Here is a 54942-nt window from a genome sequence, read left to right on the forward strand (position 1 = left end):
GGTGCCTTAGCCGCTAGGGTGATGCCGTCCCGGCACTTCGAGGAAAGCAGGCGCCCATGGCGTCCAAGACCATCGTGATCACCGGCGGGTCCGACGGCGTCGGCGCGGCTGCCGCACGCAGGCTCGCCGCGGACGGCCACCACGTTGTGGTGGTGGGACGCTCGCGGGAGAAGACTGCCGCCGTTGCGAAGGACACAGGCGGCGAATTTCTGCTGGCTGATTTTGCCGACCTCAACCAGGTGCGGAACCTGGCCTCGGAGCTGCTGCAGCGTTATCCGCGCATCGATGTCCTGGCCAACAACGCCGGTGCCATCTTCGGCAAGGAGCGGCAGGTCACCGGAGACGGACACGAGATGACGTTCCAGGTGAACTATCTGGCCCCGTTCCTGCTCACCCGCCTGCTGACGGACCGGTTGCTGGAGTCACGGGGGACCGTCATCAACACCTCGAGCATCGCGAACCGGCTCTTCGCCCGGGTGGATCTGGATGACCTGGAGTCGGAGAAGAACTACAACCCCCGCAGAGCCTACGGAAACAGCAAGCTGGAGCAGATCCTGTTCACCGAGGAATTCGACCGCCGGTACCGTTCCCACGGTGCCACCTCGACGGCGTTTCATCCGGGCAACGTTGCCTCCGGCTTCTCGGGCGTCCGGGGGTCCGCCATGCACGCGCTTTACCAAACCCGGCTTGGGAAGCTGTTCCTGACCAGCCCGGAAAAGGGGGCCAGGACACTGGTGTTCCTGGCTGAAGGCACACCCGGCGAGGACTATCCCACAGGCAAGTACTTTGAGCGGTGCAAGGTTGCCCGCCCGAACCGCCAGGCCCGGGACGGGGCCCTTGCACTGGGGCTGTGGAACCGGTCCGTGGCAATGATCGAATCCTGAGCATGATGCGCAAAACCATCGTGATCACCGGTGCCAGCGACGGTATCGGTGCTGCCGCCGCCAGACAGCTGGCCCGGCAGGGTCATCGCGTGGTGGCGGTGGGGCGGTCGCCGTCGAAGACGGCTGCAGTGGCCGGGCACACCGGCGGCGAGTACGTCGTGGCCGATTTCGCCGCGCTGGACACTGTGCGGAACCTGGCGTTCCAGCTGCTGGCACGCTGCGGCGTCATCGACGTCCTGGCCAACAACGCCGGAGCAATGTTCGGCTCGAGGCGGCAGATCACTGAGGACGGACACGAAAGGACTTTCCAGGTGAACTACCTGGCGCCCTTCCTGCTCACCCAAATGCTGACCGACCGGCTGCTGGAGTCGGGCGGAACCGTGATCAACACTTCCAGCGCGGCCAACTTATTCGGACGCATCGATCCGGATGATCTGGAGCTGGAAAAGCGGTACCGTCCCTTTCGGGCTTATGCGGCAGCCAAACTCGCACTGATCCTGTTTACACGCGAGTTTGACCGCCGTTACCGCCTCCGGGGAGCAACTTCCACAACCTTCCACCCCGGCCTGGTGGCCACCAATTTCCTAAGGGAGCACGGTGTGGCACCCGGCGCAGGGCATTCACCCCTGCGGCATCTGGTGCTGACTCCGGACAAGGGCGCCCGAACGCTGGTCTATCTTGCCGGGGCTGTTCCGGGGCAGGACTACGCGACAGGCGAGTATTACCGGCGGTGCAAGGTGGCGCGCCCTAACCGCCAGGCCCGGGACGGAGCGCTGGGACTGGGGTTGTGGAACCGGTCCGTGGCAATGCTGGAGTCCTGACTTTCCAGTACCTATGTCCATTAGTCCACTAATGGACTACGGTGTGGTCATGTTCACAGGTGAGGGTCCGATCTTCCAGCAGCTTGCTGTGAGGATTGCCGACGACATCGTGGCGGGAACCTATCCCGAAGAGACCGCTGTGCCTTCGGCCACCGACTTCGCCATGTTCCACCAAATGAATCCCGCCACCGCCAGCAAGGGCGTGAACATGCTCGTGGATCTGGGCGTGCTCTACAAAAAACGGGGCATCGGGATGTTTGTTGCGACCGGAGCGCGGAAAGTCCTCCTTGCCCGGCGGCGCGATGAGTTTCGCAAACAATACCTGCAGCCGCTTCTTCGCGAAGCCGCGGTCCTTGAGATTCCGGCCGCCGAACTGCACTCGATGATCGACGATGAACAGGATCCGGCATGACCAACGCAATCGACATCCGCTCCATGAGCCGCACCTTCGGGCACTCGAAGGCGCTCGACGACATCACGCTCACCGTTCCGCCGGGCGCCATCTGCGGACTCCTTGGCCGGAACGGTGCCGGCAAAACGACCATCATGTCCATTCTCGCCGGCCAGGACCGGCCGAGCTCAGGCACAGCGGAAGTGTTTGGACAGAACCCCTTTGAGAATGAAGCTGCCCTATCCAAGATCAGCTTTGTCCGCGACAACCAGCGGTATCCCGACGGCTACCGGCTGCACCATGTCCTGCGCATCGCCCCCGAATTTGCGCCGAACTGGAACGCCGGCATTGCCGCGGAACTGGTGGAGGGATTACGCATCCCGGACAGGACGCCGATCAAGAAATTCTCCCGGGGACAGCTTTCCGCCGTCGCCATTGTTCTCGCCCTGGCCTCGCGAGCCCCGCTCACACTCCTTGATGAGCCCTACCTGGGCCTTGACGTCACAGCCCGGGCGTTCTTTCACAACATGCTTCTCCGGGACTACACGGAGCACCCCCGCACGGTCATCCTGTCTACCCACCTCATCGAAGAATCCGAAGCTCTCTTTGACCGTGTAGTGATCGTTGACCGGGGCCGGGTGCGCGCCGATTGCGACAGCGACGAGACATCCAGCCTTGCCTTTACCCTGAGCGGGACCGCAGACGCTGTCGAGCGGCTCTCAGAAGGCAGGGCCCTTCTCCTCTCACACACAGTCGGCAACCTGAAATCGGTCACCGTCAGCGGGACCGCCGATGACGATCTCCGAACCCAGGCGCGCACACTCGGAGCAACCGTTTCGCCGGCTACCCTCCAGGAACTCGTCGCAGCATTCGGGGCAGATGCACCGCAAGCGATTCGCACCAGGAAAGGGGCACACGCATGAGCGCCGTCGTCTCAACCGTCAAAATCCACCTCAACCGGCGGACGGAAACCTTCGTTGTGCCACTCACCATCGCCGGGTCAGTCGCCATCATCTCCGTGCTCACCGCACTGATCTTCTGGCGTTCCGGCAGCCAACCGGGCAGCGAGGCGTGGATCCAGGGCTCCCAGAGCAATCCCGGAATTGTCTACGCACTGGTGGGTTTCTTCTGCTATCTCGGCGTTGCCAGTGTTGGAACAACGTTCCCGTTCGCGTTGGCTCTCGGGGCATCCAGGCGGTCATTCGTCGCCGGCACCATCATCTGGAACGCACTCACCGCCGCCTACGTCGCCCTGATCCTGGCTGCGCTCAATGCGATTGAGATCGCCACCAACCACTGGTTTGCCGGCTTCTACATCTTCGACATCTACGTCCTCGGCGGCGGCGACACACTGCGCCTGCTGCCGATCGTCTTCCTGGGAGTACTTGCCACACTTACCATCGGAGGAGTCTTCGCCGCAGCGTGGGTACGCTTCGGCGCTCTCGGCCCTCAACTCCTCGCAGGCGGCGTCGTCCTCATACTGGCGGTGGCGGTAATCATCCTCGTGCCCCAGGCGGCAGCAATTGCCGCCGCCTTCCACCTCTGGTGGCTTGCTGCCGCAGCCATCGGTGCGGTCGTGCTCTCCGCCACCGGAACCTGGCTGCTGCTGCGGCCGGCCACTGTGCGCTGACGGGCACACTGGAGTCCCGGGCGGATCCGGACCCATTGTCACCGGACCGGCCAGACGCATCCGCTCAGCAGGAGGCCAGCCTTCGGGCCGAGTTTTCATCCAGGATCAGGTCCGTCACCAGACCGGCGCGCAGCGCCCCCAGCAGGCTGGTGGTCTTGGCTTCCCCGGCCACCACGCAGATGCGGCGCGGGACCTGCCGCAGCTGGCCCAGCTCCGGGCCGGTGCTGCGGGCATTGAGGCTGATGCCGTCCCAAGTGCCGTCCACGCGGTAGAACATGGTGGCTACGTCGCCCACCACGCCTTCGGCCATCAGATCCTCCAGATCCTCTTCATCGAGGTAGGCGCCGTTGTAAACGTGGCTTGGAACACCCGCCTCCATGGAGCCGACTCCGAAGATGGCGATGTTCATCCGGGCCTGCAGATCCAGCACGCGCTTCACGGGACGTTCGCGCCACATGGCTTCCTTGGTCTCCGTGTGGTCGAAGAACGCGGGCACCGGGAACTGCACCACGCGTGCGCCGTAGGCATGGCCAAAACGCTGCAGGATTTCACTGGCATAGGTGATGCCCGAGGTGCGGAAATTGCCGGCACCATTCATCTGCACAACTGTGCTGTCATGGGTGTCCTTGACGCCCAGATGCTGGCTGACGGCGGTGAGCGTGGAGCCCCAGGCAACACCCACGATGGCGTCCGAATCAATCAGGGGATTGATGTGGTGGGCGGCTTGAACGGCAACACGCTGCAGAATCTGGGCGGGGGAAACCCCCTCCACCACGGGCACCACCTTGGCGTGGATTCCGAAGCGGGAGCTGATTTCCTTCTCCAGCGCCGGAGCCCGGTCCGCAGCGCTGTTGATCTTGATCTCCACCAGTCCGGTGCTGCGGGCATGCGAGAGCAGGCGGGAAACAGTGGAGCGCGAGATCCGCAGTTCGCGGGCGATGGCTTCCATGGTCAGGTTCTGCAGGTAGTACATCTGTGCCGCCCGCAGGGCGTCCCGGTCGCGTTCCGCCTGAGGGGTAATACCCTCCCCGTGCCGTGCAGCGGAACGCTTGGTGACACCAATGTTCACTTGTTGTCCACCCAATCCGCAAAGAACCTCATGTATCCATTATGTCAGGGTGCACGTTTGTGCATCGGCTCGATGCCTGAGCCCTCAGGCTTCGAGCATGGATGGATATGGCAAAGCCGCCACAGAAGCGTTTGGAGATAGTCGTGGACAATTCCGTGAACCCCAACAAGGGAAAAACCGCCGTCCGTCCGGTGGTGCAGCAGCTGAAGGACCGCCCCCGGGCCTCAGTGCTGATCGTGGGCGGCGGCATCAATGGCGTAGGCACGTTCCGTGACCTGTCGCTGCAGGGAGTGGACGTAGCACTCGTGGAACGCGGGGACTACTGCCAGGGCGCTTCCGGTGCCTCATCCCACATGATCCACGGCGGCATCCGCTACCTGGAAAACGGCGAGTTCCGGCTCGTGCATGAGTCCGTCGTCGAGCGCAATGCGCTGCTCCGACTGGCCCCGCACTATGTAAAGCCGCTGCAGACCACCATCCCGATCACCAGCACCTTCTCAGGCATCACCGCAGCCCCGCTGCGCTTCCTGACGCACAAGCAGGGCAAGCACACCGAGCGCGGCGCCGTGCTCATCAAAGCCGGCCTGCTGATGTACGACTTCTTCTCCCGCGGCGGCCGCGTGGCTCCGCGCCACAACTTTGTCGGCAAGAAGAAGTCCCTGCAGGAACTGCCCAAGCTGCGTTCCGACGTCAAGTACACCGCCACGTACTTCGACGCCTCGGTCCACAACCCCGAGCGCCTCACCCTGGACGTGCTGCGCGACGGACTCGAAGCCAATCCGCAGTCCCGCGCCAGCAACTACGTCTCGGCCGTGGGCACCACGGACGCCGGAACGCTGCTGCGCGACGAACTGACGGGCGAAGAATTCCTGTTCGAAGCCGACGTCGTCATCAACGCCACCGGCGCCTGGGTGGACGAAACCAATGATTCCTTCGGAAAGCGCACCTCCTTCATGGGCGGCACCAAGGGCTCACACATCGTCCTGGACCACCCGGAACTGCTTGAAGCCTGCAACGGCCGCGAACTGTTCTTCGAGCACACCGACGGCCGCATTGTCCTCATCTACCCGATGGGTGACCGCGTGCTGGTGGGCACTACGGACATCGACGCCGACATCACCGAGGACTCGGTCTGCACCGATGAGGAAATCGAGTACTTCTTCGAACTCGTTGCGCATGTGTTCCCGACCATCGACGTGCGCCGCGACCACATCGTGTACACCTTCTCCGGTGTCCGTCCGCTGCCCAAGCACGATGACACGCAGCCCGGCTTCGTGTCCCGCGACTACCGCATCGAAAAGCGCATGGACCGCCGCGCCGGCAAGAACGTCACCACCCTGTCTCTCGTGGGCGGCAAGTGGACCACGTTCCGCGCCCTCTCCGAAAACCTTGCTTCCGAAGCCATGACCGCACTGGGCATGCCGCGGAAGACGACGACGTCGGAGCTTCAGATCGGCGGCGGCAAGGACTTCCCGCGCACCGAAGCGGAAGAGCGACTGTGGGTCAACCGCACGGCCGGCGAGGTTGCCGACCGCGACCGCGTCCGCGTGCTGCTGACCCGCTACGGAACCCGCGCCACCGATGTTCTCGAGTTCCTGGCGAAGGGTGGAGATCAGCTGCTGGCCTCCACTCCCGAGCTGAGTACCCGTGAGCTCACCTACATGGTGGAAAACGAGCAGATCACCCGTCTGTCCGACATCCTGATCCGCCGCACGTCACTGGCCTTCCGCGGCCTGGTGACCGAGGAGATGCTCAATGAGCTGGCGGAACTGCTTGCTCCCCAGCTGGGCTGGGATGAGGAAGAAGCCCGGGTCCAGGTGCAGGGTGCACGCGACCTGCTGGTGAACAAGCACGGCATGAAGATTGGTGTGCCGGTAGCCTAGGCACCCACCAAAATTCAAACAGCAGAGGGAGGACACCAGTGGTGTCCTCCCTCTGCTGTTTGTCTGCCGGGCGCCGCAGCTAGAGTGCCGACGCCACGAAGACCTGGGACGGGCCGGTGAAGGTGGCCGTCACGGGCGCCCCGGCGTACAGGATCTTTGTTTCGGGAAGCATTTCAGCCGTGACCTCCTCCACGGTGATGGAGGCGGGATCCATAGCAGCCAGCACAACGCTGAACGGCCCCACAATGACGGGCTTTGGATCTTTCCCCACAACCACCCGCCGCAGGTCCAGGTCGTCGCTCCACAGCGGTATGCGCTGCTCGCCGTCACCGAGCTCGAGTACGGGCAGGGCAGAAGGCTGCGGCTGTCCGGTGCTTATCAGCTGCAGCAATTCGGTGAGGTCCACCTGCTCCGTGGTGAGGGCGGCGTGCAACGCATTATCGGAGATGCCCATAACCACCACAGCCTGGCCGGACAGATAGGTATGCAGGCATCCGGGAGGGATCACGGTTGCCTCCCCGGGATTCAGCTGGATCAGTTTCATGCAGATGGCCAGCAGTATGCCGCGGTCGTGCGGGAAGAGCTGCTGCAGGCGGCGCACTGTGGCGACCGCCTCTGCAGCCGGTCCCTCAACGGACCGGCATCGCTCCACCGCCTCGGCTGTTTCCCGCAGGGCAGATTTGGTTTCGTCTGGCGACATGCGCAGAACGGAATGGATGGCAGTCTCATGGCGGAAGCGAAGGTAGGAACGCAGCCAGGGCAGTTCCAGCACGGACGCGATGGCCTCAAGTTCCTCGATGCTCCGTTCTCCGGCAAGCACCCGCAGGGGAGTGAGGGCTACTGCCACCTCACATTTCGGGTTGCGGTCCTTGTAGTGGCGGTTTCCGGCGTTCAGGGGCACGCCCCGGGCCTGCTCCCGTATGAAACCGGTCAGCGCCTGCTCCCAATGCGGGTGCAGCATGATCGGAGGCGGAACATCCGCGTCCAGGACCCGGAGGCTAAAGGGGAACGGCGAGCCGGTTTTGACTTCAGCATGGGGGACCGGAAGCGACCGGTCTCCGGCAAATTGTTCGAGCGTTTGCCGAAAGGTCGCGGGATCCCATTCAATGAGCAAACCGCGGGAAGGAAGCGGCGGAGGCCGATGAACAGGTGTTAGGGACCTTGAGACGGCGGAATCGGTACGCACTACAGTCACTTAAATCACCAAAATGGACCAGAGACGGAGGGACGGGGATCGGAGGGTCCGCTGTGGAAAATATCTGATCCTCTTAATTGTAGGCACTGCCGCAGCAGAGTAAACCCCTATCCGGAGGAGGCAAGCTGTGACGCTGCCCATCGATCGGCGGGCTGGTCTGCGGCGTCACAATCATGAATCCGCGGGCCTCCGGCCCGAAGAATCCTGATACGGCTTAGGACGCCTCAGGTTCGGTGGCAGCGCACCACACGGCGTCAATCATGTCCGATGCTGCCTGCTCCGTAATAGCAAGCGCCAGCGACACTTCCGTCAACAGCGGCTGCCGTGCATGGCGCAGCATTTCCCGTTCCGCCTGGGAAAGCCCGTGCGAGTTGTTTCGGAGCATCAGATTGCGCACGACGGCGGCAATCACCAGAGGGTCGCCCGTGGCCAGCTTTTCGGTATTGTCCTTAAACCGCCGGGACCACTGGTGATCCTCCTCGTCAGCCGGGCCCCGCAGGACCGAAAACAGCGTGTCCAGACCGGTTTGGTCCAGGACGGGCCGCAGGCCCACACGCTCAATCTGATCCAGGGGAACCCAGACCATCAGATGGGAGGCCTGCACTTCCAGGACCATGCAGTCCTTCTGCAGACGCGGATGGATTTGAAAAGAGCTGACCACTGCTGGGCCGTGATGGGGATGAACCAGAACCTGACCTTTGGAAAATGACAATTGGCACCTCCGGCAGAAGCTGAAGGCCCGGCTCAATGCCCCAAACCGGTGTCACCAGTCAGCGGGACGATTGTTTCAACGGTTCACCGGGAGAGTAGCGGCAAACAAATCTGAAAGCGCGGATGCAGCTGAACCGTACGGACGGAGCCGCCCACATCCGCGAGCCTGGCACTGCCTCCATTTTACGCCGACCCCCACCCCTTCTGCCGAGTCCCGGGGGAACAAGTGCGGGCCGCTGCACCTAAATCCCTGATCCGGCTGCACTAAAAGGTGCTCCTGCCGGACGGGCCGGCAGGAGCACCTTTGTCACCGGGCAGAGGCGGAGGCAGGAGCAGGAGCCTCACCCGCCCGCCACACGAAGTCGGGAATCGTACCGTTGATTTCCCAGTCGCCCACGATCCGTGACTTGTAGATGACCGGATTGTGGGAGGAAATGGTCCGGGCATTGCGCCAATGCCGGTCCAGCTGCAGTTCCTGCCGGGTTGAAGAGGCACCGAGGGCATTGAAGAGAAGGGAAGCTGCCCGCTGGACCTGCTCGGTCACCACAATCTGCGCCTGCGAAGAGGCGAACTCCACCGCTGTGACCGCGGCGTCTGCGAGCGCAGGCGACGATTGGAGCTGCGCCTCGTAGGCTTCCTGCACCAGTTCGGCCACCCGGAGGGAAGCTGTTTCGGCAGAGAACGCCAGCGCTGATACTTCCCCCACCACCTGCTGCACCTGGATATCCGCGCTGGGCCGGGTGCCGTTTCCGTTGCTGAAGGTCCTGGTCCTCTTGCGCACTTCGGAGACTACGTCCCCGAGTGCCGCACGGGCTATGCCGGCAAGGGTCGCCACATGGATGAGCTGGTATACACCGGTGCTGTACGGCGGATGCGCCGCCTCCGTGATGACGTCCGCAGCGGGAACGAACACATTGGTGAAGACCGACGTTCCGCTGGCGGTCAGCCGCTGGCCAAAACCGTCCCAGTCATCGATTACCTCAACGCCCGGATTATCGCGGCGGACCAGGGCTATGACGTCCAGGCCCTCGGCTGTGCGGGCACCCGTCTGGATCCAGTCCGCGTACAGGCTTCCCGTCGTGTAGGACTTGGTGCCGTTAACCCGGTAACCCGCACCGTCCACCGTGATGGTGGTGCTGACCCCGCCCACGGGGACCGGTCCGCTTTCGGTCCAGGCATTGCCCACCACCGCCCCGTCTGCGATCCGGCGCAGCCACTTCGTGTTGTTGGCATACAGCAGGTCCTCCACGAAGGCGATGTGGCAGCGCAGGGCCTGGGCCAGATTCGATTCCGCCGCCGCCAATTCAATGAGCAGCCGGAAGAAGTCCGGGGCGGACACGCCTCCGCCGCCGAGTCCGGAGGGAACCCGCAGGGACGTGAAGCCCGCTTCGGCAAGGCGGCGGACTTCATCGTGCAGCAGGATGCGTCCGCTCTCCCGCCGGGCTGCACCCTGGGCGATGTCTGCAAACAGCGGGCGGAACCGGGCCGCCAGTTCCGCATAGCTGCGGGCGGAGGAAGCCAAAATCTCGGTGGTCATGAAAAGGGTCCTTTCGGGGAGGTCTATAGCGGGGTTCATGCGTGCAGATCGGTGGCGGAAAGGCGCCGGGGCATCTGGGGCACGGCAGCGAGCAGGGCCTTGGTGTAGTTGGTTGTCGGAAAGTTGAAAAGCGATGACGCGCTGCCGGATTCCATGACACGGCCGTCCTTCATCACCAGGACGTCGTCGCTCACGTGGTGGATTACGCCGAGGTCATGACTGATGAACAGATAGCTCAGGCCATGCTGTTCCTGCAGATCCGCGAGGAGATCCAGGACCTGGGCCTGGATGGACACATCCAGCGCGGATACCGGTTCGTCGAGCAGCAGCACGCGGGGCCGGAGCGCCAAGGCGCGGGCTATGGCCACGCGCTGGCGCTGCCCGCCGGAGAGGGTGAGCGGCTGCCGGCGAATCAGGTCCAGGGGCAGCCCAACCTGACCGAGCAGTTCCGCGGCGCGGTCCCGGCGTTCACCGGGCGTGCCGGTGCCCCCGGCCTCCAAGGCGTCGGTAATCACCCGCTCCACGCTGAAGCGCGGATCAAATGAGCTCAGCGGGTCCTGGTTCACCAGCTGGATGTCCCGCCGGTGCGGACGCCGCATCTCTTCGGTGACCGGTGCCCCCTGGACGTTCCCGGCCCACGGCAGCCCGCCGAGCCGGACCGTCCCCGCATCCGCCTCCGTAAGTCCCAGGACGATGCGCGCCGTCGTTGACTTGCCCGATCCGGACTCGCCCACGATGCCCAGGGTTTTGCCGGCCGGCAGGGTAAAGGAGACATTGTTGACCACTGTGCGGGAGGAGCCGTCCGGAGACACATAGGCCTTGACCAGGTTGCGGGCTTCGAGCGCCGGAGCCTCCGCGGAGAAAGCCGAGGCCCGTACCGGGCCTGCGGACTTCACTTGCCGGGGCAGGGACGAGAGCCGGGTGCCCTTGCCGCGGCCGGAGGGAACGGCATCGATCAGCTGTCGGGTGTACTCGTGGCGCGGGTTGCCCAGCACTTGCGCCGCCCGCCCCGACTCGACTATCCGTCCGTGCTGCATCACGGCGATTTCATCGGCGAGCCGGCTAACCACGGCAAGATCATGGGAGATGAAGATCAGCCCGCGGCCCTGTTCCTTCAGGGCGGCCAGCAGTTCGAGGATCTGGGCCTGGACGGTGGCATCCAGCGCGGTGGTTGGTTCATCGGCAATCACCAGCTGCGGATTAAGTACGGTGGCCTGCGCAATCAGCGCGCGCTGCCGCAGCCCGCCGGAGAGTTCACCGGAGCGCTGCCGCGCCCGGACCTCGGGATCGGTGATGCCGGCGGCGCGCAGGGCGGCGAAAACCCGTTCCTGGCGCTCCTCCCGTCCATGGACGCCGTGGGCACGGAGGGCTTCGTCGATTTCCCGGCCGACCGTGCGCAGGGGATCCAGGGACACGAGGGCATCCTGGAGGACATAGCCGATGTGCTTTCCCCGCAGCCTGCGCCACTGCCGCTCGGAAAGCCGGGCTGCATCGTGCCCGAGCACGTCCAGACGGTCCGCGGATACCCGGGCGTTGGGCGCATTGAGTCCCACGAGGGTGCGGGCCGTGACGGTTTTGCCGGATCCGGATTCCCCCACCAGGGCCAGCGCCTTCCCGGGGGCAAGGGCCAGCGAAACATCACGGACAACGTCAATGGTGCCCCGCGCGGTGGAGAAGGAAACATTCAGGTTGTCGATGGCGAGCAGCGGCTGCTGCGGGGTGTGCGGTGTCATGGTCAGACCTCTGCTTCGAGTCGGCGTTGCAGGTGATGGCCCACCACCGTGGTGGTCAGGGCCGCGAGAGTGATGAATATCCCGGGGAACGCGGCAATCCACCAGGCGATCTGGAGGTAGTTGCGCCCGTCGGCGAGCATTGCGCCCCATTCGGCGGCCGGCGGTTGCGCGCCGAGTCCGAGGAAGCTCAGGGAGGATGCCCAGACAATGGACTGTCCGATGCCGAGCGTGACGAGGACAAACAGAGGGCGCGCCACGTTGGGGATGATGGTGTGCCGGAGGATATGGGAGCGTGACCGGCCCAGGGACAGAGCCGTTTCCACATAGGGGGCGGCCACCACCTGCAGGGTCTGGGTGCGGAGCATCCGGGCGTAGCCGGGGGCGGATCCGATTCCCACGGCAACCGCGGCGGTGACGACGCCGGTGCCGGAGACGGCGATCACGATCAGGGCCAGGAGCAGGCCGGGGAAGGCGAAGAGGATTTCGACGAAACGGCAGATCGCCGAGTCGAGCCGCTTGCCGGACACTCCGGCAGTAATGCCCAGTGCACCGCCCAGGATCAGTCCGATGGCCGTGGCCGCCAGGCCCAGAAGCAGTGATTGGCCGGTGCCGGCGATCACCCGGGACAGGATGTCGCGGCCGTTCTGGTCGGTGCCGAACAGATGGGAGGCGCCCGGCGCCTGGAAGGCGTTGGCGGGATCAATCTCGTAGGGGTCCTGCCGCAGGAACAGGGAAGGGGCGACGGCGGCGAGCACCAGGAATACCAGGAGCGCGCCGGCTATCCACACACCGGCGGGAGTGCTGCGGACCAGCCGCAGGGTGCGCAAATGCGTCCCGCCGGTCAGCGGGTCGGCGGGCTCTTGCACTGTCGAGGCGGGTCTGGCAATCGTGGTCATGCTGCACTTCCTGTCGGGTTGGTGCGGGGGTCCACCGCGCGGTAGAGGAGGTCCACGGCGAGGTTCACGAGGATGTAGACGGCGGCAATAATGAACACCACGGCCAGGGTTACCGGCATATCGCGGTTGATGATGGCATCCACGAGGGAACGCCCCAGCCCGGCCCGGGCAAAAATGATCTCGGCGACGACGGCGGAACTCACCAGTGAGCCCACTGCCCACGCGGAGAGCGTGAGGCCGGGCAGGATGGCGTGCCGCAGGGCATGCGTCAGCCGCACGGCGGCGTCGCTCAGCCCCCTGGCACGGGCGCTCAGGATGAACGGCTGAGCCAGGGCTTCTTCGAAGGAGGACCGGGTGACCTGGGCGATGAACCCGGACAGGGGGATGGCCAGTGAGAGCGCCGGCAGGACGAGCGAGCGGAAGCCGTCGTCTCCGGCCACCGGGAACCAGCCCAGGATGACGGCGAAGAGGACCGCAAGCATGATGCCCACCCAGAACGGGGGAAGGGAAGCGAAGAACACCTCCAGGGTCCGGCCGACGCCGTCGAGCAGGCGTCCGCGGCCCACCGTGAGGAGCGTGAATGCCAGGGCGATGACCCATGCGAAGGCCAGCGCCAGTCCGGCGAGCTGCAGGGTGGGAAGGATCTGCGGGCCGATGATCTCGATCACGGGAACCTTGAAGATATAGGACACCCCAAAGTCCCCGGTAATCAGGTTGCCCAGATAGGAGAGGTACTGCAGAAGAACGGGCCGGTCGAGTCCGTACTGGGCTCTTACCGCTGCCACCGTCTCGGGCGACGGGGAGGATCCGGCACCCCCGAGGATCGCTGTTACGGGATCGCCGGGCGTGAGGTGCAGGACAAAGAAGGTGAGGGTGACGGCCGCCCAGAGGACAAAAACGCTGCCGGCGGCCCGCTTACCGACAATGCGGCCGGTGCTGCCTCCGGACACCGTTGTGCGAGGTGCCGTGTTGAGGGGATCAAGGGATTGGGTGCTCATTGGGGATCCACCGCCGTGACGTCGTAGAGGTAGGGGAGGGAAAGGCTGGGTTCAAGGGTGAGGTTTGTCCAGCGGTCGCTGCGCAGGGCCACCTGGCTGGCCTGGTTGTAAAGCGGCAGCTGCAGGGCGTGGTCGCTGACGATCTGCTGGGCCTGGTGGTAAAGGTCCTTCCGGACGGCAGCATCGTCGGTGGCAAGTGCCGCGTTCAGGATCGAGTCCAGCCCGGGATTGCGAAAGCCCGATCCGTTGGCTACAAAGCCGGCAGACTCGGTGTATTCCGAGGAGAAGACAATGCGGAGCACATCGGCGGTGTTGGTGTTCCAGTAATCGGCGCGAAGGTCGTATTCGAAGGTGTTGCCCAGTTCGCTCACGGTTGCTGCGTCGCCGTTCTCGATCAGCACCTCGAAGCCGGCCTGCTTCGCTGTCGCCTGGATTTGAGTGACCAGCGCCTGGTGCGCAGCGGGCCAGGCTCCGGGGGTGTACGGGAAATGAACTCTCAGGCGCTCGCCGTCTTTCACCCGGTACCCTTCGGCGTCGTGCTCCGTCCAGCCGGCATCGTCGAGCAGGCGCGCTGCTTCGGCGGGGTCCGGGTCATAGACGTGCTCAAAATCGGGGGAGTAGAAGCCGGTGGTGGAGCTGAGCGGCCCGCCGGCCCGGGTGACGGTGCCGAAGTAGACGCTGTTGATGCCAGCGTCCACGTAAGCGCTGTGCAGGAAAGCCTTGCGGACGTTGAGATCGTCAAACGGCGCACGGGTGGTGTTGAGGATGAGGTTGGTAGGGTTTCCGGGCCGGTCACGCAGGGTCAGCTCCACGTTTCCGTCCGCTTCCGCCTCGGCAAAGTGGACCGAGGGCATGAGGTCCAGGGCGTCCGCCTGGCCTGCCCGCAGCAGGCCGTACCTGGTGGAGTCTTCGGGAACAATGCGCCATTCGATCTTCTCAATGTGTGCCGGGCCGTCATGCTGCGCGTAGGGCGGAGCGGAGTTGTAGTCTTCGTTGCGGACCAGGGTGACCTTGGACTGCGGGACGTAGTCCAGGATCTTGTACGGTCCCGAGCCCACCGGCGAGTGGCAGTTTTCCACTTGCGGCCGCTTCAGGGCCGCGGGTGACTGGATGCCGAGGAAGGGCTGGGCGAGCACCTCAAGGAACGCCGCATACGGGCGGTTCAGGGTGACGACGGCGGTGGTCGGGTCCACTACCTGCGTGGACTCGTAGGGTTTGAGGTAACCGCCTGCGGTACCTGACTGGGTGTTTGGATCCACCATGTGGTCCAGGTTTGCCTTCACTGCTTCCGCGGTGAGTTTTGTCCCGTCGGTGAACCAGACGTCGTCGCGCACTGTGAATGTGTAGGTGAGGCCGTCGCCGGACACTGACCATGCTGTGGCGAGCCACGGGTGGATGGTGCCGCCGCTGTCCTGTGAAACGAGGGAATCCAGGTAGTTCGCTGCGATGGATGCCTGCGGCATGTCGCCGTCCACGTGGGGATCCAGGCAGGAAATGTCCTTGCCGGTGGCAAAGACAAAGGTGTCGCTGCCGCTGGCTGCGGCCGGCCCGCCGCAACCGGAAACGGCAGTGGCGAGCATGGCCCCTGCCGTGAGGACGGCGAGGGTGCGGGGTATCTGGGGATGGGGTTTGGGAGGTCTTGCTGGGCTCACGTCAGGCTCCTGAATCATCGCCCGGCGGAGGGCGACGCAGGTTCGCCGGCGTCAGCTTCGCCGTGCCGGGGCAGGGCGAAGCTGACCAACGAAAGCGCGCAGCTTCTCCATCGGTCCTGGCAGTAGCACCGTTCCCCGCTGCTGGGCGGGGAGGGTTGCTGCGGCGTCGTCGATCCAGGTCTCTCGGCCGCTCGGGATGGTTAAGGAAAAGCTAGCCCATGGATCACGGCCGGGCCAGCGATGACCGTTTTTGACCTCATGGGCGTCTCGGTGCGTCATCGGCGGTCACAGAGGTTCACGGCGGTGCCATCCGGACCCGGGACCGGGCGCCCGGCCAAGAGTGTGCGATGCGCCACGAAATTAGTTGACTAAGGGCAATTACTTATATAGTTGATCTAAATCAACTACTAGCAGGAGCCCGATGTCCCCCGCAGAACGTCCCCCCGAAAAAAAGTCCGAGAAGAAGGCCAAGGTGCCCAAGCGGACCGCCTCCCCGGACGGGACCATGACTCACAAGCAGGTGCTGGAATCCCTTTCCGGCCTGCTCCTTGGCATGTTTGTCTCGATTCTGGCGGGCACGGTGGTTTCCACCTCCCTGCCGCTGATCATCTCGGACCTTGACGGCAACCAGTCCGCCTACACCTGGGTGGTGACGGGAACACTGCTGGCCACAACGGTGTCAACGCCGCTGTGGGGCAAGTTTGCTGACCTGTTCAACCGCAAGCTGCTGATCCAGCTCGCTCTTGGCATCTTTGTGCTCGGCTCGGCCCTGGCCGGCTTCTCGCAGGACACCAGCACACTGATTGTCTTCCGCGTGCTGCAGGGTCTGGGTGCCGGTGGTCTCGCCGCGCTGAGCCAGATCATCATGGCTGACATCATCAGCCCGCGCGACCGCGGGAAGTACGCCGGACTCTTTGGTGCCGTCATGGCGGTGGGCACAGTGGGCGGACCGCTGCTGGGCGGTGTTGTCACCGACGCCTTCGGCTGGCGCTGGAACTTCTTCATTGCCCTGCCGGTGGCGGTGGCTGCCATCATCCTGCTGCAGATGACCCTGCACCTGCCCCAGCACGCCAAGCGCAAGGTCCACATCGACTACTTGGGTGCTGTCCTGATCGCCGGCGGCGTGTCGCTGCTGATGATCTGGGTGACCCTGGCGGGCAACCAGTTCGGCTGGGGCTCGCTGGCCTCCTTCCTGATGGTCGCCGGATCCGCCTTGCTGCTGATCGCTGCCGTGCTGGTGGAATTCAAGTCCCCGGAACCGATCATTCCGCTGTCCATGTTCAAGAACCGCACCTTCACCCTTGCCGTCGTGGCGAGCATTTCCGTGGGCGTGTCCATGTTCGGCACTTCTGTGTTCCTGGCGCAGTACATGCAGCTGGCCCGCGGCGCTACCCCCACCGAGTCCGGCCTGCTGACCATCCCCATGATGGCCGGCCTGCTGGTCTCCTCCACGCTGTTCGGAACGATCATCAGCCGCACCGGCAAGTGGAAGGCCGTGATGATTTCCGGCGGTGTGCTCACCGTGGTGGGTTCCATCCTGCTGAGCACGCTGGCCTATGACACCAACCTGGTGCTGGTCGGCATCTACATGGCCGTTCTGGGCGCAGGCCTGGGTATGCTGATGCAGAACCTGGTGCTCGTGGTCCAGAACTCCATTGAGGTGAAGAACCTCGGTGTGGCCACCAGTGCGGTGACCTTCTTCCGCAGCCTCGGCGGCACCGTGGGCGTTTCCGTGCTGGGCTCGGTGCTCGGGACCATCGTTGCCTCCGAAATCAAGGACGGCATCGGTGCGCTGGCGCCGGCTGACCAGGCTGCGGCCGCCGTGGCCCTGGGCAGCGGATCCATCCCCAAGGTCTCCGAACTTCCTGATGCCATTGCCGTGCTGGTGGAAAGTGCGTACGGCGTCGGCGTCGGCTCGGTCTTCCTGTACAGCGTTCCGCTGGCTGTCATCACGCTGCTGGCTGTCATCTTCATTCCGAACGCCAAGCTTGGCCGCCAGAATGCCGTACAGCTGAAAAAGGCCGCCGCAACCGCTGATCCTGCGGCGACCGCCGGCATCGCCGGAGCTTCCGCCCCGGCGGAGACCCAGGCATCCGACACCGCTGCGGATTCAGCGGCCCGGAACGAGCGTCCCTCACCGGCCGAGCTTGCACTGGCCGACGTGGCGACGGGCGCCGTAGCCCTGGTGGATCCGGTCTCACCGGTGAGGACTGCCAACCCGGAGAGCCAGCCCAAGTGACACCGCAGGAGCTGGGCCGGACAAAGGCCCTGCACGAGGTTGAGGAAAATCTGCGTCTACTCACGGAAACCGTTCGCAGCCGCATGCGGGACGCAGCCAAGGGCATCGACCCGACCCTGCCCCTGTTTGGCCTCAAAATGCTGCAACTGCTCAAGCGCGAGGGCCCGCTGCATTCCGGAGCGGCGGCAGACCTGCTGATGGTGGACAAAAGCGTCATCAGCAGGCAGTCGCGACAGCTCGAGGAACTGGGACTGATTGAGGTGCAGGCCGACCCCCGGGACGGCCGCGCCCGCGTGCTGGTCCTGACACCGGCCGCAGAGGAACGGGTGGGCGCTGTCCAAACCGGCATTATGCTGGACAGCCACATCCTGGATGACTGGTCGGCGGAAGAGCTGCATGAATTTGCCGGCTATCTCTCCCGGCTTCGCAGCCCCAGTACGCTGGCAGACGCGAGCTGAGGCCAGGCCCTGCGGATAAAGACAGAACAAGCCGGACCCGACAGGGGTCCGGCTTGTTCTGTCTTACCGGCAGGGACTGCTGCGCCGGGAGGGCGGCATTCCTATTCCGCGGGGCGCTCCGACCCGGTATGAGGCGCCTCGGGACCCCTGGCATTCTGGTTTCGCCTGCGGCTGCGGGACGACAGCATGGAGAAGGCGGTGCTCAGCACAAAGAACTCGCTGACGAAGCCCATGGGGCTGGCCGGCAGGGGAGCAAACTGATGGAACAGCACCAGCGCTGACACCATGAGGATGATCGGATGTGCCCGCAGGATCCATTCCGCGGGCACCTCACGGGGCCACGGAAAGAAACCTTCGTCGGCAGCTGTGTCGGCGCGGGATATCTTCATGGCTCCATCTTGCCAGATACAGGCCGAGGGAATATGTTTCCAGCCATGGCTATCGCACGCACTCCCACCACTGTCATTGACTGCCCTGATCCCGCGGCACTTGCGACCTTTTACGGTGCCCTGCTGGATTGGACGGTGAACCTGCATGAGGATGAATCCTACGACGGCTGGACTGACATTACCGATGCCACCGGCCAGCGCTATTGCTTCCAGCAGGTGGAAAACTACACGGCGCCGGTCTGGCCGGAACAGGACATTCCGCAGCAGGTGCATATTGATGTGGATGTTGATGACCTGGATGAAGCCGAGGCGGCGGTGCTGCAGCTCGGTGCCACTAAGCATCCGTACCAGCCGGGTACCACCTTTCGCGTTTTTCTGGATCCGGCCGGACACCCGTTCTGCCTCTGCCTGGCGTAGCGGTAATTACCCCTGATGGTGCGGGCGGGCGTCCATTCATTGGCCTGTACCAATATGTGGAGTCAAAACCCCTGAATATGGCCACAGACCCTGTTTATTCATCTGTTGGAAAGGATAATAGGAGCTAGTCGGTCGGCAGTTATACCAGCATTGGCACAGTTAGTGCCGCAGATGCCGGATAGCCGGGGCAGGGGGCGAAGATATGACCGCAGAATGGCTTGTCTTCATAACTAGTCTGGTCTCTTTGCTGGCATGGCCGGCAGCCGTCGTCGTGCTTCTGTTTCTCTACAAGAAGCCGGTTATCAGTCTTGTCCTTGCACTGTCAGAGCGGATAGCGGAGTTAAAGGAAGTGTCGTCGCCCCTGGGCGGGGTCAAGTTTTTCCGTGAGCAGGTGGAGGAAACCATCGTGACACTCACGGAAGGAGCAGCCGAGGCGTCTTCCGCCGAACGGAGTATCCGCGCATCCGCCTCAACGTCCACCGGCGGCTCCCGTGAGGAAACGCCAAAACTCGTCCGGAGGGCGGACCGAGATAACCCGGAGAGCCATGGTTCGGATATCCGGAGGGGATTGGCTCACCGGAGCGATTCGGCAGCGAGTGGATTGGCCGACCGGCGTCCTATTGCATATGCCGAGATGGCCGCAAACTGGATTGACGCAATCGAGAGAATGAAACAGGCAGACGCTAGTGTTGCCACGCTTCGGGCCGGAACCTCAAAGTGGGCAACGTGGGTCAATAGACTGCAGGACATTGCAGACCTTGTCTCCCCGGCAGCTGCGGTGAAAGAAGCTTATTCCGAGGTGGAATATGCCGCTCAGGGATGGGTGAAACTGAAAGAACCCGAGGCGTCGCTAAAGGGTCATGACCTTATCCGGGCACTGAGAAATTCCGACACCCCCAGATACATCGCTGACAGCGTCGATCAACTCCGGTTACTTCGGAACTTCCTGGCCCATAACGGTGAATTCATCAGTCCATCAATGGACATCCGTGAATACGCCTCCATAGCGTGGACTCTCATTGAAGGATTCCAGTCCCTGCAGCAGGAATAGAGGCGCTCCTGGCGGCCAGCCGGGCAAACGCGCCGCCCGCTTCCCGCAGACGGGCGGGAGTGCCGCGCTCGACGATCTCTCCGGCGTCGAGCACCACCACCTGGTCCGCGTTCTCGACGGTGGACAGCCGGTGTGCGATGGTCAGCGTGGTCCGGCCGGCGGACAGCCGCTCCAGGGCGGCCTGGACCTGCGCCTCGGTGGTGTTGTCCAGTGCCGAGGTGGCCTCGTCCAGCACCAGTACCGGCGGGTTGCGCAGGATGGTGCGGGCAATGGCCAGGCGCTGCTGCTCGCCACCGGAGAAACGGTGTCCGCGTGCGCCCACCAAGGTGTCCAGCCCTTGGGGCAGGGCGCCGATGGAGTCTGCGATCCGGGCCGCCGCCAGTGCCTGCCACAGCTGCTCATCCGTGGCTTCCGGAGCGGCCAGCAGGAGGTTTTCACGGACGGAGGCATGAATCAGGTAGGTGTCCTGTGACACTACGCCGACAATTCTGGCCAGATCCTCCGGCGCAATCTCCCGCAGGTCCACTCCGTCGATCGTGACGCGGCCGCTACTGACATCGTTGAGCCGCGGCAGCAGCGACGCCAGGGTGCTCTTGCCGGAACCGGTTGCCCCCACGACGGCGGTGGCGGTACCCGGGGACAGTGTCAGGTCGATGCCGTGCAGAACGTCCGGACCGCCGTCGTACGCGAACCGCACACCCTCGAACCGGACTTCGCCGCGCACCGTGGCCGGGTCCAGCCGGACGGGATGTTCCGGCGCCTTGATGGCCGGAACCAGATCAAGGTATTCGAAGATCCGGGAAAAGAACGCCAGTGCGGTAACCCACTGCACGCCGATGTTCAGCAGGCCCATTACCGGCCGGAAGATGGTCCCCTGCAGGGCGGTGAAGGCAACCAGGGTGCCAATGGTCATGCCGCCGCTCGTGGCAGGGAAACCTGCGGCGAGATAGATGACGGCGGGAATGGCTGCGAAGACAATCTGCATGGTGGCCATCCGCCAGCGTCCGGCGAGCTGGCTGCGCAGCTCCAACCCCACGAGTTTCTCCGAGCGGGCGGTGAAGCGGCTGGCGTCGCGGGGAATGGTGCCCAGGGTTTTAGCCAGGCGCACGCCGGAAACGGACAGGCCCTCCTCCACCTGGGTGTGCAGGGCGGCGAGTTCGCGCTGGCGCTCGTCGGTGACCTCGCGGCGGATTTTGGCGACGCGGCGGGACAGCCAGATGGCCGGCGGCAGTACGATCAGCGAGATCAGGCTCAGCCCGGGGGAGAGGGCCACCATCGCCACCGCGGTGGCAACCGCCGTCGTGAGGTTGGAGGCAACACCGGTGGCGGTGGTGGTGACGACTGACTGCATGCCGGAGATGTCGTGCGTGAGGCGGGACTGGACTTCGCCGCCCCGGGTCCGGGTGAAGAAGCCCAGCGACTGGGACTGCAGGTGGGTGAAGAGGTTCACGCGCAGGGTGTGCATGACACGCTGGCCCATGGCCGTGGCCAGCCAGGTCTGCACCACACCGATCGCCGACGTGACGGCGGCAACTCCCACCATGGCAGCGGTGAGGAAGGCCAGGAGGCGGACGTTGCCGTTGGGCAGGGCATCGTCGATCACAGCGCGCACTAGAAACGGCTGCGCGAGCCCCACCACTGAAGCTGCGGTGATGAGCAGGACGACGACGGCGATGGTTCCCTTGTGCGGTGCGAACAGCGCCGCGATGCGGGAGAGTGAAACGGGATGCTGCTTGAGCTGTTTTTTGTCCGCCGGGTTGAGTTTCGCGGGTCCGCGGCCTCCGCGGCCGCCACCTCCGCCGTCGACGCCGGGGCTCTCGATTCCTGATATAGCCAAAGGTCCTCCTGATGCTGCCGGTGTTGTACTCGGCAGCTAATACAGAGGTTACCTCACTATGTGGTTACCGCGAAATGGGTAGACTGGGTTCATGATAGATGCCTCCGCCGATCCGGCGGCCCTGGGAGACCTGATGCACGCCGCGTTCCGCGGACTTCGGAAGCGCTGGATGCTCCAGCTTGCTCCGTTCGATCTGACGCCGCACCAGTTTCGTGCTCTGAATGCCGTGGCGCGTGCTGCCCTCACATCCTCTGGATCGAAGGGTGAACCGGGGCCGGAGGAGACTCCGGGGCTGCGGCTGAAGGAGCTGGCGGAACGGCTGCGGATCGCTCCGCGGTCAGCCACCGAGGTAGTCGACCAGCTTGCTGCGAAGGGTCTGATTGAACGGACGCCGCATCCAACGGACCGCCGGGCGACGCTGCTGGCGCTGACCGCTGAAGGGGAAAGCTTGCGGAAGCAGGTTTTGGCAGACCGGAAGCGGGAGGCTGATGAGTTTTTCTCGGTGTTGGAGCCCGCAGATCGAGCTGAGCTGGTTCGGATTCTGGGCGAGCTGGTACCGGAGCGCGGTGTGAACTGAGCTAGCTGGCGGTGCCTGCCGACTCGAAACTGCATGCATTGCTGGTTGGTCATGATGCAGATGTAGAGTTGATGTGATTTTTTCTGAATGAGAGGATGCGCTGTGGCATCTGCGGGACCGAAATGGCAGTGCATCATGTGCCAGAAAACCATGGCAGGAAAGCTGGTGAACGGCCTGGCGGGAAAACACTCCGATGGTGACGGCCAGCTGTGTCGAGGAAGCGGAAAGCCAGCTTATGACGGGTCAAAACGTCCGAAGATGGGATCTGTGAACTCATCGAAGCTCGACAAGGTGGTCCAGTCGCGACGGCAGGTTGCGCAAGGACGAGGCAAGCAAGGGCAAAAGGCGGTGCCTGGTGGACCTAGCAAGCCGCGTGGCGTTGCCGCGCAACGTCCTGACATGCTGCCAGCCAAAAAGGCAGTACCTGGAAAAGCGGCCATCAAGAAGCCAAAGAATCGGATCGAAGGGGAGCTGCACTGGTCCACATTCCAGGATATGCCCCGTCAGGATCTCGAGACCGACACGGGTTGGCGCAGGGTGAGGCTCGGGGCGCCTCAGGGGACAGGTAGGCGTCGTTAGGCGCTGAACGGTGTGTTGGAGGCATGAGGCTTGCTCCTTTCGACATTTTGCATACCCCCTAGGGTATCTGTCATGCTAGTGGGGGACGCAGCGTCCTGAAGCAAGCGAATTGGAGTTGGCAAGAATGTGCAGAGCAGTCACCTGCCGGAAGTGCGGCAAAACCACCTGGGCGGGTTGCGGAAACCACGTGGATCAGGTCATGCGCGGCGTGGCAAAAAACGATCGCTGCACCTGTAACACAGCAAAGACCGGGAAAACGGCTCCCGCCGCGGCAAAGTCCGGTGCAGGCTGGCTTGGGAAGCTGTTCGGCCGCTAACCGCGGTGCAGGCTAAGTCAGGTCCGGCGCGGTTGCCGCGCCGACCGGGCCGCCGGTTTCAGGGAGCCGGGCTTCGACCCGTCAGAATGGCGGGATGGATATCAGCCCAAAGACTCCGCCCTGGCCGGCCATCGACCCGTCCCACGGAGACGTAATCCTTCGCCGGTTTCAGGATGAGGACGCCGCCATGGCGATGAAACTCGCCACAGACCCCTACGTACCCACGGTGGGAACCCTGCCGGCCAACGCGACTCAGGACGAAGCCCTCGGGTGGGTCGAACGGCAGCGGCAGCACCACATCCGCGGAACGGGGCTGGCCTTTTCCATCGCCGACGCCGGGACCGGCCGCTGCCTGGGCCAGATCGGACTGTGGCTCCGAGAGCTGGGACAGGGCCGTGCCCAGGCCGGCTATGCGGTCAGCCCGGACGCCCGCGGCCGCGGTGCAGCCGCCAATGCGTTGCTGGCACTGTGCGGTTTCGCCTGGTCCATTCCCGAGCTGCACCGGATTGAGCTGTATATCGAACCCTGGAACACGGCCTCCGTCCGCACTGCGGAAAACGCCGGTTTCTCCCGCGAGGGACTGCTCCGCAGCCACCAGGAAATTGCGGGAGCCAGGCGGGACATGCTCCTCTATGCCGTTGTCCGGGAGGCAGCGCCGTAGCCCGGGACCGTCATCACCAGGGGGCCAGTTCCGTTTCCGGGTCCAGGGGTCCCCGGCCGGACAGCCATGCCATGAACGCTCGCCGGTCACCGGACGAGACGAGCCGGTCGGCAGCGCCGGCCAGCAAATTCTGTAAATCCCACGCCACGTATTCCTCCGGCCAATCCGCGGGGGTGTAGCCGAGCCCCAGATCCACATGGTGCATCTCGATTTCGCGCAACCTGTGTGCCGGGCACGCCCACACGCCGTAGTCCGATCCACCGAGGAAATGACCGTTGGGCCATCCTGCCGCTGCGTACCGGTCGAAGACCTCCTCAAGCCGGGATTCGCTGGCTTCCAGATCGGCAACGAGCTCGTCTGCTGATCGCCCGGCACCCGCCTTGATTTCCTCCTCCCGCTGTTTGCTGCCGCCCAGGTACTTGGGCAGATCGAGTCCGTCCAAAGCCCCCGTTATTCGCCGGGCGTGGGAATCGGCATTGCGAGCCACATGCGTGAGAACGTGCCCCACGGTCCATCCGGGCAAAAGACTGGCAGCTCGGACATCGGAGTCCGTCAGCTTGTCCGCACTCCGCAGGAGCCGTGTGTGAGCTTCCTGGCACAGTTCCGATGCGCGCTGCGGATTGGCATCAAGATTCATGGAGCCCGTTCCCTTCGGTTGCGGATTTGACTGCAGAAGCTGCTGCCGGCTCGTACCCGATCAGCCAGTGCAGGCCGTACCGGTCAACCACCTGCCCGTCGGAGGCGCCCCACGCCTTGGGGGCCAGCGGATCCACTATCCGGCCGCCGTCGGACAGCTGTGCAAACCATTTATGCAGGAGCGCCGGTTCGGCGGTTCCCAGCAGGGAGAGCATTACCCCCTGAACCTGAACGCTCTTTTCCTGCCGGCCGGCGTCCGCCCCGGCCAGCGTGACCACACCGTCAAGGACACCGTGGGCGATGGCACCGGGCGGACCGCCGCTGCCGAAGTCCGCGTTGGTGTGCAGGGAAAGCTCTCCGCCGAACACGCCGGCATAAAAGGTCAGGGCTTCGCGCGCAGTCCCCGGGAAAAGGACGTAAACCATGGGTGCCGTCATGCCGCTGAGGGTACATGATCGACGCCGGGTTGGGAGCGGTGGCGTCCCTCCCAACCCGGCGTGGGTTTACCAGCCCCGCTGATCGAAGCGGTGCATGAAGGCGGCCATGGCATCACGGGCCACAGCCTGCCCCGGAGCAAAGGTCCTGGTGCCGTTGGGCTGGGACCAGCCGGTGGAGATGCCCTGGTCTGCGAGCCACGAGATCTCCTTGTAAAACTGGTTTCCCGGGGTGACGTCAGTGAAGACGGATGTCTTGGGCGGGGTGTACGCCGGTGAACCGGCGCTGCGGTACAGGAAGGCGGCCATGGCATCGCGGCGGACGGTGTCCAGCGGACGGAAGGTGCCGTCCGGCCAGCCGGTGGTGATCTTGGTTCCGGCAAGCCAGGTCATTTCTTTGTAGAACTGCTGGCTGGGGGACACGTCCTTAAAAGGGGAGACGTTTTGCGGCCTGTGCTGGGGTGATTCCGCCAGCCGGTACAGGAAGGTCGCCATTGCGTCGCGGCGCACAGAGTCCAATGGACGGAAGGTTCCGTCGGGCCATCCGGTGGTGATGCCCTGCTCGGTCATCCAGCGGATATCCTCGGCAAAGGCTGAACCGTTCGGGACGTCCTTGAAAACGGCCGGCGGCATGGGGGCAATGCTGGCGAGATACTCTTCCGCCGTCGCAAACGTCTTTTGCGGCACCTGCCCGTACTGGTAGTACGTGGTGGTTCCCCACATGAAACCGTCCTGCTTGTCGAACGCGATTCCCACACCCATGACGTTGTCCGCGGGCCGGCTCATGTTGGCGTTGTGTCCGGGGGAATTGATCCACTGGTCCACCATGGACTGGCCCGTGCCGTAGCTGTTGTAGGCGACGCTCTCGGCAGCGGAGACAAAACCGGATTCAATCCGCTTGTCCTTGGCATAGCCTGAGGAGTGCTCCAGCGTTGTTGTGTCCGCCATGCGGGTGGACCACTCCTGGGCCACGAGTGAAGCGTTCGCACCGATCCGCAGCGGCTTGAGGCCTTTGCCTTTACGGAAGGCATTGATTCCGTTGAACACGTCAATAATCTGCTGCTTGCTCTGAGCGGGGGTGCTTTGGGGTGCGGCAAGCTCTGCGGGCGCAGGGACCGGCGCCGGTTCCACGGCAGACGCCGGGCCAGCCGTGAGCAGTCCTGCCAGCATCAGGGATGTCGTGACGGCCATGGGTTTGGATAGGCGGCGGGAGCCGGGGCTCATAAGGAAGTGCCTCTCAGTAGCGGTGCGGGTGGGTTTCAGCCTAACGGGTGCCCGTGAGGCACACTCTTCATGGCGCGGCGCGGGGCGGCAGCCGATTGGAACTACAACGGCCTCGGGGCAGACTGGGATCACGTTTACTTTCCTTGTTCTGAGGGGTTCCCATGGCTCATGGTTCAACATCTGCCGCCCGCCATCCGCACGAACCGCAGCCGCGGTTCCGGGTCACCCGGGAGGGACTACGGGCATCCCTGTGGTTCTGGCCAAGCTGCGCCTCGCTGGCGGCAGTGCTCCTGACCCTGCTGCTGATGCAGGTTCGCCCCGGCGATGACGTGGCCTGGGCGCAGTGGATCTGGCCCACCGGCGTCGACGCCGCGTCCAGCCTGCTGCAGACCGTCGCCACCAGCGTGATGACGGCCGCAACCGTCACGTTTTCGCTGACCGTGGTGGCGTTGCAGCTGGCCTCACAGCAGTTCTCGCCCCGCCTGCTGCGTGAATTCGCCCGTGACACGCGGACCCAGGCTGTGTTGGGCGTGCTGCTGGGTACATTCCTGGTCAGCATCACCGGCCTGTACGGGATGGATGCCAACCGCCCGGTGCCGGTGCTGGTGGTCGGCACGGTGTATGTGCTGGGAATTGCTTCCGGGATTGTGCTGCTGTTGTTCATCGGGCACATCGCCCGGTCCCTGCGGGTGGACACCATGATGCTCAACGCACATCAGGACTGCCTGGCGGTTCTCCGGGACACCTATCCGGTGTCCGAGACAGGGGAAGTGCAGGAGTTCGACCTGCCCGCGGGAGGCACACTTGTTCCCGGCGGGCGCAGCGGGATCATCCAGAGGATCGACCGGCAGCCGCTGATGAAAGTACTGCAGGATCGGGGACTGACCATGAGGATCATGGTTCAGCCGGGTGACCACGTTACGGTTGGCTCCCCGGTGGCACGGGTCTGGGCCGACGACGGCGGGCCGGTGCCGCTGGGCGCCGTGCAGAAGTCTCTGGCAGAGGCCCTGGACATCGGCTATGAGCGCACGCCGGAACAGGATGCCGCCCTGGGGCTGCGGCAGCTGACCGACATAGCCGTGAAGGCCATTTCTCCCAGTATCAATGACCCCATCACTGCGGCCCACGCCGCCGGGTACTGCGCAGACCTGCTGGTGGATCTGCAGCGGCGCCGGCTGGGGCCCGAGGCCCACCGGGATGACGACGGCGTGCTCCGCCTGGTGACCACGGGCCGGGACTACCGGTATTTTCTGGACCTTGTCTGCGGTCCGGTCCGCCGTTTCGCCCATTCGGAGCCCATTGTGCTCACCGCGGTGCTGCGGCTCCTGCGCGACTGCGCAGCCACCGCCGTCAACGATGCACAGAGCGAAGAGATCCGACGGCAGAGCTCGCTGGTACTCGAGACGGCACGCAACGAGATGGTGGCCGCGGACGACGAGGAAATCCGTGACATGGGACGACGGGTGGAGGAGGCGCTCGCGGGGAACCTGGAGGCGGCCTTTACCGACCGGGCGGGAGAGACCCGTTCGGTGTAGCCGGAGCAGAAACCCAAAGTGGTCGAATTCCCTGCGGCACACCGTCCGTCAGTTGATCAACCTTCAGCCCTGACCGCGGCCGCGCCGAGATAGGGGAAGTCCCGCGCCCAGCGAAGCCCTAGGGCTGGCGCCTGTCCACAGGCACCAACCCAGCGTCGGCACATCCCCGCGTCAGGCTCGCAAGGCCGAAGGCACTGAGAGGACTCGCCACGCCCGGGGCAAGATCCTGCCGGTCACACAGCTGCTCAGCTCCCCAGGCAATCAGCTCGCCGGTCAGCGTGTACACATTGGGGCCGGTGAGCTGTACGGCGGACAGCAGCTCCCCGTCCGTTCCCGCCACGGTGGCCACCACCTGTGTACGGGTTTTTGCCCGCCGGGCGCTGTCAGGTCCACCCGGTTTCCCGACGATCGGCGAGCTCAGTTTCTCCATGACGCGGCGGCCCCGGGGGGACTGTGCTACCGCAGAAGAGGCCGCGGACATCAGGCTCATGGCACGGCTGAACGGGGAAAACCAGCCGTTGTAAACCGATACGCTGTCCAGCTGGGGAAACGCATCGGGCAGGAAAAGAACTTCCGTGCCCGGGACCAGCAATCCCGTTTTATGTCCCCGGCGCGTTCCGATCACGGGAAAATCATGGACATCTGCCGCCGTCCGCACTTCAACCAGGCGTCCGTTGCTAAAGCGCACTGCCGGCAGGAACAGTCCGTCGCGCAGCGTGCTGCGGGTGCCGTGGCTCAGTCCAGGACGCAGCGAGCCGGACGTGAAGTATCCGACGTCGAGCTTGCGTCCGGCATCCCCGGCCTGCTGCGCAGCCAGGGCGCCGGCAAAGATTCCCGGGACATAGTCATACCCGAAGGCAGGCAACAGCACTGCGCCGGTTTCCTCCGACTGCCTCCCGAAGCGGTCCTGCAGCGTGCGGACAAACCCCACCTCTCCGGTGGTGTCGATGTAGCGGGCACCGGCCCGCACCGCTGCTTCGGCAACCCCCAGGCCGAACCGCTCGAAGGGGCCCACGGTACTGATCAGCACGTCGTCCTGTTCCAGCAGCCGGCGGATGCTCTCCGGATCCCCGGCGTCTGCGGCGGCGATTTCCAAGCCGGCGTGTTCCCGCGCCAGCCGGGCCAGGGCATCGACATTGCGTCCGGCCAGAAGCGGGCGCATACCCCGCTGCAGCAGTGAGCTCAGCACCAACCCACCGGTATATCCGGTGGCTCCGAACAGGACGATACGCCCGCTCATTGGTCGGTCACCGGCGCATAACGGGTGTCATCATCCATCGCTGTAGTCATGCCGCACAGCATACGCAGGTGAAGCCCCTAGGCCGACTGCAGATAGGCCAGAACGGCCAGCACCCGCCGGTGGTCGGCCGGGCTTTGTTCCAGCCCGAGCTTGGCGAAGATGGAAGTAATGTTTTTCTCCACCGCTCCGGCGGAAAGGAACAGTGTGCTGCCGACGGCGGCATTCGTGCGGCCCTGCGCCATCAGCGCCAGCACCTCCTGCTCGCGCGGGGTCAGCCGGTCCAGGTCCGATCGGTGCCGGGAGGCGCCCATGAGCTGCCGGACCACCTCCGGATCCAGCACGGTTTCGCCTCGCGCCAGCCGCGCCAGGGCGTCCAAAAAATCGGCGACATCGGCCACCCGGTCCTTCAGCAAATAGCCGACGCCCGCAGGATGCCCGGCCAGCAGATCAGCGGCATAGCGGGTCTCCACATACTGCGACAACACCAGCACCCCAATCTGCGGATACGTTTGGCGCAGTTCCAGCGCGGCGCGGATTCCCTCATTGGTGAACGTGGGGGGCATCCTGTTGTCCAGGACGACGACGTCGGGCAGCTCGCCGTCGTCCGCCGCGGCCACGGCGTCGAGCAGATCCGCGGCATTGTCGACGGCGGTGGCCACGATGTGCCCGCGGCTGGTGAGCAGTTCGGTGAGACCTGCCCGCAGCAGGGCCGAGTCTTCGGCCAGCGCTATCCGCATGAGGTGTGTGCCCGTGACGGGCAAGGCAACGGAAAGTGCTGGAATCATGCCTTTGAGGATAGCGGAAGCTCCACCATGACCAGCGTGGGACCGCCGGCGGGGGACTGAATGTCCAGCAGGCCGTCCACGGAGCCGACGCGCTCCCGCAGTCCAGCCAGGCCGGTGCGGGTGCCGTCTGCGGGGCGGTGCCCGACGGCGCCGCCCCGGCCGTCGTCGCTCACGGTGAGGCGCAGGCCGTCGTCGTCGTTCCCCGCTACCGCGATGTCGATCCGGGTGCCGCGGGAGTGTTTGACCGCGTTGTTCACCAGTTCACTGGCGCAGAAATAAGCAATCGCCTCGATGGCAGGGTCCGGGCGGCGGGCCAGCTGATAGGTCACGGAGGTAGGCAGGGCCGCGCCCGCGGCCAGGGTTTCCAACGCGGTATCCAGTCCGTCCTCGAGCGCGGCGGGCCGGATGCCGCGGGCCAGGCTGCGCAGGTCCGCCAGGGCTTCCTTGGCGGTACCGTTGGCACTGTCCAGCAGGGCAAGGATTTCGGGGATGGCCTCTGCTCCGGCCAGACGGTCGCGGACGTCGCCCACTTTCATGGCGATGGACACCAGCTGCGCCTGCGTGCCGTCATGCAGGTCACGCTCGATCCGGTGCAGCCGCTCATCGGCGTCCTTTACCGAGGCGCTGCGGGACTGCTCCAGGGTGCGTACCCGCAGGCTCCAAGCGGTGGGGGTGAGCAGGGCGGCTGCAAGGCCCGCCTGCAGGCGGGCCGTGACGTTGTTAATCCAAGGCCAGACAAATAGAAGGATCAGCAGGCCGGCACCGGCGTAAATCCACTGCCACATGGGGGTATCCGCGTAAACCTCCGGAAAGACCTGCGTGCCCCGGCGCCACGAGCCGTCGGCGGCCTGCTGCAGCGGTATAAAGCGGTACCAAAACCAGTGCGTAACCCCGCCCAATCCGGTTGCCAGGAGGGTGACGCTGAGGGTGAAGGCGACGATGGACAGCAGACAGGAGAGCACCATGTGCAGCAGCGCCCGCCAACCGGCCCCGTCCAGCAGTGCGCTGCGCAGAAAACCCAGGAACCCGGGCCTCGGCGCAAACGGCACCGGCCCCGGCAGATCAGTGCCCAGCAGGTGCCGGACCAGACCTCGGTTCAGCCAGCCCCAGCCCCTGGAGGCCACCACCATGGTCGCGGGAATCACCAGCCCGACCCACGTAAACAACAGCGAGACGCCCAGGGAAACGGTGATCACAAAGTAAAAAAAGGCCGCCGTGGTCAGCACGATCGAAATCCAGTGGTAGGCAAAGGCCAGCCAGGTCTTTCCGCGGAACAGCGCGGGGATCCCTGATCGGCGGGAGGCACGGGGCAGCGTTTGTGTCATGGCCCAAGTCTGCCGGTAACGCGGGGTTCGCCGGCACGGGGCATGCCGCCGCGTCCTGGTGGGGATATCCCCCGGGTAAGGCGGCTCACAGGCGATACTTGACCCTGACACAGTGGCAGACGGGAGAACTGGAACATGTTACCTACGATCCCGCGCAGCTGGAACGGCTGCACCGGATTGTTGCCCTCCGCCAGCTCGGCTTCGGTTTGGAGGACATCTGCTCCATTCTCGACGCCGGTGTGGACGCCGGCCGGATTGCAGACATGCTCCGCATCCGGCGCGCCGACGTGGAACGCGAGCAACGGACGGCTTCGGCCCGGCTCATCGATGTTGAGCGCAGGCTCCACCTCATTGAAAAGGAACATTCCATGTCACAGATCGAGATCGTCTCCAAGTCCCTGCCTGCCGTCCGGCTGGCTGCCCGCGGCGCCGTGGTTGCCGAACAGCCGGAGGTCGCCGGCGTCGTCGGGCCGTTGTTCGATGCCGTGGGGGACATCCTGACTTCCGCAGGTGTTCGGCTGGACCAGCCGATTGCCCAGTATGAAATGACCGAAGACGGTTTGCGCATCCTCGCCGGCTATGCCATCAGCTCGGACGCGCCCGAGGGTGTGGACGCAGTGGATTTGCCCTCGGTGCCGGTCGCCATCTGCGGCGTTCACTTGGGCAGTATGGACCGGATCGGGGAAAGCTGGCAGGCCGTTCACGCCGAGATGATCGCCCGCGGCTTCTCGCCGTCCGGTCCGTGCCGGGAGGTCTATGTCCGGGCCGTGTCCGATGACCAGCAGGACTGGGTTACTGAGCTGCAGCAGCCGGTTGAGCGGGCCTGAGGTTCGGCGGACCGGCAAAGAGTGCCGGTCCGCCGAACACGGTCAGACGTTATAGATCTTCCCCGCCGTAATTCCGCCGTCCACAACAAATTCGGCCCCGGTGCAGAAGCTGGATTCGTCGCTGGCGAGGAACACGACCATGCTGGTGACCTCTTCGGGAGCGGCCGGACGGGTGAGTGTGGTTTCGGTGAAGTCGATCGGCTTCTGTTCGCCCATCACGGCTGTCATCGGAGTCTGGATGGATCCCGGGTGGACCGAGTTGACCCGGACGCGAGAGCCGGCCAGCTCCATGGCGGCGGACTTGGTGAGGCCCCGGACGCCGAACTTCGATGCCGTGTAGCCGTGCATCCCGGCAATGCCTTCCAACCCTGCGGTGGAGGAAATGTTGATGATGGATGACGGAGCGGAAGCCTTCAACGCCTCGACTGACGCCGTCATGCCCAGGAACGGTCCGGTCAAGTTGATATCCAGGACCCGCTGCCAGCGCTCCACCGGATACTCGCCCAGCGCCCCGCCGTCGAGAATCCCGGCGTTGTTCACCAGGACATTGAGTTCGCCGAAGGCTTCAAGAGTGGCGGCAACGGCGGCGGCCCAGTCCCCGGCGCTGGTGACATTCAGGTGCACGTAACGGGCGGCTTCACCCAGTTCTTCCGCCAGGGCCGTACCGGCGTCGTCATTGATGTCCGCAATCATTACCTTGGCACCTTCGCGCACGAAGGCGCGGGCATGGGAGGCGCCCATGCCGCTTGCTGCTCCGGTGATCAGGGCTACTTTGTCTTTAAGTCGATCGCTCATGAGGGCTTCCTTCGCGTGTGAGGGGATCAAGGTGGGGTGGGTTAGTTTGGCCGGACAGCGGTAAGGCAGAACGGATGGCCCGCGGGGTCCAGAAGTACCCGCCACTGTCCGGGTGCCGGCTGGTGGTCAGCGGGCTTTGCGCCCAACCGTACTGCCGCGTCCGCTGCTGAGTCCACGTTGTCCACGGCAATATCCAGATGCATCTGCTGGCGCTGGGGACCATCCGGCCAGGAAGGCGGGATGTAGTCATCGGCACGCATCAGCGTCAGCATGGGGCCGGCCCCGGACAACGCCACCACGCCGCGGTCCGGGGTGGCAAACGCTTCAACAAGTCCCAGAAGCGCGCAATAAAACTCAGCCAGCACATCGGTATCAGGGCAATCAAGGGAAATGGACGCAAGCTGTCCCACACGTTCAGTCATGGCTTCAAACCTACAGTGTGCCCGGATGCCGCTGCGTGGCCATGTCTTTCTGACTGCTGTTGTCGTGTTGAGTCTGTCCAACCCCACGGGTGTTGCGAATTCTTTGCCCCAGGCGGCAAAAACTTCGGGCCACCGAGGCTGGAATAGAACCTCCAACCTCCCACAGGAGACCTCACGCTTGTAACGTCGAAGGGGTGCAAACGGGCCCCCGCTTGCCGGCACACCATCAGGGAGCTGCGATGAGACTGGAACCGCGCCGGCCCAGCACCAAGGGACCTGCCAACATGTTCACCGGCGACGTCTGGTTCGAAGTCATCGCCGCACCTCAGCCCGCGCCGTCGCGCATGCGGGTGAATTCCGTCCACTTCGCCCCCGGAGCCCGGACCGCCTGGCATGTGCACGCCGTCGGGCAGACCGTGCACGTGACCGAGGGCTGCGGGCTGATCCAGTCGCGCGGCGGCGAGGTGACCGAGATGCGCCCCGGCGACACCGTCTACACCCCGCCGGGGGAGTGGCACTGGCACGGTGCAGCCCCCGACACCCTTATGACTCATCTGGCCATGTGGGAGGCGCCGGAGGAAGGCGCCGAATCGGAATGGGGAGACCTGGTCACCGACGAGGAATACCGTTCCCGCACGTAAACGGCAGGAACGCTGCCACTGAAAGGAAACCCGATGGAATACGTCACCCTGAACAATGACGTGATTATGCCGATCCTTGGCTTCGGTGTGTACCAAATCCCGCCGGACAAGACCGAAGCGGCCGTGACGAATGCCCTCAACGCCGGCTACCGCTCACTGGACACGGCCGCCGCCTATCAGAACGAGGAAGCCGTGGGCCGCGCCGTGCACAAAAGCGGCATCCCCCGCAACGAACTCTTCATCACCACCAAACTCTGGATCCAGGACAACGGCGAGGCCACCACCATGCAGGCCTTCGAAACCTCGCTGCGGAACCTGGGCATGGAATACGTGGATCTGTATCTGATCCACCAGCCCTTCGGTGATGTCTACGGCGAGTGGCGGACGATGGAACAGATCTTCAACGACGGCGGCGCCCGTGCCATTGGTGTCTCCAACTTTGGATCTGACCGGCTGCTGGATTTGATCCTCCACAACAACGTCACCCCGGCCGTGAACCAGATTGAGACAAACCCGTTCTACCAGCGGGCGGTCGAAAACGAACTGATGCATACCCACGGCGTTCAGCACGAATCCTGGGCCCCGTTCGCGGAGGGGAAAAACAACCTCTTCGAGAACCCGACCCTTGACACCATCAGTTCCGAGCACGGCAAGTCCGTGGCCCAGGTGGTGCTGCGCTGGCTGATCCAGCGTGAAATTGTGGTGATCCCCAAAACCGTCCAGGTGGACCGGATGGCCGCGAACATGGACGTGTTCGATTTTGAGCTGAGCCCTCAGGAAATGGCTGCCATCGCTGACCTCGATACCGGCAAGACCCAGTTCTTCAACCACAGTGACCCGGAGGCCGTCAGCCAGCTCAGCGGCGTCAAAATGGAGTAAGCCAGCCCCCGCCGCGGCAGACCACCCGGGTCACTCTGACTCGGGGGCTGCGGCAGTTTCGGGCGCCTTGTGTAGGTCGCGCACGAGGTAAAGCCAGGGGAAGGCCCGGCAGCCGACCTCCCAGCCGTCTGTCTCGTAGAGGTGGGACGGCTTCGTCCACAGCACCCGGCGGTGCTCCCACTGGGTATCGGTGCGCAGCACGCGGTGACGCAGCCAGTCGACGCCGATGGTGCGCCAGCCCATCCTCCCGGCAAGCTCCAGTTCACCCATCTCATCGAAGGCAGTCACCGGTCCGAGCCATCGTTCCTGAGAATCGGGGAGGCCCTCCTCCGTGCGGCCGCCGAAACGCTGCTGGACAGCTTGCCGGGTCAATCCCAGCTCACGGCCTAGTGCAGCCCAGCTGACGCCTGCGCTTCGGGCAGCAGCGACCGCCCGGTGCTGTAGTTGCTGGCTGGCGCGTTCAGCCGCACCAGTCCGCGCCACGAGGGCGAGATGGTCCGCCTCGGTGAGGTTGCCGGCGTCGTCGTAATCGCCGAGTATCAGGGCTCCGATCTGCTCCTGAAGATCTGTGCCGCCAAGCTGGTCCGTCACTGCTGGTCCGTCCGGTCCCGGCTGGGGAGCCAGTCGTCTGTCTGGGTGCTGGTAAGCCCGTGTCTGCGGACACAGAGAACGCCAAAATAGACGCTCAGGACGATCAGCATGAACGCTGCCCCCTGGCACATGCCCTTGAGGAATCCGTCCAAGTCAAGGATGAGGTACAGGGCGATCAGCGCCAGTCCCGCCACCAGCATGATGAAGGCCAAAAGGGCTATGACAGCTCGTGAAGATTTCATGTGTCAATTAGAAGTTGACACATATCCGGTGTCAAGGCCTTATTGACGCCTTTTTTCTTTGTCCGTCCCCTCCAAAGCTGCTACCGAACCTCGGCAGGGGCCAGGGCGAGCTGCAATTCGCTGCAAAGTTCCGCCAGGGCCTGCGGGGCGCTGCGGCAGAGCCGGGGAAACGCCAGATACCCGTGCGGCATCCCCACATAGGTGGTGACACGGACCGGAACGCCGGCGGCGCGCAGGACTTCGGCGTAGCGCAGCCCGTCGTCACGGATCGGATCATGCTCGGCCACCTGGATGAGTGCCGGAGGCAGTCCGCTGTGGTCTGCGGCAAGAAGGGGCGAGGCGTAGGGATTGCTGCGGTCGCCGTCGTCGGGCACGTAGTGGCGGCGGAAGGCGAGGACATCGCTCTTGGTGAGCACGGGTGCGTCCGCGTTTTCCTCCAGCGAGGCGCTGCCCAGGGTCAGGTCGGTGGCGGGGTAAATCAGGCCCTGAAAAGTGATCGGCGGCCCCGACCTGTCCCGGGCCATCAGCGTCAGAACCGCGGCAAGATTCCCTCCGGCACTGTCGCCGACGACGGCGATCCTGCCGCCGTCGGCCTGCCATTGCGCCGCACGCGCGGCCACATCCACCAGGGCCGCGTAGCAATCCTCGGCCGCAGCGGGCCAGCGGTGCGTCGGTGCCAGCCGGTAATCGAGGGATACGACGACGGCTCCGGTTTCCTTCGCAATTTTGCTGGCCAGCCAGTCGTAGGTGTTCAGGGTTCCGCTGGTCCAGCCGCCGCCGTGAATCAGGATGACGAGCGGCAACAGCCCCTGGGCGTTGTGCGGGCGGTAAATCCGGACCGGGATCCGGCCCTCGCCGCCGTCTGCGGTGTCATTGGTGACGTCAACGCCCGCTGCGAGCCCGCCCAGCACCCAGTCCAGCACCGGGTTGTGTTCGACGGTGCGCTGCTGATCGGTGAGGATCTGCTCCTCGCTCTTGCCGGTGACTGAGATCCTCCGCAGGGCCCGTCCGATCAACCGCACCCGCAAATCCAGCTTCGCCATGTCCGCACCTTCCCGGAAGTTGGCAACCGGTCCGGTTGCGACTGGCTTGAATATACAGATCAGGACCGGGTTTCGGGTATCCCCAGGTGACCGGTGAGATTCAGGTCCAGAACGCGCCGGTCATGATAGAAATCGTCTTCATTCAAATGCGTAATGCTGCCCGGGGACAGTCGAAATTTCACGTAGCCGGCGGCGTGGAGGGGCAAATTGATCCAGGCAGCAATGAGGTAAGTGGCTGAACCGCCGTGGGTTACAACAACTGTTCACGAAGGTCCGGGTCGAAAGTTATTGCCAGGCCCAGCCGGTCGCTGATGGTTTCTGCCGTCTGCCGCGTCCGGCGCAGATCTGAGCTGATGAGGAGCGTCCCGCCGTCGCCGTCGGGCAGGGATCCGGATAGGAGATCGCCCAGCGTGGCAGCTATCCGGCCCGCGTCTTTCACGCCCGGGGGGTCAGTGCCGAGTCATGCCAACCGCCAACAATGTTCTCGACGTGGTGGGTCGCCTCGGGGTGGGTGACAATGTACAAGTTCCGCATGGTGACATGGTCCACCACAGAGTTTCGTCAGTCACGTACACGGATCCGTCAATGACTGCTGCTCGGCGTACGGGTAGGGGCGGCGCAGGTGGTCCAGGATGACGTCGGCATACACTGCGGCCAGAGTCTGCCGGCGGTCGGCCGTCACGAGGTGACCGCCGACGCGCGCGGCGCAAACATGATCACCGCTACTCCCGCGAGGCAGATGATCGAGCCGATGACATCCCAGCGGTCGGGCCGGAAGCCGTCAAAGACCATGCCCCACGCCAGCGACCCGGCAACAAACACTCCGCCGTAGGCCGCCAGAATCCGCCCGAAATGTGCGTCGGGCTGAAGTGTCGCTACAAAGCCGTAGAGCCCCAGGGCAATGACTCCGAGACCGGCCCACCACCAGGCGCGATCCTCCCGGACGGCCTGCCACACCATCCAGGCGCCGCCGATTTCGGCCAGGGCGGCCAAGAGGAATAGCGGCCAAGAGGAATAAGAGCACGGTTTTCGCAGTGGTCATACGAACATCCTGCCGCACCCGCGAAGGGTCCGGGGTTTGCGTTCTTGGTCACCTTTACGCCGTGCGTCAGCGATATTCAGAAACTTGAACAGCTTCACCCTATAGTCTGGTCTGTTGTCCCTGCCGCCACTGCGGCTGCCGGGGCCGGGGGATCCCTGGGCTCGGACGGCGGAACGCCCCCTCGAACAGAACAGAAGGATGAAGATGGATCAAGAGCGCATGAATGTGGAATCGTTCAACCTCGACCACCGTCTTGTTGCGGCACCATATATCCGGGTTGCCGACACAAAGCAGCTTCCGGGCGGTGACGTGATTACCAAGTTTGATGTTCGGTTCACCCAGCCCAACGCGGCCCACCTCGAAATGGACGCCGTGCACTCCCTGGAGCACCTTTTTGCCGAACATTCACGCAATCACTCCGACAAGGTGATTGATTTCTCCCCGATGGGCTGCCAGACGGGCTTCTATCTGATGATGCAGGGCGCTCCGGCCTTTGAAGAGGTCGCTGCTCTGATCGAGGTGACGTTGAACGACGTTCTGCGCGCAGCTGAAGTGCCTGCCGCCAATGAGGTTCAGTGCGGCTGGGGCGCCAACCACTCCCTCGAAGCGGCGCAGGCGGCGGCTTCGGGCTTCCTTGCGGAACGCGCCGGCTGGGATGTGGTGTACGCGTGAGTTCAGCTGCATTCGTCATCCTCGTAGCGATGGAAGACGAGCTTGTCCCCTTCATGGAACGGGCAGAGGATATTGGCCCGGCCCGGCAGATCGGAAATGCGGTTCACCGCGATGCTGTTCTGGCTGGCCACCCCGTTGTGCTCGTTCGAACCGGCATCGGCCTCGTTAACGCCGCCGGAGCAGCAACCTCGGCACTTCTCGAAGCACAGCGTGCCGGCGGAAACACTGAGCATCCGGTCGTGATCAGCGCGGGCAGCGCCGGCGGGTTGGGAGCCGGTGTCCGTGTTGGCGACGTCGTGGTGGGAACCCAGTACATCAATGTGGACGCCGACGCCCGTGCCTTCGGGTACAAGCTCGGCCAGGTACCGGGAATGCCCGACACCTACCCGGCCCCTGAGCCGCTGACCGAATCCATTCGCCTGGCCCGGTCCGGCGGAACCATTCCGATGCACCACGGCCTGATCGTTTCCAGCTACAACTTTGTCACTCCGGCTAGGGCCGAACTGATTACCGGTAGTTTCCCCGGTGCGCTGGCAACGGACATGGAGTCCTCCGCGATTGCTCAGACATGCTTCGTTTTTGGGGCCCCGTTCATTTCTGTCCGCGGCATCTCCGACCTGTGCGGGCCTGCAGCGGAGGATGATTTCCGGGACCAGGTGGATGACGCAGCAACCCAGTCGGCCAACGTGGTGATCTCTTCGCTGGACGCCATGGCAGGGGTGGCGGGCGCCTACCAGCCGGCCTAGCGCGGAGACTTGGGGCATTTCCCTCCGTTTTGGGAAATCCCTGCCGTTGCGAACCGGCAGTTTTTGCCCAAACCGGGCGCTTTTCCCTAAAGCGGAGGGATCTCGCCGGGGATCCCTCCGCAGGCGCCCCGGCCCCGGTGAACTACAGCATCCGCAGGGGAGCACCGGCCAGGAATCCCTGAATATCCTCCACCACCTGCGGAAAGAACGTGGCGTAGTTCCGCTCCGTCACGTAACCCAGGTGCGGGGTCGCCAGGACATTGGGCAGATCCCGGAACGGAGACGACGCCGGCAGCGGCTCCTCCTCGAAAACATCCAGTCCGGCGCCGGCAATCCGCCCCTGCATCAGCGCCTCCAGAAGGGCTGCCTGATCCACGATCGCGGCGCGCGATGTGTTGATCAGATGCGCCGTCGGCTTCATGAGGGCTAACTCTTCGGCGCCGAGCAGGCCCCGCGTGCGGTCGCTGAGAACCAGATGGACGGAGACGACGTCGGCTTCAGCCAGCAGCTCCTCCTTGGAAGCTGCAAGCCTTGCACCGGTTGCCTCGGCCCGTTCTGCGGTGAGGTTGGAGCTCCACGCGAGCACGTCCATGCCAAACGCCGTTCCGACGCGTGCAACCTGCGAACCGATCTTGCCCAGTCCCAGCAGCCCGAGGGTGGCACCGTGCAGGTCCGTGCCGACGGTGTGCTGCCATGGCCCGCGGTCCCGGAGGGCCGTCGCTTCGGGAACCAGATGACGGGCCAGTCCCAGGATCAGGGCCCAGGTCAGCTCCGCCGGGGGAGAGGAGTTGCTCGCCGTGCCGCACACTGTCACGCCCTGGTTGCGGGCTGCCTCCACATCGATGGACGCGTTGCGCATGCCGGTGGTCACCAACAGTTTCAGCCGGGGAAGCCGCACTAGGAGACTGGCTGGAAAGGGCGTCCGTTCGCGCATCAGGACGACGACGTCGAACCCGGCCAGGCGCTCTGCCGCGGCATCTTCCCCGGTGAGGTGATCCGTGAAGACAGTCAGCTCAACCTGTTCGCCGAGGCTGCCCCAGTCGGCAAACCGGGTGGCGGCATGCTGATAATCGTCGAGCACTGCACATTTCACAAGCATGCATTTTCCTTTGCGGCGGGGTGGCGATGCAATTGACATTAGCTGAGGCTTGATAGACATTTCAGATATGAGCCAAGACAATCCTGCCCCAACGCGACCGGCTTTTGCAGCTTTATTTATTGCCCTCGCTTCGGTGGGAACAGCACTTTCCGCAGTGGCCGTCGACTCACTTCCTTTCAGGATCTCCCTGATTGTCATCTCACTGTTGCTGCTCGCCGGCACGGGCGCATTTCTTGCCCTGGCGTTGGCTCGGCCGCGGCGGTCATAAGGCCATGCAACCACCGAAAAGGCTGTGCCCGGCCAAGCTGGGCCAGGCACAGCCTCTCTGTATTCGGACGTTTAGACCCTGAAGCCGGAAAAGACGGAGTACATGTAGTTTGTTCCCTGCTCCAGCGCAGCAGTGAAAATGCGTTCGTCATTGCCGTGCATCCCAATCAGCTGTTCGTTGCTGAGGACATAAGGGTAGACGCCGTAGCCCGGGATTCCGCGGTCGCGCCACGGGGCCAGGCTGGTTCCCGCCTCGAACAGGGCGGGAGTGAAGCGGGCTCCGGGGTAGGTCTTCCGGGCCGCCGTTTTCAGCGCCCGGAACAGATCCGTGTTGGTGTCCGCCGGAGGAGTGGCCCAAGTCTGGTCCAGCGTGGCCAGATAATCCTCTTCGGAGACGCCTTCAGGGGCCGCGATCCTCACTTCCACGTCCTTGCCGGACAGCCGGTCGCGGACCTGGGCCAGGAATTCCCGCGGCTTCTGGCCCCCGGGAATGGCGCGGCAGTTCAAGCGTGCCTCGGCAGAGGACGGAATGACGTTCTCCTTGTAGCCCGCGTTCTCGATGACAAAGGCGTGGGTGGTGCGCAGCAGTGCGCTGTGCAATGCCGGGTAGGGCGACTTGGCGATCACCATGCGTGCCCAGCGGTCCAGCATTTGAGGGTTCCGTGCCTCCAGCATCCTCCGCAGTGCTTGGGCGAATCCCCGGTTCCTGGTGGCCTCCGCCAGGGCTCTGAAATACTCGCGGGTCACATCCGTGAGATAGACCGGAGCCTGCCAGTCGCCCAGCTTCGCGACGGCGCGTGCCAGGGTGACTATGGCGGCATCGCTGAGCGGTTTGGAGGAGTGGGTGGCGGTGCCCCGTGCGATGAGGTCGATATTGAAGTAAACCTTGTCCTGCCTCGTTGCGCTGATGAGCATGGGGGTGGTTTGGTCCTCCTGGGCCAGGAACCAGCCTCCCTCCGTAAGCACGGAACCTGCGTCGAGTTTGTCCCAGTAGTTAGCTGCGAGCCAGCGCGAACCGAAGGATCCCGCTTCCTCGTCGCAGTCCGTGAGCACAATGATGTCCCGGTCGAAACGGGCGCCTTCGCTCAGATGGCGCAGCAGGGCCGCGATGGAAGCGGCGTTTGCCCCCTTCATGTCCAGTGCGCCGCGTCCGTAGATTTCACCGTTGCGCACCTCGCCGCTGAACGGATCGGCTGTCCAGTTCTCCAGCTCCACCGGCACCACATCGGAGTGGCCCAGCAGCAGGAGGGGGTCGGCCCGGCCGGTGCCCGGGATTCGCGCGATGAGATGCACATTGTTTGGCTGCGGCGTGTCGATGATCTCGACCGGAACTCCCGCGCGGGTCCAGACCTCCCTCAGCATCTCGGCATGGGGGCGGGTGCTGGCTCCTGTTCCGAAATTCTGGGTATCGAAGGACAGCATCCGTTTTAGCAGGTCCAGCGGATCGGTGTCCGTGCCGGGGATGGCGGGGGCGGCGGGTGCAGGAACGGCCGAAGGCGCCGTGAGCAGGCTCAGGCCCGCGAGTCCGGCAGCCGTGGTTCCGGCTACGCCGCCCAGGAATGTCCTGCGCCGGACGCTCGCTGCATGTTGATCGCCGGCTAACAATTGATGGTCACGGGGTGTAGGGGTGCGCATGGTGTTTCCCTCTCGGTGCGGCGGCATGTCCCAGTGAAGGACGCCCGGGCCGCCACGCTCACAGGGGCGCTGCGCAAAGGCAAGGCTGCAAGGCTGGAACGGGTCAAAAGCGTCTAAAGAGCCGGGCTGTCGGTACACACACCGTTGACGGCTGAGGCCTGCTAAGGGAGACTGCAAAGTTTCCCCGGCTGCTAACAGTCCCGCAAGCGGCAGTTTCCCCAACCGTCGCACTTGGCATCCTGCTTGTGACGCGCATCATACTTCCAGTACAGTGAACACCAGCTTGATTCGAATACTGAACTGGCTGTTCAAATAACGAACAACAGTCGCTGTTTGAACACGTGAAACCCCAGTCGGTCCGCAGACACAAAGAAGTGAGGACGCCCGTGCAGTTCCACCACCACGGCTACGTATCCGGAGACCCGCGCATTCAGCCGGCCGCAGGCATGGGCCTTGACCGCCCTGCGGAACTCCCGGATCAGGTTGACGTCCTGATTGTCGGCTCAGGTCCGGCCGGCATGCTCACCGCCGCGCAGCTGTCCCAGTTCCCGAACATCACCACCCGGATCGTGGAGCGCCGCGACGGACGGCTGGTTCTGGGCCAGGCAGACGGCATCCAGGCCCGCAGCGTTGAAACCTTCCAGGCGTTTGGCTTCGCCGAGGAGATCACCGCTGAGGCCTACCGGATCACCGAGATGTGCTTTTGGCGCCCCGACCCCGAGGACCCTTCGCGCATTGTCCGCTCCGGGCGCGCCCTCGATGATGAAGCCGGCATCAGCGAGTTCCCGCACCTGATCGTGAACCAGGCCCGGGTATTGGACTACTTCGCCCGGGTCATGGCCTACGCGCCCACCCGCATGGCTCCCGATTACGGCTTCGAGTTTGTTGGCCTGGAGGTCGACGACGACGCCGAGTACCCGGTGACCGTCACCCTCCTGCGCACTGCAGGTCCGGATGAAGGCACCGAACGCACGGTGAAGGCCAAGTATGTGGTGGGCTCTGACGGCGCACGCAGCAAGGTCCGCTCCGCCATCGGCTGCACCCTCGAGGGAGACAAGGCAAACCATGCCTGGGGCGTGATGGATGTCCTGGCAAACACTGACTTCCCCGATATCCGCACCAAGTGCGCCATCCAGTCCTCCAACGGCGGCTCCATCCTGCTCATTCCGCGTGAGGGCGGGCACCTGTTCCGGATGTACGTGGATCTCGGTGTGGTGCCCGAGGATGACAACGGTGCTGTCCGCAAGACCACCATCGACGAGATCATCGCCAAAGCCAACGGCATCCTGGCCCCCTACACGCTCGACGTCCGCAACGTGGCCTGGCACAGCGTCTACGAAGTGGGCCACAGGCTCACCGACCGGTTCGACGACGTACTGCCCGCCGACGTCGGCACCCGCACCCCGCGCGTGTTCATCACCGGCGACGCCTGCCACACGCACAGTGCCAAAGCCGGCCAGGGCATGAACGTCTCCATGCAGGACGGCTTTAACATCGGCTGGAAGCTCGGCCATGTACTGGACGGCCGCAGCCCGGAGAGCCTGCTCTCCACCTATTCAGCCGAGCGCCAGGTGGTGGCTCAGAACCTCATCAATTTCGATAAGGAATGGTCCACGCTGATGGCTAAGCGGCCCGAGGAGTTCGAGAACCCCTCGGACCTTGAGGACTTTTACGTGCGCACCGCCGAATTCCCGGCCGGTTTCATGACGGAGTACACGCCGTCGATGGTCATCGCCGAAGCCAAGCACCAGGACCTGGCTGCCGGTTTTCCCTTAGGCAAGCGCTTCAAGTCCGCACCCGTGAGACGCGTCTCGGACACCAATCCGGTTCACCTCGGCCACCAGGCCAAGGCGGACGGCCGCTGGCGGATCTACGTCTTCGCCGACGCGGCGCCGGCCGGAGCTGCCTCGCCGGTCAGCGACCTGGCCCGGTGGCTGGACACCGCTCCCGAGTCGCCGCTGGCAGCCACGCCGGAGGGTGCAGACCGCGACGCCTGGTTTGACGTCAAGGTCATTTACCAGCAGGACCACACCGGCATCGACCTCAACGCGGTGCCGTCAGTGTTCAAGCCCGAGGTGGGCCCCTACCGGCTCACGGACCTCGCCAAGGTTTACGGTGCCGATCCAAAGGCTGACATTTTCGAGGAACGCGGCCTGGACCGCGGCGGAGTGATGGTGGTGGTCCGCCCGGACCAGTACGTGGCCAACGTCCTGCCGCTGACGGCAACGGCGGAGCTCGGGGATTTCTTCGCCCCGCTGCTGCCGGCCCGGCAGTCACAGGGCTAGTTTCGATCCACGGCAGGACGACGGCGGCACGCGGGTGCCGCCGTCGTCCTGCGTAAGGGTGTGGGCGCAGGCACCGCCGCAGTGGCAGACTGGGAACCATGGACACCCCGACTGATTCGATTGAACCGGACTTCGACGCCGCGGCCGTTCTCTGGGATGCCTACGCCGCCGCCAACCCCGAGCAGGCTGCCGCTGACAGCCAGTACAACGTGGAAACCTTCGGGGATTCCCCAAGGCTGGCCGATGAGCTCCTCGCACTGGTGCTGGACGGCAGGAAAACCGCCACCTCTTCGCTCGTTGCCGAATATGCGGAGGAAGGGGACCAGCTGCCGCGGATCGGCATCCACTGGATTGTCTGTGACAGCACCGGTGCCCCGCGGGCTATCCTGCGGACCACGGAACTTCGCCTGGGCACCTTTCTTGACGTCGATGCAGCTTTTGCGCGCGACGAAGGCGAGGATGACCTGAGCTTGGATTCCTGGCGGCGCGAACACCGCAGGTACTGGGAGCGCACCGCTGCGGCGCGGGGGATCAGCTGGTCCGAGTCCGACGAGCTGGTGCTTGAGCGGTTCAAGGTGGTCTGGCGGGCTGACGCCTAAGCCTGCCCGGAGCCTTAGCCGGTAAGCGGTCTGCGCTGCTTCGCTAAGAGGATGCGTGCCCTGCGGCGGCGGTGACTCTGCATGCGTGCATAGACCCTTGCCCTGTCACTGGAGAGGGCGAGGATCAGCAGGATGTCGAACGAATAACCGAGCAGGTTCGAGCCAAGGGTGAATGCCGAGCCGGAGAACACCGCGGCAACCTGCAGAATGATGGCGCCCGAACTGAGGAACATCGCCGTCACCCGTGCAGCGTTGCTGCCGCGCAGGATAAACACCGCCAGCGCGGCCTCCACACAGGCGAACACCGCCAGAGTGACGCTTGCCGGTGCGTAGGCACTGCCCAGATTTGCGAGTTCGGAGCTTTGCTCGCCCAACACTTCGTTCACCAGTGTGCTGACCCAGGGTACTTCGGTGACCCGCGCCAGGAACGGGGCAGCCACCGTCAACGCAGCGAGTCCGCGCAGGAACACCAGTCCGGCGCCGAAGATTACCGGCGGGGGCCGCCGGATGCGGCGGCGCTCCGTCCCGGACTGAGCGGAGAACACAGGGTTAGGTGAGGGTGGGGAATTGCCGGACGCCGCACCGACTGCGGGTGTCTGAGGCAGTGCGGTGAGATTCGTGACGGGCAGGTCGCCGTCGGTGACGATCGAATCGCCGCCTCCGTTGCGGGAGTGGTACCCCGTGGAGAAATTCTTGATGACGTTCACCGACACCTCGGGGAAAGCCTGCTGCATCGAGGAGACCAGATAATCCCGTTCGGCATCAATGTTCTCGCCGACCCGGTGCGTGACTTGCAGAGTGAACAGGGACAGCCCCACGGCACGGTCAAAGGACGCGGCCCCCAGCCAGTCCGTCGCGATGCCTCCGGGCAGCAACCACCCTTCGGGGCACCGCCAGAACCGGACGTGATGACGTTGCCGCGGATTGCCGTTGACCTCCTGCTGATAGGCAAAGTCCTGTGGCCGTCCGAACAACAGCAGCGGGCTTACCGGCGCCTGGAGATAGCTGCGGTGCAGCAGCGTGGAGGTAACAATCCGCCAACTGCTGGTCAGGGTCACCGGATCCGCGAGGACCCAGCCCGTCCGCTCCAGTGCTGTGCGCAGCTGCTGCTCGCTGCCCAAAAAGGCCAGGTTGACGGCATCCCCGAACAGGCCGGCGCTGGTACGGGTGCGGCCCATGAAATAGTCCGGGATGAAGATCTGCGTCAGTACCCGGTCCACGCGGGGCAACACCAGATAGGCGAGGACAACCCAAAACACCACGAGGAAGCCGATATACCCCAGCTCAAGCGAGCCGCGCACCAGCAGCAGTCCGGCAAACCAGATGGAGGCGAGGCCGCTGAAGACGAAGAAGGCCCAGTCCAGGGCCGTCGCGGCACCGGACCCGGCGCCGCCGTCGTCGTCCGCTGCCCTTTTCATACGCAAAACCCTGTCCTGCCGCCGCGGTGCGAGTCAATGAGTTGCGGTCGCTTTCCGGCGGGAACGGAGGATCCCGTCATAGCCTTTAAACCTGCAGCGGCGTTCCGGTCTCTTCCTCCAAGGCCTGGAGCAGACTGTCCTGAAAGTCGACGTCGTTCACTGCCGGGTGCGGCTGCCGCCTCCGCCGGTGGTACCAATACCCGCCGCTGGTCAGGGCGTCCGGCTCTTCGCTGGAGGCAAGCCATTCCTGGGTTTGGTGGCCCAGCGCCAGATCGTCCGGTGCTCCGGCGCCGCCCATTTTAGTGGGGACCCAGCCGGGATCCACCGAGTTGCTGAGCAGCTCCGGCCGCAGCCGGGCCAGCGCCGCGGCGAATGCGGTGACGTACAACTTGCTGTCCGCGTACGAACCGGCCGTCCTGCCCTGCCAGTCAACTCCGGCGAGTGAGGCGCGCCCGGCGTAGTGGTCGTTGCTGCTCAGATAGACGTGCCGCTGCGGCCCGTCGAGCAGTGCGGTCAGAAGATAGGGTGCAACAACATTCACGGGCATGACGGCCGTGCCGCGGGCCAACCCGGCGTTGTGAATGACGGAGTCCAGCGGGTTGCCGGCATTGAGTTCTGCGGCGGCACGGCGCACCGCGTCCGGGTCGCTGAAGTCGGCGACGACGAGCTCCGCCCCGCGGTTGATCAGCGGCTCGAGCGCTGCCGCCCGCTCCTGGTTGCGGGCGTGAACAACGACGTCGTGCCCTGCGGCGAGCAGCGACTCCGCCGCTGATCTTCCAAGACCATCCGCTGAACCCGTGACCAGGATCCTCACCGTGTTGCGCTCCTTGGGTTGCTGCATTTCCTGCACGCTTTTCGCTCAGTCATGAACGGTTTGTCCTTTCCGTGGAACTTCCGGGACGGCCACCGCGAGGTCCGTACAACTCTTCCTTCCGGCTGGTCGCCTGACAAGGGGCGGGCGCCGGTCCCGTGCCGGTTGCCACACCACCGCTTCGCCTCAGGCCGTCAGCACCAGATCCGCTCCGCCCATATCCCCTCAGCGGGCTAGCGCGCGCTCTCGCACCCGGGCTACAGCGTCAATCATCTGGCCGATGCCCGGTTCCTCTACCGGGAAATGGCCGCAGCGTTCGAGCGCCGAGGGGGTACCCGCCCGCCACCGCCGCTGCGGTCGCTCAGTACTTGCCTGACGAGACCCGGCGCGTTGGCGATGTGGCTGCGGCCTTTCTGCCGGCGCCGTGCACGAGGATGATTCTCACCGGTGCCTCAACATCACCTACGTCTTCGAGATGAACCCCGTTCCCCTCCCAGCTCCAACACCTGGACGTGCGGGAAACCGCCCCGGATCCGTGAAAGCGATGCAGCAACTTTGGTTGACAACCTGCTGCTAAGCAACCTAGGTTGACGGCATGAACTCATCCGATGTTGCGGCTGCTGCAGCAGATACAACTGATCCGCGTGCCGGCCTGAGGGCTGTGGCTGCGCTGCGCGCCACATCGGATGCATTGGAGCTGCGGCAGGTTGAGGCTGCCCTCCGGTCCGGCATGAGTTGGCAGTCCATTGCGGATGCCCTCGGCGTCACGCGTCAGGCGGTTCACAAAAAGTACTCCAAGCGCGTTGATCCCTCCATCCCTATTTCCCGGAGACGAACATGAGCAGATTTACCCGTTATGCCGCGACAACCCAAACGCTTACATTGGCCGCCATGGAGGAAGCCTCCCGGCGAGGGGCGCGTGAAGCGGACCTCGAGGACCTGCTTTTGGCGCTTGTGCTTAGCGAGCAAACAGCGGGGACGGTTTTTCGCGAGCTGGGTATCACCATCAGGGCTGCCCGCGCTGCTGTGGAGCAGTATCAGCGGGAGCAGATTGCTTCGCTCGGGATCACCCTCGAATTGCCTGCGGCCGGGAACATTGTTTTTCACGAGACCGGTGGATACGAATGGTCCAAGCGTGCCTCGGATCTCATTCGCCGGGCCGGCGACAAGGCAGGCACCGCTGATGCCGCGGCGGTGCTGCGGGAACTGGTGAGTGAACCCAGCGGGCTGATCGCGGACCTGCTGCCGCGGCTGGGGACCACATCCGAGGAAGTTCTCACGGCACTTAACCGGAGCACGCCCGCACCCGCACCAAGTACGGCTGGCAAAACCCGCCGTCGCGGTCAATCCGGTAGTGCCATCGAATCCTTTATTCCGGCACCCGTTGATGATGTCCGGACGCTCCTTACGGATCCGGCCCGGGTTCCGGACTGGGAACCGATGATTAGCTGCGTCGAAGATGTTGCGACGGGGAACGGGATTTGGGCGGCACACGTGTCCACTACTCGCCCGGATGGAAAGCCGCTGAAGGTCGATACGAGGTTCCGGCGTCGAACGCTTCAACTCATGCCGTCCGGGGAACGGGCACATATCTCCTGGCGGTTTGCCTACCCGGACGCGCCGAAGAGCCCTCCCGTCACTGTTACCTTTGACCTCGCTCCCACGACGGGGGGAACAGAATTAAGAGCGACAATGACATGCACTGCGCGCCAGGGAATACGGTTTCTTTTGCGACCTTTGCAACGTTTCCTGATGTGGATCAGACTCTCTCAGATTACGGCCGCCATCAGTCGCGTCTATCGCTAAGATGACTGTCCGCTTAGATGAAGCCCGAGCCATCTCGTCCATTCTCAACGGCCTGGACGATGCCGGCATTCGGATACTTGTTGATGATGCTGAGGAAGTAGGCGTCGGCATTGGGGGAACAACTAAGACGGTGCGCATCGGTGAAACCACTGTCTTTATAAAACAGCTCCCACTGACAAGCATCGAAGAAGCGGATCCGGGTGGCACCTCTAGCCGGCTCCAGCTTCCCTTCGTCACCCATTACGGGATAGGGAGCCCCACCCAAGCGGTCGGGCGTGAACTGGCAGCACATCGGATCACATCCCGGTGGGTGCGCACGGGCGTGGTGGATTTCTTTCCGCTTTTGCTCGGGTGCCGGGTTCTTGATGTGAAGTGCGAGGCAGACCATAGCGAGTTCGACGGCGATGCTCCTCCACGCCGGTGGGGATCACACTGGCCCCAGATCCAAACCAAGCTCGCCGCGATTAAGGACGCTTCCAAAAGCATGGTGTTCTTCCTTGAGTATGTGCCGGAAACTCTGGGCGCCTGGGTGCGACGGAGTCTGGCCGAGGGCACCGGGGCAACCGTCTTTCCTCAAGCTGTTGACCAGCTCCTGGAAGCCACAGCATGGATGAACAGACAGGGTTTCCAGCACTTTGACGTGCATCCGGGGAACATCCTCGTCCGGAACGGGAGGCTGCTTTTTACGGACTTCGGCCTGGCACTTCACAAGGACTTCGAACTCACTGCGGAGGAAGAAGCATCCATGCCTGCGCATGACGGCTTCGACCGCGATTCCGCCCTGATGCACCTGTTCCACTGGACGGTGTTTGAAATCGGCTATACCTCGGCCCAAGAGCGGCTGGAGCTGCTGGGCGCTGCCGCCGCTGACGCAGCTACGCCGGCACTGGACCCGGTTCGAGCCGTTCTCGGGGACGGTGCTGACTTGATTGCGGAATATGCGGGTATCGCTGTCTATATGACCGAAATGTTCGAAGCCCTTATGCAAGATGCTCTCGCAGTGCGGTACCGAGGCCCCTAGGCCTTCTTATGTGAGAATTGCCGGATGAATGAGCAACAGCCCTACGTTCCATTCCGCCCCGTACCCAGAGACTTTCCTGGACACATGATGCCGGCCTCGGTGCCCAGCGGGCTTCAACTGCAATTGAGCCGTTCACGGATTGTCGAGGGAATGGAAGAAGAGTTCGATCAGTGGATGACTATGCTCAACAGCCGGTACGACGAATGTGTGGAAACGTTGCCGGCAGAGCGTGCTGTTTTTGAGGCATCGTTCCGGCATGAGGAAGCAGACGGATCAACGTGGATCTACCACTTGAGCCTGATGGGGGAAGACGGGTCCGGGCTGGACGAGAGTAATCCCGTGGACGCAGCCCATGCTGACTACAACCAACGCGTGAAAGAACGCGGCTGGGAGGAGCTGATCCCGAAATTCATGCTCACTCCGGCTCATCTTCGAGATGCCATGGTCCATTGGGGCCGGACGGGCACAGAACCCAGCTAGGCAACAGAGCACCACCTCGTTAAGGAGCCGCATGCCGGACAGAACCCGCATCGAAAAACTCGAAGTACAGATCGGTGGGCTTTCCCGTCCTGAGCTGATGAGCCGGCTGGACTCGCATGGCATTCTGCTCAACGTTCATGCAGAAACCCTGCTGCAGGACGTTGTCTTCGATGAGCGGGACTCTCATTCCGTGATGGTCACGGAGCGGACGGTCGCCGAGCTGGGGCTTTCCAACGGGGCGACGCTTCCCCAAATCTTCGAGGCTGCACAGCAACAGGGCTTACTGCTGTGCCCGATGGACGCCGGACCCTACTTGCGTATGGTGTGGACCGATCAGACGGCTTCCCGCGACTCCGTCATGTCGTCCGGACGGGCGCCCGAAGGCGGTCTCACCGTGGCAGCCGAAGCTTTTCGCGCTGACCATGAGTATCCCAAGGGCTTTTATCTCCGCGTCGTTGACGGGCATTCGTGGCTGCGAGGGTATTGGTGCGACGACCAACATCTGTGGTCACCCGAGGACCGGTTCATCTTTCAGCTTCCCCCACCGTCCGTCTAAGCGGGCGATCCTTTGCGGGACAGCGCCAGGATCCCGTTAGGATTCAGCAATGGATCCCGTCTCTGTCGCGCGCGCGTTCGTTCACCACACCCATCCGGCTGCTGAATGTTCGATTCTGGGCGGGAGCGCGGGAACGGGAAAAGCCACAGCAAACTCTGACCTCGACATCGTCATTCTGTACCCCAACGGACACAGTAACTATGCCGAAACCACTCGATACCAAGGCTGGGTTGTTGAAGCTTTTGTTCACACCCCCGACTCAATGTCCTTCTGGTACGAAAAGGAAAGGGCCGCCCGGTGCGCCGTCTTGGGCGACATCGTCGCTCAGGGTGTGCTCCTGACGGATCAGGGGGCCGGAGAATCACTTCAAGACAGTGCACGCCGCTACATGGAAAAGGTCCGGAACCCCTGAGTGAAACTGAGCGCGGCATCCGCCTCTACGGCCTCAGCAATTCCCTTGACGATCTGCACGGCAGTATGGACCCTGCGGAAAAATTCGCTATCTCCGCCGACGTCTTCACCCAAGCTGTCGAACTCCTGTTGCTGCACGAAAATACCTGGCTCGGCAAGGGCAAGTGGATGGTGCGCCGTCTGGACCAGCTTCCGCAGAACCAGTTGGCCCGCCAGCTTCTGGCGTGGGCGGGATCCGGTAAGCACGATGAACTCGCGTTGGCACGGATAACTTCCGAGGTCCTGCGCCAAGCCGGAGGCTATGTCATGGAGGGATTCGTGCGGGGGTCCCGCTAAACGGCCGATCTCGTCAGTGCTGAGGGACGAACGCTCCGCTGTTATGGTGATCGCATGGATGGGGTGGCCGGAGTATATGAGCGTTTCGCGGAGATCGAAGCCCGGGGAGTTTCACCGCTCTACGAGGAGTGGGGACGGGGAATCTCCCAAGATCCGGCGGTATGTACCCTCATTTCCTCGCTGCCCCCGATCAAGCGTCAACCAAACCTGGTGTTCGCCGCCGCACGCCTGACGGGTGCGCCCGAGCAGGGATACGGACAGCTGAGGGATTGGCTGATCGAAAACTGGGCCGAGGTGGTCCCGGTCATCCTGACCCGTTCCACGCAGACCAACGAAGCTGCACGGTGTGCCGTGCTGCTGCCGGTCCTGAGCCGGCTCGAGGGACCGCTCAGCCTGATTGAGGCCGGTGCGTCTGCTGGGCTGTGCCTGTATCCCGATCGGTACAGTTACCGCTACGACGTCGGCGGCCGGACCGAGGCCCTTGACCCGGGCACCGGGCCGAGCGACGTCGTGGTGCCCTGCCGCATTAGCGCGGCCGCGCTGCCAGCGCGGCTGCCCGACGTCGTTTGGCGGGCCGGTGCGGACCTCAACCCGTTGAACGTCAACGACTCGGACCAGATCGAATGGCTCGAGGCACTGGTGTGGCCGGAACACGACGAGCGGCGCCATCGTCTCCGCGCTGCTGCGCGGCTTGCGGCGTCAGAACCGGCACACCTCCTTCGGGGAGACCTTCTGGATACCATCCCCGGGCTCATCGATCAGGCACCGGCCGGATCCAGGGTTGTGGTGTTCCACAGTGCGGTGCTCGTCTATCTCCGGTCCGAGGACCGGGAACGTTTCGTTGAGCTGATGGGGACCTATCCGGACGTCGTCTGGATCAGCAACGAGGGCGCCGGCGTGTTGCCAACCGTCACCGATCAGGTTCACAGGGCCATTAACGGGCGTACGATTGTGGCCGTCAACGGCCGCGCCCGCGGCCTGGCGGGTCCGCACGGCCAGTCCTACCAGAGTCTCTGACCCAGTTCATTCGGTAGTCTGCAGCACCACGAAAAAGGAGCCGACACGATGACCAAGTACCTGATCTCTTTCCCCAGCAGCGCCATGGTTTTCCCGGTGGAGGACCTGCCTGCCGTTTCGGCAGCGGCTCATGCAGTGATGCAGGAGGCCAAAGATGCCGGTGTGTGGGTGTTCGGTGGCGGCATCGATGAGAGTGTTCCGCCGGTAATGGTCGACGGCGCGGGAACAGTCATCGAGGGGACGTACCCGCAGACCCGGCAGATTGACGGCGGCTATGCAGTGCTGGACCTGCCGTCCCGCGAGGCCGCCCTGGAGTGGGCCGCAAGGTTCGCGGGATCCTGCCGCTGCGCCCAGGAGGTGCGTGCGTTCCAGGACGATCCGCTCAGCTGAGCAGCACCGCCCCTATGTGCCGCTGAAGACGGGGATAGTGCTGTACCCGCCGTAATCGCTGATGCGTTGGTGCCGTCCTCAGGCTGAAGCGGCCGCTCAGGCGCGGTCCCTCTTCAACCTGCGAAGGAACCGGTGTTAGCTGGAGAGACACGGATTGAATCGATGTGCGGCCGCCCTGTGCGGGAAGGAAATCGACATGACGGAGAAGCTCCACCAATTTGCGGATCTATATCGGAAAACCGGTCCCTGGTGCGTTGCCTACGTGGACGCCGGCGCCGGAACAGTGGAGGGCCTGGAAGCCGCCGAAGTCCGTCCCGGAAACGTCAGGAACGCCGCGGCTGCGCAGGGCGCTCCGCCCGCGGATCTGGAGGCCCTCGAAACCGCAGTGGACCCGGCCCGCGGTGTGCCCGGTCCCGTGTCCCGGTTTGTCCTGGTCCGGGACGGCAACGTGGAGCTGAATGAGCTTTTGCCGGGGCCGCTGGTCACCCCGAAACAAATCCATGTGGGACCGGTGCCGGATCTGCTGCCGCTGTTCAAGCACCGCCCGGAGGAGTTCCCGTACATCGTTGCCGATGTGTCCCGGGAGGGCGGGGAAATCCGGCTGGAGTACGTCGGCCGTCCCGGCGCCAGCGTGGAGGACGTTGAAGGGTCCACCGAGGACATCCACAAACTGTCCGCCGGCACCTGGGGGCAGGACAAGATGCAGCGCCGGACCGAACAGGTTTGGCGCCGGAATGCGGACGAGGTGGCCGCGCAGATTGACCGCATCGTGGACGCCAGCGGGGTGCGGCTGATTGTGCTGGCCGGAGATGTCCGCGCCCGGGGCCTGGTCCAGGATCAACTGGCAGAGGCCCATAAACCGCTGGTCAGCATGCTCGACTCCCACGCCCGCACGGCGGGGCCGCACCAGGACAGTTTCGAGGACCGGGTCCGGGAACTGATTGCGCTTCGATGGGCGGCTGAGCAGGAGCAGATCATAGACCGCCTCGCCCTGCAGCAGGGGCAGGCCAATCCCGAATCGGCCGCGGGCATCGGTGCAGTGGTGCATGCACTCCAGCAGGCCCAGGTGGACGTGCTGATCCTGAACGACAATGCTCTTGCGGACCGGACGCTGCTGGCTCTCGGCGCCGAGCCTTGGGTGGCAACGGCCGAGGAACAGGCCTTGGGCGCCGAAGTGCTGGGCAAGGTTCCGGCCTCGGCTGCGCTGCTGCGTGCGGCGTCCCTGACGGACGCGAGCCTGTTGCTGGTGCCTAACGGTGTGCTCCCGGGCGGCGGCGACGTCGCGGCTCTGCTGCGCTGGCAGACCGGCCCCAACGCTCCCGGAGGCAATGCGTCCCTGCCGTAGACAGGAGCAGTAGAAGCAGCGTGGGGGCGTGCATTTACAGATATCTGAAAGGCAACGCCATGAGACTTCCTTCACCTCCGCGGCGGGCTTTCTCCGCAGTTCTTGCCGCTGTGCTGCTGATTCTGTTGACCGGCACCGGAGCCTTGGCCTCTTCCCCGGCCGCAAACTCCCGGCTAGCCCCCGCTGTGCCGGCGGTGGTGAACGATGACGCAGGTCCGCAGTTCTACAGCGGACTGACCATCGACGTCCCGGATGACGTCTTCGGAGACGTGTACGCGTCCGGCCAGACCATCACTATCTCCGGCAACGTCACGGGCGATGTCATCGCCGCCGGCCAGACCATCAACATCACCGGAAACGTTGACGGCAATGTGCGTCTCGCCGGGCAGGATGTGACCATCAGCGGCGAGGTCGCGCGCAGCGGCACCATCTTCGCCTCGACCCTCAACGTGGCCGACACCGG

59 protein-coding genes and 1 riboswitch (1 of these 60 cut by a window edge) are annotated in these 54942 nt (G+C 64.2%); of the genes, 31 read left to right on the forward strand and 28 right to left on the reverse strand.

Annotation, left to right across the window (positions count from 1 at the left end):
* Positions 1–56: 56 nt before the first annotated feature.
* The 5 genes from KG104_RS08125 to KG104_RS08145 are packed head-to-tail and all read left to right on the forward strand — an operon-like array spanning position 57 to position 3726.
* Entirely contained in the window at positions 57–884 is an 828-nt protein-coding gene (locus KG104_RS08125) for an SDR family NAD(P)-dependent oxidoreductase (RefSeq protein ID WP_207346679.1), read from the forward strand.
* Positions 885–886: 2 nt separating this feature from the next.
* The gene (locus tag KG104_RS08130; RefSeq protein WP_207346680.1) at positions 887–1705 is read left to right on the forward strand and encodes an SDR family NAD(P)-dependent oxidoreductase; all 819 of its coding nucleotides are present in this window, start codon (positions 887–889) and stop codon (positions 1703–1705) included.
* A 49-nt stretch (positions 1706–1754) separates the two neighbouring features.
* A complete protein-coding gene (locus KG104_RS08135; RefSeq protein ID WP_104054855.1) occupies positions 1755–2117 on the forward strand; it encodes a GntR family transcriptional regulator in 363 nt (120 codons plus the stop codon).
* The gene (locus KG104_RS08140; RefSeq protein ID WP_207346681.1) at positions 2114–3019 is read left to right on the forward strand and encodes an ABC transporter ATP-binding protein; all 906 of its coding nucleotides are present in this window, start codon (positions 2114–2116) and stop codon (positions 3017–3019) included. The genes KG104_RS08135 and KG104_RS08140 overlap by 4 nt, the downstream gene beginning before the upstream one ends.
* Positions 3016–3726, forward strand: coding sequence for a hypothetical protein (locus KG104_RS08145; protein WP_104054479.1), 711 nt, complete (start codon positions 3016–3018; stop codon positions 3724–3726). Before KG104_RS08140 ends, KG104_RS08145 begins: the two co-directional genes overlap by 4 nt.
* A 64-nt stretch (positions 3727–3790) precedes the next feature.
* Here the strand turns inward: KG104_RS08145 and KG104_RS08150 are convergent, their stop codons facing one another.
* A complete protein-coding gene (locus KG104_RS08150; protein ID WP_372434100.1) occupies positions 3791–4789 on the reverse strand; it encodes a sugar-binding transcriptional regulator in 999 nt (332 codons plus the stop codon).
* Between the two features lie 113 nt (positions 4790–4902).
* Between KG104_RS08150 and KG104_RS08155 the strand changes: the two genes are divergently transcribed.
* On the forward strand, positions 4903–6678 hold the full coding sequence (locus KG104_RS08155) for a glycerol-3-phosphate dehydrogenase/oxidase (RefSeq protein ID WP_207346682.1): 1776 nt from the start codon (positions 4903–4905) through the stop codon (positions 6676–6678).
* 79 nt (positions 6679–6757) lie between these two features.
* Here the strand turns inward: KG104_RS08155 and KG104_RS08160 are convergent, their stop codons facing one another.
* The 7 genes from KG104_RS08160 to KG104_RS08190 all read right to left on the reverse strand — a co-directional run bounded on the left by KG104_RS08160 (position 6758) and on the right by KG104_RS08190 (position 15400).
* Positions 6758–7873, reverse strand: coding sequence for a type I phosphomannose isomerase catalytic subunit (locus KG104_RS08160; protein WP_207346683.1), 1116 nt, complete (start codon positions 7871–7873; stop codon positions 6758–6760).
* 214 nt (positions 7874–8087) lie between these two features.
* Positions 8088–8621: a CarD family transcriptional regulator gene (locus KG104_RS08165; protein ID WP_104054477.1), complete on the reverse strand. Its 534-nt coding sequence runs from the start codon at positions 8619–8621 to the stop codon at positions 8088–8090.
* 270 nt (positions 8622–8891) lie between these two features.
* Entirely contained in the window at positions 8892–10121 is a 1230-nt protein-coding gene (locus tag KG104_RS08170; protein WP_207346684.1) for an acyl-CoA dehydrogenase family protein, read from the reverse strand.
* 35 nt (positions 10122–10156) lie between these two features.
* Entirely contained in the window at positions 10157–11854 is a 1698-nt protein-coding gene (locus KG104_RS08175) for a dipeptide ABC transporter ATP-binding protein (RefSeq protein ID WP_207346685.1), read from the reverse strand.
* Positions 11855–11856: 2 nt separating this feature from the next.
* Positions 11857–12750, reverse strand: a complete 894-nt coding sequence (locus KG104_RS08180; RefSeq protein WP_207346686.1) for an ABC transporter permease — start codon at positions 12748–12750, stop codon at positions 11857–11859.
* The gene (locus tag KG104_RS08185; RefSeq protein ID WP_237686803.1) at positions 12747–13748 is read right to left on the reverse strand and encodes an ABC transporter permease; all 1002 of its coding nucleotides are present in this window, start codon (positions 13746–13748) and stop codon (positions 12747–12749) included. Before KG104_RS08185 ends, KG104_RS08180 begins: the two co-directional genes overlap by 4 nt.
* Positions 13745–15400 (reverse strand): ABC transporter substrate-binding protein, encoded by a 1656-nt coding sequence (locus KG104_RS08190; RefSeq protein WP_237688697.1) that lies wholly within the window; start codon positions 15398–15400, stop codon positions 13745–13747. Before KG104_RS08190 ends, KG104_RS08185 begins: the two co-directional genes overlap by 4 nt.
* Positions 15401–15504: 104 nt before the next feature.
* A riboswitch (SAM riboswitch) is annotated at positions 15505–15603 on the reverse strand.
* A 302-nt stretch (positions 15604–15905) separates the two neighbouring features.
* Between KG104_RS08190 and KG104_RS08195 the strand changes: the two genes are divergently transcribed.
* Both KG104_RS08195 and KG104_RS08200 read left to right on the forward strand, forming a co-directional pair.
* Positions 15906–17639, forward strand: coding sequence for an MDR family MFS transporter (locus tag KG104_RS08195; RefSeq protein ID WP_104161413.1), 1734 nt, complete (start codon positions 15906–15908; stop codon positions 17637–17639).
* On the forward strand, positions 17636–18097 hold the full coding sequence (locus tag KG104_RS08200; RefSeq protein ID WP_207346687.1) for a MarR family winged helix-turn-helix transcriptional regulator: 462 nt from the start codon (positions 17636–17638) through the stop codon (positions 18095–18097). Before KG104_RS08195 ends, KG104_RS08200 begins: the two co-directional genes overlap by 4 nt.
* Before the next feature lie 101 nt (positions 18098–18198).
* On the opposite strand, the gene KG104_RS08205 is transcribed toward KG104_RS08200, so the two are convergent.
* On the reverse strand, positions 18199–18486 hold the full coding sequence (locus tag KG104_RS08205; RefSeq protein WP_104160908.1) for a hypothetical protein: 288 nt from the start codon (positions 18484–18486) through the stop codon (positions 18199–18201).
* A gap of 45 nt (positions 18487–18531) precedes the next feature.
* Here KG104_RS08205 and KG104_RS08210 point away from each other — a divergent pair, with 45 nt between their 5' ends.
* Positions 18532–18903, forward strand: a complete 372-nt coding sequence (locus KG104_RS08210) for a VOC family protein (RefSeq protein ID WP_104054470.1) — start codon at positions 18532–18534, stop codon at positions 18901–18903.
* Positions 18904–19105: 202 nt separating this feature from the next.
* Positions 19106–19954, forward strand: a complete 849-nt coding sequence (locus tag KG104_RS08215) for a hypothetical protein (RefSeq protein ID WP_104160909.1) — start codon at positions 19106–19108, stop codon at positions 19952–19954.
* On the opposite strand, the gene KG104_RS08220 is transcribed toward KG104_RS08215, so the two are convergent.
* Positions 19920–21785: an ABC transporter ATP-binding protein gene (locus KG104_RS08220; protein WP_207346851.1), complete on the reverse strand. Its 1866-nt coding sequence runs from the start codon at positions 21783–21785 to the stop codon at positions 19920–19922. The genes KG104_RS08215 and KG104_RS08220 overlap by 35 nt on opposite strands.
* A 97-nt stretch (positions 21786–21882) precedes the next feature.
* Here KG104_RS08220 and KG104_RS08225 point away from each other — a divergent pair, with 97 nt between their 5' ends.
* The gene (locus KG104_RS08225) at positions 21883–22368 is read left to right on the forward strand and encodes a MarR family winged helix-turn-helix transcriptional regulator (RefSeq protein WP_207346688.1); all 486 of its coding nucleotides are present in this window, start codon (positions 21883–21885) and stop codon (positions 22366–22368) included.
* 989 nt (positions 22369–23357) lie between these two features.
* The gene (locus KG104_RS08230; protein ID WP_207346689.1) at positions 23358–23924 is read left to right on the forward strand and encodes a GNAT family N-acetyltransferase; all 567 of its coding nucleotides are present in this window, start codon (positions 23358–23360) and stop codon (positions 23922–23924) included.
* 13 nt (positions 23925–23937) lie between these two features.
* Here the strand turns inward: KG104_RS08230 and KG104_RS08235 are convergent, their stop codons facing one another.
* The 3 genes from KG104_RS08235 to KG104_RS08245 form a co-directional block, all read right to left on the reverse strand.
* Positions 23938–24561, reverse strand: a complete 624-nt coding sequence (locus KG104_RS08235) for a maleylpyruvate isomerase N-terminal domain-containing protein (protein WP_207346690.1) — start codon at positions 24559–24561, stop codon at positions 23938–23940.
* Complete coding sequence (locus KG104_RS08240; protein WP_207346691.1) at positions 24551–24997, reverse strand: VOC family protein; 447 nt, start codon at positions 24995–24997, stop codon at positions 24551–24553. Before KG104_RS08240 ends, KG104_RS08235 begins: the two co-directional genes overlap by 11 nt.
* Before the next feature lie 66 nt (positions 24998–25063).
* Positions 25064–26185, reverse strand: a complete 1122-nt coding sequence (locus tag KG104_RS08245) for a CAP and S-layer homology domain-containing protein (RefSeq protein ID WP_237686805.1) — start codon at positions 26183–26185, stop codon at positions 25064–25066.
* 194 nt (positions 26186–26379) lie between these two features.
* Between KG104_RS08245 and KG104_RS08250 the strand changes: the two genes are divergently transcribed.
* Entirely contained in the window at positions 26380–27753 is a 1374-nt protein-coding gene (locus KG104_RS08250; protein WP_104054460.1) for a DUF2254 domain-containing protein, read from the forward strand.
* Positions 27754–27871: 118 nt separating this feature from the next.
* On the opposite strand, the gene KG104_RS08255 is transcribed toward KG104_RS08250, so the two are convergent.
* The 3 genes from KG104_RS08255 to KG104_RS08265 form a co-directional block, all read right to left on the reverse strand.
* Positions 27872–28993 (reverse strand): saccharopine dehydrogenase family protein, encoded by a 1122-nt coding sequence (locus KG104_RS08255; protein ID WP_207346692.1) that lies wholly within the window; start codon positions 28991–28993, stop codon positions 27872–27874.
* A gap of 77 nt (positions 28994–29070) precedes the next feature.
* Entirely contained in the window at positions 29071–29730 is a 660-nt protein-coding gene (locus KG104_RS08260; RefSeq protein WP_207346853.1) for a response regulator, read from the reverse strand.
* 44 nt (positions 29731–29774) lie between these two features.
* Positions 29775–31103, reverse strand: a complete 1329-nt coding sequence (locus tag KG104_RS08265; RefSeq protein ID WP_207346693.1) for a sensor histidine kinase — start codon at positions 31101–31103, stop codon at positions 29775–29777.
* Between the two features lie 98 nt (positions 31104–31201).
* Here KG104_RS08265 and KG104_RS08270 point away from each other — a divergent pair, with 98 nt between their 5' ends.
* Complete coding sequence (locus tag KG104_RS08270) at positions 31202–31930, forward strand: MerR family transcriptional regulator (RefSeq protein ID WP_207346694.1); 729 nt, start codon at positions 31202–31204, stop codon at positions 31928–31930.
* A 42-nt stretch (positions 31931–31972) separates the two neighbouring features.
* Here KG104_RS08270 and KG104_RS08275 read toward each other — a convergent pair whose 3' ends face one another.
* Both KG104_RS08275 and KG104_RS08280 read right to left on the reverse strand, forming a co-directional pair.
* A complete protein-coding gene (locus KG104_RS08275; RefSeq protein WP_104054456.1) occupies positions 31973–32725 on the reverse strand; it encodes a glucose 1-dehydrogenase in 753 nt (250 codons plus the stop codon).
* Positions 32726–32766: 41 nt separating this feature from the next.
* Positions 32767–33147, reverse strand: coding sequence for a VOC family protein (locus KG104_RS08280; protein WP_104054455.1), 381 nt, complete (start codon positions 33145–33147; stop codon positions 32767–32769).
* Positions 33148–33386: 239 nt separating this feature from the next.
* On the opposite strand from KG104_RS08280, the gene KG104_RS08285 reads away from it, so the two are divergent.
* Together KG104_RS08285 and KG104_RS08290 are read left to right on the forward strand one after the other, a co-directional pair.
* Positions 33387–33788, forward strand: a complete 402-nt coding sequence (locus KG104_RS08285; RefSeq protein WP_104054454.1) for a (R)-mandelonitrile lyase — start codon at positions 33387–33389, stop codon at positions 33786–33788.
* 33 nt (positions 33789–33821) lie between these two features.
* Complete coding sequence (locus tag KG104_RS08290; RefSeq protein ID WP_207346695.1) at positions 33822–34667, forward strand: aldo/keto reductase; 846 nt, start codon at positions 33822–33824, stop codon at positions 34665–34667.
* Between the two features lie 30 nt (positions 34668–34697).
* Here KG104_RS08290 and KG104_RS08295 read toward each other — a convergent pair whose 3' ends face one another.
* The 5 genes from KG104_RS08295 to KG104_RS08315 form a co-directional block, all read right to left on the reverse strand.
* Entirely contained in the window at positions 34698–35258 is a 561-nt protein-coding gene (locus KG104_RS08295; protein ID WP_207346696.1) for a hypothetical protein, read from the reverse strand.
* Positions 35255–35500: a hypothetical protein gene (locus KG104_RS08300; protein WP_146068480.1), complete on the reverse strand. Its 246-nt coding sequence runs from the start codon at positions 35498–35500 to the stop codon at positions 35255–35257. Before KG104_RS08300 ends, KG104_RS08295 begins: the two co-directional genes overlap by 4 nt.
* 80 nt (positions 35501–35580) lie before the next feature.
* Complete coding sequence (locus tag KG104_RS08305) at positions 35581–36543, reverse strand: alpha/beta hydrolase (RefSeq protein ID WP_207346697.1); 963 nt, start codon at positions 36541–36543, stop codon at positions 35581–35583.
* Between the two features lie 250 nt (positions 36544–36793).
* Positions 36794–36982, reverse strand: a complete 189-nt coding sequence (locus tag KG104_RS18070; RefSeq protein ID WP_237688698.1) for a histidine phosphatase family protein — start codon at positions 36980–36982, stop codon at positions 36794–36796.
* Between the two features lie 239 nt (positions 36983–37221).
* Positions 37222–37503 carry a YnfA family protein gene (locus KG104_RS08315; protein WP_273545220.1) on the reverse strand — a complete coding sequence of 94 codons (282 nt, stop codon included), beginning with the start codon at positions 37501–37503 and terminating at the stop codon, positions 37222–37224.
* Between the two features lie 286 nt (positions 37504–37789).
* Between KG104_RS08315 and KG104_RS08320 the strand changes: the two genes are divergently transcribed.
* On the forward strand, positions 37790–38257 hold the full coding sequence (locus tag KG104_RS08320) for an S-ribosylhomocysteine lyase (RefSeq protein ID WP_104054847.1): 468 nt from the start codon (positions 37790–37792) through the stop codon (positions 38255–38257).
* Positions 38254–39003 (forward strand): 5'-methylthioadenosine/S-adenosylhomocysteine nucleosidase, encoded by a 750-nt coding sequence (gene mtnN / locus KG104_RS08325; protein WP_237688699.1) that lies wholly within the window; start codon positions 38254–38256, stop codon positions 39001–39003. Before KG104_RS08320 ends, mtnN begins: the two co-directional genes overlap by 4 nt.
* A gap of 142 nt (positions 39004–39145) precedes the next feature.
* Here mtnN and KG104_RS08330 read toward each other — a convergent pair whose 3' ends face one another.
* Complete coding sequence (locus KG104_RS08330; protein ID WP_207346698.1) at positions 39146–40102, reverse strand: D-2-hydroxyacid dehydrogenase family protein; 957 nt, start codon at positions 40100–40102, stop codon at positions 39146–39148.
* Between the two features lie 339 nt (positions 40103–40441).
* Entirely contained in the window at positions 40442–42004 is a 1563-nt protein-coding gene (locus KG104_RS08335) for a M20/M25/M40 family metallo-hydrolase (protein ID WP_207346699.1), read from the reverse strand.
* A gap of 386 nt (positions 42005–42390) precedes the next feature.
* On the opposite strand from KG104_RS08335, the gene KG104_RS08340 reads away from it, so the two are divergent.
* Together KG104_RS08340 and KG104_RS08345 are read left to right on the forward strand one after the other, a co-directional pair.
* Positions 42391–44289, forward strand: coding sequence for an FAD-binding monooxygenase (locus KG104_RS08340; RefSeq protein ID WP_207346857.1), 1899 nt, complete (start codon positions 42391–42393; stop codon positions 44287–44289).
* A gap of 98 nt (positions 44290–44387) precedes the next feature.
* Positions 44388–44888 (forward strand): ASCH domain-containing protein, encoded by a 501-nt coding sequence (locus KG104_RS08345; protein ID WP_207346700.1) that lies wholly within the window; start codon positions 44388–44390, stop codon positions 44886–44888.
* Between the two features lie 14 nt (positions 44889–44902).
* Here the strand turns inward: KG104_RS08345 and KG104_RS08350 are convergent, their stop codons facing one another.
* Positions 44903–46306: an LssY C-terminal domain-containing protein gene (locus KG104_RS08350; protein ID WP_207346701.1), complete on the reverse strand. Its 1404-nt coding sequence runs from the start codon at positions 46304–46306 to the stop codon at positions 44903–44905.
* 85 nt (positions 46307–46391) lie between these two features.
* Positions 46392–47147 (reverse strand): SDR family NAD(P)-dependent oxidoreductase, encoded by a 756-nt coding sequence (locus tag KG104_RS08355; protein ID WP_104054845.1) that lies wholly within the window; start codon positions 47145–47147, stop codon positions 46392–46394.
* Positions 47148–47712: 565 nt separating this feature from the next.
* On the opposite strand from KG104_RS08355, the gene KG104_RS08360 reads away from it, so the two are divergent.
* Both KG104_RS08360 and KG104_RS08365 read left to right on the forward strand, forming a co-directional pair.
* Positions 47713–47958, forward strand: coding sequence for a hypothetical protein (locus tag KG104_RS08360; protein WP_207346702.1), 246 nt, complete (start codon positions 47713–47715; stop codon positions 47956–47958).
* Positions 47955–48923: an SRPBCC family protein gene (locus tag KG104_RS08365; RefSeq protein ID WP_207346703.1), complete on the forward strand. Its 969-nt coding sequence runs from the start codon at positions 47955–47957 to the stop codon at positions 48921–48923. Before KG104_RS08360 ends, KG104_RS08365 begins: the two co-directional genes overlap by 4 nt.
* A 13-nt stretch (positions 48924–48936) precedes the next feature.
* On the opposite strand, the gene KG104_RS08370 is transcribed toward KG104_RS08365, so the two are convergent.
* The gene (locus tag KG104_RS08370; RefSeq protein WP_207346704.1) at positions 48937–49164 is read right to left on the reverse strand and encodes a hypothetical protein; all 228 of its coding nucleotides are present in this window, start codon (positions 49162–49164) and stop codon (positions 48937–48939) included.
* A 126-nt stretch (positions 49165–49290) separates the two neighbouring features.
* Here KG104_RS08370 and KG104_RS08375 point away from each other — a divergent pair, with 126 nt between their 5' ends.
* The 9 genes from KG104_RS08375 to KG104_RS08415 all read left to right on the forward strand — a co-directional run.
* A complete protein-coding gene (locus KG104_RS08375; RefSeq protein WP_337925857.1) occupies positions 49291–49944 on the forward strand; it encodes a phosphotransferase in 654 nt (217 codons plus the stop codon).
* 24 nt (positions 49945–49968) lie between these two features.
* Positions 49969–50424: a DUF6176 family protein gene (locus KG104_RS08380; RefSeq protein ID WP_104054440.1), complete on the forward strand. Its 456-nt coding sequence runs from the start codon at positions 49969–49971 to the stop codon at positions 50422–50424.
* Positions 50425–50455: 31 nt separating this feature from the next.
* On the forward strand, positions 50456–50980 hold the full coding sequence (locus KG104_RS08385) for a hypothetical protein (RefSeq protein ID WP_207346706.1): 525 nt from the start codon (positions 50456–50458) through the stop codon (positions 50978–50980).
* A gap of 49 nt (positions 50981–51029) precedes the next feature.
* Positions 51030–51392 (forward strand): nucleotidyltransferase domain-containing protein, encoded by a 363-nt coding sequence (locus KG104_RS08390; protein WP_207346707.1) that lies wholly within the window; start codon positions 51030–51032, stop codon positions 51390–51392.
* Positions 51393–51457: 65 nt separating this feature from the next.
* Positions 51458–51727, forward strand: coding sequence for a hypothetical protein (locus KG104_RS08395; protein WP_207346708.1), 270 nt, complete (start codon positions 51458–51460; stop codon positions 51725–51727).
* 54 nt (positions 51728–51781) lie between these two features.
* Positions 51782–52744: a DUF2332 domain-containing protein gene (locus KG104_RS08400; RefSeq protein ID WP_207346709.1), complete on the forward strand. Its 963-nt coding sequence runs from the start codon at positions 51782–51784 to the stop codon at positions 52742–52744.
* A 48-nt stretch (positions 52745–52792) separates the two neighbouring features.
* Positions 52793–53134, forward strand: a complete 342-nt coding sequence (locus tag KG104_RS08405) for a YciI family protein (RefSeq protein WP_207346710.1) — start codon at positions 52793–52795, stop codon at positions 53132–53134.
* 196 nt (positions 53135–53330) lie between these two features.
* The gene (locus KG104_RS08410) at positions 53331–54479 is read left to right on the forward strand and encodes a baeRF2 domain-containing protein (protein WP_207346711.1); all 1149 of its coding nucleotides are present in this window, start codon (positions 53331–53333) and stop codon (positions 54477–54479) included.
* A 59-nt stretch (positions 54480–54538) separates the two neighbouring features.
* On the forward strand, positions 54539–54942 hold the 5' portion of the coding sequence (locus KG104_RS08415; RefSeq protein ID WP_207346712.1) for a DUF8173 domain-containing protein. 730 nt of this gene lie beyond the right edge of the window; 404 of the gene's 1134 nt are visible here — the first part of the coding sequence; the start codon lies at positions 54539–54541; the stop codon falls past the right edge of the window.

Source organism: Arthrobacter sunyaminii, assembly GCF_018866305.1.
Taxonomy (GTDB): Bacteria; Actinomycetota; Actinomycetes; order Actinomycetales; family Micrococcaceae; genus Arthrobacter_B; species Arthrobacter_B sunyaminii.

Excerpts from the sequence above, each read along its gene's own strand:
- KG104_RS08125 (WP_207346679.1), top strand. The coding sequence starts at position 57 with ATGGCGTCCAAGACCATCGTGATCACCGGCGGGTCCGACGGCGTCGGC.
- KG104_RS08130 (WP_207346680.1), top strand. The coding sequence starts at position 887 with ATGATGCGCAAAACCATCGTGATCACCGGTGCCAGCGACGGTATCGGT.
- KG104_RS08135 (WP_104054855.1), top strand. The coding sequence starts at position 1,755 with ATGTTCACAGGTGAGGGTCCGATCTTCCAGCAGCTTGCTGTGAGGATT.
- KG104_RS08140 (WP_207346681.1), top strand. The coding sequence starts at position 2,114 with ATGACCAACGCAATCGACATCCGCTCCATGAGCCGCACCTTCGGGCAC.
- KG104_RS08145 (WP_104054479.1), top strand. The coding sequence starts at position 3,016 with ATGAGCGCCGTCGTCTCAACCGTCAAAATCCACCTCAACCGGCGGACG.
- KG104_RS08155 (WP_207346682.1), top strand. The coding sequence starts at position 4,903 with ATGGCAAAGCCGCCACAGAAGCGTTTGGAGATAGTCGTGGACAATTCC.
- KG104_RS08170 (WP_207346684.1), bottom strand. The coding sequence starts at position 10,121 with ATGACCACCGAGATTTTGGCTTCCTCCGCCCGCAGCTATGCGGAACTG.
- KG104_RS08175 (WP_207346685.1), bottom strand. The coding sequence starts at position 11,854 with ATGACACCGCACACCCCGCAGCAGCCGCTGCTCGCCATCGACAACCTG.
- KG104_RS08180 (WP_207346686.1), bottom strand. The coding sequence starts at position 12,750 with ATGACCACGATTGCCAGACCCGCCTCGACAGTGCAAGAGCCCGCCGAC.
- KG104_RS08185 (WP_237686803.1), bottom strand. The coding sequence starts at position 13,748 with ATGAGCACCCAATCCCTTGATCCCCTCAACACGGCACCTCGCACAACG.
- KG104_RS08195 (WP_104161413.1), top strand. The coding sequence starts at position 15,906 with ATGACTCACAAGCAGGTGCTGGAATCCCTTTCCGGCCTGCTCCTTGGC.
- KG104_RS08205 (WP_104160908.1), bottom strand. The coding sequence starts at position 18,486 with ATGAAGATATCCCGCGCCGACACAGCTGCCGACGAAGGTTTCTTTCCG.
- KG104_RS08210 (WP_104054470.1), top strand. The coding sequence starts at position 18,532 with ATGGCTATCGCACGCACTCCCACCACTGTCATTGACTGCCCTGATCCC.
- KG104_RS08215 (WP_104160909.1), top strand. The coding sequence starts at position 19,106 with ATGACCGCAGAATGGCTTGTCTTCATAACTAGTCTGGTCTCTTTGCTG.
- KG104_RS08225 (WP_207346688.1), top strand. The coding sequence starts at position 21,883 with ATGATAGATGCCTCCGCCGATCCGGCGGCCCTGGGAGACCTGATGCAC.
- KG104_RS08230 (WP_207346689.1), top strand. The coding sequence starts at position 23,358 with ATGGATATCAGCCCAAAGACTCCGCCCTGGCCGGCCATCGACCCGTCC.
- KG104_RS08235 (WP_207346690.1), bottom strand. The coding sequence starts at position 24,561 with ATGAATCTTGATGCCAATCCGCAGCGCGCATCGGAACTGTGCCAGGAA.
- KG104_RS08240 (WP_207346691.1), bottom strand. The coding sequence starts at position 24,997 with ATGACGGCACCCATGGTTTACGTCCTTTTCCCGGGGACTGCGCGCGAA.
- KG104_RS08245 (WP_237686805.1), bottom strand. The coding sequence starts at position 26,185 with ATGGCCGTCACGACATCCCTGATGCTGGCAGGACTGCTCACGGCTGGC.
- KG104_RS08250 (WP_104054460.1), top strand. The coding sequence starts at position 26,380 with ATGGCTCATGGTTCAACATCTGCCGCCCGCCATCCGCACGAACCGCAG.
- KG104_RS08255 (WP_207346692.1), bottom strand. The coding sequence starts at position 28,993 with ATGAGCGGGCGTATCGTCCTGTTCGGAGCCACCGGATATACCGGTGGG.
- KG104_RS08260 (WP_207346853.1), bottom strand. The coding sequence starts at position 29,730 with ATGCGGATAGCGCTGGCCGAAGACTCGGCCCTGCTGCGGGCAGGTCTC.
- KG104_RS08265 (WP_207346693.1), bottom strand. The coding sequence starts at position 31,103 with ATGACACAAACGCTGCCCCGTGCCTCCCGCCGATCAGGGATCCCCGCG.
- KG104_RS08275 (WP_104054456.1), bottom strand. The coding sequence starts at position 32,725 with ATGAGCGATCGACTTAAAGACAAAGTAGCCCTGATCACCGGAGCAGCA.
- KG104_RS08280 (WP_104054455.1), bottom strand. The coding sequence starts at position 33,147 with ATGACTGAACGTGTGGGACAGCTTGCGTCCATTTCCCTTGATTGCCCT.
- KG104_RS08285 (WP_104054454.1), top strand. The coding sequence starts at position 33,387 with ATGAGACTGGAACCGCGCCGGCCCAGCACCAAGGGACCTGCCAACATG.
- KG104_RS08290 (WP_207346695.1), top strand. The coding sequence starts at position 33,822 with ATGGAATACGTCACCCTGAACAATGACGTGATTATGCCGATCCTTGGC.
- KG104_RS08300 (WP_146068480.1), bottom strand. The coding sequence starts at position 35,500 with ATGAAATCTTCACGAGCTGTCATAGCCCTTTTGGCCTTCATCATGCTG.
- KG104_RS08305 (WP_207346697.1), bottom strand. The coding sequence starts at position 36,543 with ATGGCGAAGCTGGATTTGCGGGTGCGGTTGATCGGACGGGCCCTGCGG.
- KG104_RS08315 (WP_273545220.1), bottom strand. The coding sequence starts at position 37,503 with ATGGTGTGGCAGGCCGTCCGGGAGGATCGCGCCTGGTGGTGGGCCGGT.
- KG104_RS08320 (WP_104054847.1), top strand. The coding sequence starts at position 37,790 with ATGGATCAAGAGCGCATGAATGTGGAATCGTTCAACCTCGACCACCGT.
- KG104_RS08330 (WP_207346698.1), bottom strand. The coding sequence starts at position 40,102 with ATGCTTGTGAAATGTGCAGTGCTCGACGATTATCAGCATGCCGCCACC.
- KG104_RS08335 (WP_207346699.1), bottom strand. The coding sequence starts at position 42,004 with ATGCGCACCCCTACACCCCGTGACCATCAATTGTTAGCCGGCGATCAA.
- KG104_RS08345 (WP_207346700.1), top strand. The coding sequence starts at position 44,388 with ATGGACACCCCGACTGATTCGATTGAACCGGACTTCGACGCCGCGGCC.
- KG104_RS08350 (WP_207346701.1), bottom strand. The coding sequence starts at position 46,306 with ATGAAAAGGGCAGCGGACGACGACGGCGGCGCCGGGTCCGGTGCCGCG.
- KG104_RS08355 (WP_104054845.1), bottom strand. The coding sequence starts at position 47,147 with ATGCAGCAACCCAAGGAGCGCAACACGGTGAGGATCCTGGTCACGGGT.
- KG104_RS08360 (WP_207346702.1), top strand. The coding sequence starts at position 47,713 with ATGAACTCATCCGATGTTGCGGCTGCTGCAGCAGATACAACTGATCCG.
- KG104_RS08365 (WP_207346703.1), top strand. The coding sequence starts at position 47,955 with ATGAGCAGATTTACCCGTTATGCCGCGACAACCCAAACGCTTACATTG.
- KG104_RS08370 (WP_207346704.1), bottom strand. The coding sequence starts at position 49,164 with ATGGGTGACGAAGGGAAGCTGGAGCCGGCTAGAGGTGCCACCCGGATC.
- KG104_RS08380 (WP_104054440.1), top strand. The coding sequence starts at position 49,969 with ATGAATGAGCAACAGCCCTACGTTCCATTCCGCCCCGTACCCAGAGAC.
- KG104_RS08385 (WP_207346706.1), top strand. The coding sequence starts at position 50,456 with ATGCCGGACAGAACCCGCATCGAAAAACTCGAAGTACAGATCGGTGGG.
- KG104_RS08390 (WP_207346707.1), top strand. The coding sequence starts at position 51,030 with ATGGATCCCGTCTCTGTCGCGCGCGCGTTCGTTCACCACACCCATCCG.
- KG104_RS08395 (WP_207346708.1), top strand. The coding sequence starts at position 51,458 with ATGGACCCTGCGGAAAAATTCGCTATCTCCGCCGACGTCTTCACCCAA.
- KG104_RS08400 (WP_207346709.1), top strand. The coding sequence starts at position 51,782 with ATGGATGGGGTGGCCGGAGTATATGAGCGTTTCGCGGAGATCGAAGCC.
- KG104_RS08405 (WP_207346710.1), top strand. The coding sequence starts at position 52,793 with ATGACCAAGTACCTGATCTCTTTCCCCAGCAGCGCCATGGTTTTCCCG.
- KG104_RS08410 (WP_207346711.1), top strand. The coding sequence starts at position 53,331 with ATGACGGAGAAGCTCCACCAATTTGCGGATCTATATCGGAAAACCGGT.